The organism is Bizionia myxarmorum (genome assembly GCF_008086205.1).
Lineage (GTDB): Bacteria > Bacteroidota > Bacteroidia > Flavobacteriales > Flavobacteriaceae > Algorimicrobium > Algorimicrobium myxarmorum.
This window is the reverse complement of record NZ_VSKK01000001.1, coordinates 519,044-576,714: the sequence shown is the minus strand read 5'-3', so window position 1 is coordinate 576,714 and position 57,671 is coordinate 519,044. Positions and strand designations below refer to the sequence as shown.

At 34.3% G+C, this 57,671-nt stretch carries 51 protein-coding genes and 1 tRNA gene (2 of these 52 running past the window's edge); 28 read left to right on the top strand and 24 right to left on the bottom strand.

Annotated features, from left to right (window positions below; genetic code table 11):
- From ES674_RS02590 to ES674_RS02580, 3 genes are all read left to right on the top strand, one after another.
- A protein-coding gene (locus ES674_RS02590; RefSeq protein WP_246125957.1) for a translocation/assembly module TamB domain-containing protein crosses the window boundary here: on the top strand, positions 1-2,746 show its 3' portion. Its footprint begins 2,378 nt before the window's first position; the window shows 2,746 of its 5,124 coding nt (coding positions 2,379-5,124); its start codon lies beyond the left edge, outside the window; the stop codon is at positions 2,744-2,746.
- Between the two features lie 70 nt (positions 2,747-2,816).
- Positions 2,817-5,096, top strand: coding sequence for a translocation and assembly module lipoprotein TamL (tamL, locus tag ES674_RS02585; RefSeq protein ID WP_148402424.1), 2,280 nt, complete (start codon positions 2,817-2,819; stop codon positions 5,094-5,096).
- A 374-nt stretch (positions 5,097-5,470) separates the two neighbouring features.
- Positions 5,471-5,659, top strand: a complete 189-nt coding sequence (locus ES674_RS02580) for a hypothetical protein (protein ID WP_246125956.1) — start codon at positions 5,471-5,473, stop codon at positions 5,657-5,659.
- Positions 5,660-5,664: 5 nt separating this feature from the next.
- Here the strand turns inward: ES674_RS02580 and ES674_RS02575 are convergent, their stop codons facing one another.
- Positions 5,665-6,255: a riboflavin synthase gene (locus ES674_RS02575; protein WP_148402422.1), complete on the bottom strand. Its 591-nt coding sequence runs from the start codon at positions 6,253-6,255 to the stop codon at positions 5,665-5,667.
- A 61-nt stretch (positions 6,256-6,316) separates the two neighbouring features.
- Between ES674_RS02575 and pdxA the strand changes: the two genes are divergently transcribed.
- From pdxA to accC, 6 genes are all read left to right on the top strand, one after another.
- Complete coding sequence (gene pdxA, locus ES674_RS02570) at positions 6,317-7,363, top strand: 4-hydroxythreonine-4-phosphate dehydrogenase PdxA (protein ID WP_148402421.1); 1,047 nt, start codon at positions 6,317-6,319, stop codon at positions 7,361-7,363.
- Positions 7,364-7,436: 73 nt separating this feature from the next.
- Positions 7,437-7,976, top strand: a complete 540-nt coding sequence (locus ES674_RS02565) for a YceD family protein (RefSeq protein ID WP_148402420.1) — start codon at positions 7,437-7,439, stop codon at positions 7,974-7,976.
- An 8-nt stretch (positions 7,977-7,984) separates the two neighbouring features.
- On the top strand, positions 7,985-8,188 hold the full coding sequence (rpmF, locus tag ES674_RS02560; protein ID WP_148402419.1) for a 50S ribosomal protein L32: 204 nt from the start codon (positions 7,985-7,987) through the stop codon (positions 8,186-8,188).
- Positions 8,189-8,364: 176 nt separating this feature from the next.
- A complete protein-coding gene (locus tag ES674_RS02555) occupies positions 8,365-9,360 on the top strand; it encodes a beta-ketoacyl-ACP synthase III (RefSeq protein ID WP_148402418.1) in 996 nt (331 codons plus the stop codon).
- A gap of 36 nt (positions 9,361-9,396) precedes the next feature.
- Complete coding sequence (gene accB, locus ES674_RS02550) at positions 9,397-9,876, top strand: acetyl-CoA carboxylase biotin carboxyl carrier protein (RefSeq protein WP_148402417.1); 480 nt, start codon at positions 9,397-9,399, stop codon at positions 9,874-9,876.
- Positions 9,877-10,018: 142 nt separating this feature from the next.
- Positions 10,019-11,371: an acetyl-CoA carboxylase biotin carboxylase subunit gene (gene accC / locus ES674_RS02545; protein WP_148402416.1), complete on the top strand. Its 1,353-nt coding sequence runs from the start codon at positions 10,019-10,021 to the stop codon at positions 11,369-11,371.
- Positions 11,372-11,404: 33 nt separating this feature from the next.
- Here accC and ES674_RS02540 read toward each other — a convergent pair whose 3' ends face one another.
- Positions 11,405-11,938, bottom strand: a complete 534-nt coding sequence (locus ES674_RS02540) for a hypothetical protein (RefSeq protein ID WP_148402415.1) — start codon at positions 11,936-11,938, stop codon at positions 11,405-11,407.
- A 95-nt stretch (positions 11,939-12,033) separates the two neighbouring features.
- Between ES674_RS02540 and ES674_RS02535 the strand changes: the two genes are divergently transcribed.
- From ES674_RS02535 to ES674_RS02520, 4 genes are all read left to right on the top strand, one after another.
- Positions 12,034-15,099 (top strand): reprolysin-like metallopeptidase, encoded by a 3,066-nt coding sequence (locus ES674_RS02535; protein ID WP_148402414.1) that lies wholly within the window; start codon positions 12,034-12,036, stop codon positions 15,097-15,099.
- A 76-nt stretch (positions 15,100-15,175) separates the two neighbouring features.
- Entirely contained in the window at positions 15,176-16,291 is a 1,116-nt protein-coding gene (locus ES674_RS02530) for an NAD(P)/FAD-dependent oxidoreductase (protein WP_148402413.1), read from the top strand.
- A 1-nt stretch (position 16,292) separates the two neighbouring features.
- Positions 16,293-16,994, top strand: coding sequence for a monofunctional biosynthetic peptidoglycan transglycosylase (mtgA, locus tag ES674_RS02525; protein ID WP_148402412.1), 702 nt, complete (start codon positions 16,293-16,295; stop codon positions 16,992-16,994).
- The gene (locus ES674_RS02520) at positions 16,984-17,442 is read left to right on the top strand and encodes a 3-oxoacyl-ACP synthase (RefSeq protein WP_170233950.1); all 459 of its coding nucleotides are present in this window, start codon (positions 16,984-16,986) and stop codon (positions 17,440-17,442) included. Before mtgA ends, ES674_RS02520 begins: the two co-directional genes overlap by 11 nt.
- On the opposite strand, the gene ES674_RS02515 is transcribed toward ES674_RS02520, so the two are convergent.
- The 7 genes from ES674_RS02515 to ES674_RS02485 form a co-directional block, all read right to left on the bottom strand.
- A complete protein-coding gene (locus ES674_RS02515; RefSeq protein ID WP_148402411.1) occupies positions 17,435-18,346 on the bottom strand; it encodes an ABC transporter ATP-binding protein in 912 nt (303 codons plus the stop codon). The two genes, ES674_RS02520 and ES674_RS02515, sit on opposite strands and share 8 nt — an antisense overlap.
- Positions 18,347-18,419: 73 nt before the next feature.
- A complete protein-coding gene (locus tag ES674_RS02510; RefSeq protein WP_148402410.1) occupies positions 18,420-20,486 on the bottom strand; it encodes an FG-GAP-like repeat-containing protein in 2,067 nt (688 codons plus the stop codon).
- Between the two features lie 91 nt (positions 20,487-20,577).
- Positions 20,578-21,939 carry an Ig-like domain-containing protein gene (locus ES674_RS02505; protein ID WP_148402409.1) on the bottom strand — a complete coding sequence of 454 codons (1,362 nt, stop codon included), beginning with the start codon at positions 21,937-21,939 and terminating at the stop codon, positions 20,578-20,580.
- A gap of 94 nt (positions 21,940-22,033) precedes the next feature.
- Entirely contained in the window at positions 22,034-23,023 is a 990-nt protein-coding gene (locus tag ES674_RS02500) for an aspartate-semialdehyde dehydrogenase (RefSeq protein ID WP_148402408.1), read from the bottom strand.
- A gap of 123 nt (positions 23,024-23,146) precedes the next feature.
- Positions 23,147-23,557, bottom strand: coding sequence for a large conductance mechanosensitive channel protein MscL (mscL, locus tag ES674_RS02495; RefSeq protein ID WP_148402407.1), 411 nt, complete (start codon positions 23,555-23,557; stop codon positions 23,147-23,149).
- Positions 23,558-23,633: 76 nt separating this feature from the next.
- Positions 23,634-24,740, bottom strand: a complete 1,107-nt coding sequence (alr, locus tag ES674_RS02490) for an alanine racemase (RefSeq protein ID WP_148402406.1) — start codon at positions 24,738-24,740, stop codon at positions 23,634-23,636.
- Positions 24,724-25,380, bottom strand: a complete 657-nt coding sequence (locus ES674_RS02485) for a thymidine kinase (protein WP_148402405.1) — start codon at positions 25,378-25,380, stop codon at positions 24,724-24,726. Before ES674_RS02485 ends, alr begins: the two co-directional genes overlap by 17 nt.
- A 104-nt stretch (positions 25,381-25,484) precedes the next feature.
- On the opposite strand from ES674_RS02485, the gene ES674_RS02480 reads away from it, so the two are divergent.
- The 9 genes from ES674_RS02480 (at position 25,485) to ES674_RS02440 (ending at position 35,763) form a co-directional block, all read left to right on the top strand.
- A complete protein-coding gene (locus ES674_RS02480; RefSeq protein ID WP_148402404.1) occupies positions 25,485-26,216 on the top strand; it encodes a hypothetical protein in 732 nt (243 codons plus the stop codon).
- A gap of 136 nt (positions 26,217-26,352) precedes the next feature.
- Entirely contained in the window at positions 26,353-27,021 is a 669-nt protein-coding gene (gene rsmI / locus ES674_RS02475) for a 16S rRNA (cytidine(1402)-2'-O)-methyltransferase (protein WP_148402403.1), read from the top strand.
- A 125-nt stretch (positions 27,022-27,146) separates the two neighbouring features.
- Positions 27,147-28,502 (top strand): dihydrolipoyl dehydrogenase family protein, encoded by a 1,356-nt coding sequence (locus ES674_RS02470; protein WP_148402402.1) that lies wholly within the window; start codon positions 27,147-27,149, stop codon positions 28,500-28,502.
- 104 nt (positions 28,503-28,606) lie between these two features.
- Positions 28,607-29,179, top strand: a complete 573-nt coding sequence (locus ES674_RS02465) for a uracil-DNA glycosylase family protein (RefSeq protein ID WP_148402401.1) — start codon at positions 28,607-28,609, stop codon at positions 29,177-29,179.
- A 37-nt stretch (positions 29,180-29,216) separates the two neighbouring features.
- Complete coding sequence (locus tag ES674_RS02460) at positions 29,217-30,935, top strand: M28 family peptidase (RefSeq protein ID WP_148402400.1); 1,719 nt, start codon at positions 29,217-29,219, stop codon at positions 30,933-30,935.
- 12 nt (positions 30,936-30,947) lie between these two features.
- Complete coding sequence (locus ES674_RS02455) at positions 30,948-31,370, top strand: OsmC family protein (protein ID WP_148402399.1); 423 nt, start codon at positions 30,948-30,950, stop codon at positions 31,368-31,370.
- A gap of 73 nt (positions 31,371-31,443) precedes the next feature.
- Positions 31,444-33,150, top strand: a complete 1,707-nt coding sequence (gene recJ, locus ES674_RS02450; RefSeq protein ID WP_148402398.1) for a single-stranded-DNA-specific exonuclease RecJ — start codon at positions 31,444-31,446, stop codon at positions 33,148-33,150.
- Between the two features lie 29 nt (positions 33,151-33,179).
- On the top strand, positions 33,180-34,274 hold the full coding sequence (locus tag ES674_RS02445; RefSeq protein WP_148402397.1) for an OmpA family protein: 1,095 nt from the start codon (positions 33,180-33,182) through the stop codon (positions 34,272-34,274).
- A 220-nt stretch (positions 34,275-34,494) separates the two neighbouring features.
- A complete protein-coding gene (locus tag ES674_RS02440; protein ID WP_148402396.1) occupies positions 34,495-35,763 on the top strand; it encodes an MFS transporter in 1,269 nt (422 codons plus the stop codon).
- 11 nt (positions 35,764-35,774) lie between these two features.
- Here ES674_RS02440 and ES674_RS02435 read toward each other — a convergent pair whose 3' ends face one another.
- Entirely contained in the window at positions 35,775-36,527 is a 753-nt protein-coding gene (locus ES674_RS02435; protein WP_148402395.1) for a UDP-2,3-diacylglucosamine diphosphatase, read from the bottom strand.
- Positions 36,528-36,647: 120 nt separating this feature from the next.
- Positions 36,648-37,097, bottom strand: a complete 450-nt coding sequence (locus ES674_RS02430; RefSeq protein ID WP_148402394.1) for a 6-pyruvoyl trahydropterin synthase family protein — start codon at positions 37,095-37,097, stop codon at positions 36,648-36,650.
- 89 nt (positions 37,098-37,186) lie between these two features.
- Between ES674_RS02430 and ES674_RS02425 the strand changes: the two genes are divergently transcribed.
- Positions 37,187-37,828: a 2OG-Fe(II) oxygenase gene (locus tag ES674_RS02425; protein WP_148402393.1), complete on the top strand. Its 642-nt coding sequence runs from the start codon at positions 37,187-37,189 to the stop codon at positions 37,826-37,828.
- Positions 37,829-37,910: 82 nt separating this feature from the next.
- Here the strand turns inward: ES674_RS02425 and ES674_RS15365 are convergent, their stop codons facing one another.
- Genes ES674_RS15365 through ES674_RS02415 form a run of 3 tightly spaced genes read right to left on the bottom strand, consistent with a single transcriptional unit; the run spans position 37,911 to position 39,944 of the window.
- Positions 37,911-38,087: a hypothetical protein gene (locus ES674_RS15365; protein WP_170233949.1), complete on the bottom strand. Its 177-nt coding sequence runs from the start codon at positions 38,085-38,087 to the stop codon at positions 37,911-37,913.
- A 25-nt stretch (positions 38,088-38,112) separates the two neighbouring features.
- Positions 38,113-39,447: an MATE family efflux transporter gene (locus tag ES674_RS02420; RefSeq protein ID WP_148402392.1), complete on the bottom strand. Its 1,335-nt coding sequence runs from the start codon at positions 39,445-39,447 to the stop codon at positions 38,113-38,115.
- Positions 39,444-39,944 (bottom strand): GNAT family N-acetyltransferase, encoded by a 501-nt coding sequence (locus tag ES674_RS02415; RefSeq protein ID WP_148402391.1) that lies wholly within the window; start codon positions 39,942-39,944, stop codon positions 39,444-39,446. The genes ES674_RS02420 and ES674_RS02415 overlap by 4 nt, the downstream gene beginning before the upstream one ends.
- Positions 39,945-40,000: 56 nt before the next feature.
- On the opposite strand from ES674_RS02415, the gene ES674_RS02410 reads away from it, so the two are divergent.
- The gene (locus tag ES674_RS02410; RefSeq protein ID WP_148402390.1) at positions 40,001-40,798 is read left to right on the top strand and encodes a universal stress protein; all 798 of its coding nucleotides are present in this window, start codon (positions 40,001-40,003) and stop codon (positions 40,796-40,798) included.
- Between the two features lie 87 nt (positions 40,799-40,885).
- A tRNA-Ala gene (locus ES674_RS02405) sits at positions 40,886-40,959 on the top strand.
- Between the two features lie 41 nt (positions 40,960-41,000).
- Here the strand turns inward: ES674_RS02405 and ES674_RS02400 are convergent.
- The 6 genes from ES674_RS02400 to ES674_RS02375 form a co-directional block, all read right to left on the bottom strand.
- On the bottom strand, positions 41,001-41,546 hold the full coding sequence (locus ES674_RS02400) for a hypothetical protein (protein WP_148402389.1): 546 nt from the start codon (positions 41,544-41,546) through the stop codon (positions 41,001-41,003).
- Positions 41,547-41,667: 121 nt separating this feature from the next.
- A complete protein-coding gene (locus tag ES674_RS02395) occupies positions 41,668-42,513 on the bottom strand; it encodes an alpha/beta hydrolase family protein (protein ID WP_148402388.1) in 846 nt (281 codons plus the stop codon).
- Entirely contained in the window at positions 42,510-45,272 is a 2,763-nt protein-coding gene (locus ES674_RS02390; RefSeq protein ID WP_148402387.1) for a PD-(D/E)XK nuclease family protein, read from the bottom strand. Before ES674_RS02390 ends, ES674_RS02395 begins: the two co-directional genes overlap by 4 nt.
- A 64-nt stretch (positions 45,273-45,336) precedes the next feature.
- Complete coding sequence (locus tag ES674_RS02385; protein WP_148402386.1) at positions 45,337-46,701, bottom strand: OmpA family protein; 1,365 nt, start codon at positions 46,699-46,701, stop codon at positions 45,337-45,339.
- 123 nt (positions 46,702-46,824) lie between these two features.
- Complete coding sequence (gene kbl / locus ES674_RS02380) at positions 46,825-48,018, bottom strand: glycine C-acetyltransferase (protein WP_148402385.1); 1,194 nt, start codon at positions 48,016-48,018, stop codon at positions 46,825-46,827.
- Positions 48,019-48,040: 22 nt separating this feature from the next.
- Positions 48,041-51,187, bottom strand: a complete 3,147-nt coding sequence (locus ES674_RS02375) for a UvrD-helicase domain-containing protein (RefSeq protein WP_148402384.1) — start codon at positions 51,185-51,187, stop codon at positions 48,041-48,043.
- Between the two features lie 130 nt (positions 51,188-51,317).
- On the opposite strand from ES674_RS02375, the gene ES674_RS02370 reads away from it, so the two are divergent.
- On the top strand, positions 51,318-51,926 hold the full coding sequence (locus ES674_RS02370) for a superoxide dismutase (protein WP_148402383.1): 609 nt from the start codon (positions 51,318-51,320) through the stop codon (positions 51,924-51,926).
- 797 nt (positions 51,927-52,723) lie between these two features.
- Here ES674_RS02370 and ES674_RS02365 read toward each other — a convergent pair.
- Positions 52,724-54,622 carry an amidophosphoribosyltransferase gene (locus tag ES674_RS02365; RefSeq protein WP_148402382.1) on the bottom strand — a complete coding sequence of 633 codons (1,899 nt, stop codon included), beginning with the start codon at positions 54,620-54,622 and terminating at the stop codon, positions 52,724-52,726.
- Between the two features lie 73 nt (positions 54,623-54,695).
- The gene (locus tag ES674_RS02360; protein WP_148402381.1) at positions 54,696-55,622 is read right to left on the bottom strand and encodes a PfkB family carbohydrate kinase; all 927 of its coding nucleotides are present in this window, start codon (positions 55,620-55,622) and stop codon (positions 54,696-54,698) included.
- Between the two features lie 270 nt (positions 55,623-55,892).
- Between ES674_RS02360 and ES674_RS15360 the strand changes: the two genes are divergently transcribed.
- Positions 55,893-56,042, top strand: a complete 150-nt coding sequence (locus ES674_RS15360) for a hypothetical protein (RefSeq protein ID WP_170233948.1) — start codon at positions 55,893-55,895, stop codon at positions 56,040-56,042.
- 1 nt (position 56,043) lies between these two features.
- On the opposite strand, the gene ES674_RS02355 is transcribed toward ES674_RS15360, so the two are convergent.
- Both ES674_RS02355 and purN read right to left on the bottom strand, forming a co-directional pair.
- Positions 56,044-56,685, bottom strand: a complete 642-nt coding sequence (locus ES674_RS02355) for a ribonuclease H1 domain-containing protein (protein WP_148402380.1) — start codon at positions 56,683-56,685, stop codon at positions 56,044-56,046.
- An 8-nt stretch (positions 56,686-56,693) separates the two neighbouring features.
- Positions 56,694-57,263 (bottom strand): phosphoribosylglycinamide formyltransferase, encoded by a 570-nt coding sequence (gene purN / locus ES674_RS02350; RefSeq protein WP_148402379.1) that lies wholly within the window; start codon positions 57,261-57,263, stop codon positions 56,694-56,696.
- A gap of 184 nt (positions 57,264-57,447) precedes the next feature.
- Between purN and ES674_RS02345 the strand changes: the two genes are divergently transcribed.
- Positions 57,448-57,671, top strand: the 5' portion of a protein-coding gene (locus tag ES674_RS02345; protein ID WP_008637711.1) for an acyl carrier protein. 10 nt of this gene lie beyond the right edge of the window; only the first 224 of its 234 coding nucleotides appear in the window; it begins with the start codon at positions 57,448-57,450; its stop codon lies beyond the right edge, outside the window.

Genomic DNA, 57,671 nt, shown 5'->3' with positions numbered 1-57,671 from the left:
CGCCGACCCAAAAACGTGGATTACTTCCATAAATCGTCATGTTTCAAGCTATTTCTACCGAGACAATAAATTACCAGATAGCATTACGGTTCCAGTGAATTTGAAATTACGTGGAAAAATTAGTCAATCGCCAATTTTAAATGAGGTTTTTCTGGTTAATGTTAAGGATTTAGACACCATAAATTTGGCTGTAGATTATAATGAATTGGAACGCAAACTAAAAGCTAATATTACCGCACCTCATATTAATTATAGTGATTTGGTTTTAGATAGTTTGTCTTTTAATATGGATACCGATTTAGATAAGTTTAATTTCAACTTGGGCTTTAATGAAATTGTTGCAGGTCCTTTAAACATTCATAAAACCGTCATTTCTGGCAATCAAATTAATAATGAATTATCATTAAACTTTTCAGCTTACCATAAGAAAGAAATTTTAGCTCAAATTTTCACTAAAATCACAGGAACTAGTGAGGAACTTCGTTTGCACGTGGAGCCAGAAGGTTTAATTGTTAATAGAGAAACGTGGATTACACCAGAGACCAATGAAATGCTTATTTATCCAGCTAAAATAGCTTTTAATGATTTCCGCTTTACCAAAGGCAATCAAGCGGTTGAATGGACCGATAAACTTGCTAATGAAAGTAAAGATCATCTGGCAGTAAATTTTAAAAATTTCAAATTAAAAGAATTTTTAAGCTTTTTAAATCCTGAAGCTACTTTGGCTTCTGGAAATTTAAATGGCGATTTTATTTTAGAAGATCCTTTTAATAATACAGGTATTCTCGCCGATTTGGATGTTAAAGATTTCCACGTTTTAGATGTGGATTTAGGCGTTATGGAGATTAATGCGAAATCTTTAGGAGGTAACAGCTATGATTTTAACGCGCACTTAAAAGAAGGCGAAATTGATTTGGATTTGGAAGGCGATTATGTGGCAAGCCAAACTGGCGCTAATTTAGATTTGACTTTAGATATTAATAGGTTTAACATGAATGCTCTAACAGGGTTTTCTGGAGGTGAAATTACCGAAACTTCAGGAAGTTTTTCAGGAAAATTTACAGTAAACGGCACGACAAAAGAACCTAAATATAAGGGGAATTTGAAGTTTAATGATGCCGATTTTAAGATTGCCATGTTTAATTCGGCCTTTAATTTGCGCAATGAATCCTTAAGTATTGATAATTCAGGATTAACTATGGAAAGCTTCACCGTTCGTGATGAAAACCAGAATACTTTTGAAATGTCAGGAAAAATAGGGACTAAAACCTTTATTAATCCAACCTTCGATTTGCAGATAAATGCAGATGATTTTCAAGTTTTAAACGCCACAAAAGAGGATAACGATTTTCTTTACGGAAAAGCAAGTTTTTCAGGTACAGCCAAAATAACAGGCGATGTACAAGTTCCTAAAATAAATATGGATATGACGGTTAGTTCAGATACGGACATAACCTATGTATTACCCTCATCTACTGTAAACGTTGAAGAACGTGAGGGTGTTGTCATTTTTGTAAATCGTGAAAATCCCGATGCTATTTTAACGCGTACGGAAGAAAAAACGGCTACGGTAACGGGATTCGATATTTCTGCGCTTCTTAAAATAGGAAAAGAAGCTGCTGTAACCATTATTATTAATGAAGAAACAGGGGATAATTTCAAGGTCTCTGGTGCTGGCGATTTTAATATGAGAATGAACCCAAATGGTAATTTAACGCTTTCGGGTGTTTATGAAGTAACCTCTGGTCATTATGAATTGAATCTTTACAAAATAGTAAACCGAAAATTTAATTTAGTTCCTGGTAGCCGCGTCACGTGGTCTGGTGATCCGCTGGATGCCAAGTTAGATGTCAAGGCAATTTATCAAGTGGAGTCATCCGCATCTTCTCTAATGGCTCCTGTTTATTCGGGCAGTGATCCAGCTGTGAAAGGAAAATTCCGTCAGGTATTACCATTTTATGTATATCTTAATATTGATGGACATTTAATGGAACCTGAAATTAACTTTAATTTAGATATGCCCGAAGATAAACAAGGTGCCATTGGTGGTCAAGTTTACGGCAGAATTCAACAATTAAATAGTCAAGAAGACGAATTAAATAGACAGGTATTTTCACTATTAGTATTGAATCGTTTTTACCCAGATCCAGGCAGTGACGGAAGTTCGGGTGGTGTTGCCTCTATTGCAAGAGATAACTTAAATGATGCGGTATCGGATCAGTTAAATATGTTCTCGGATAAATTATTAGGAAGTTCTGGTTTTGAGCTCGATTTCGGACTTAATTCTTTTACAGACTATCAAGGCACATCGCCACAGCAACGTACACAATTAGATATTGCCGCACAGAAAAAATTGTTTGATGATCGTTTAATAGTACGCGTTGGCAGTGAAGTAGATATTGAAGGTAGTAGTTCTACAGGCGAAGAAACACCTATAATTGGAAATGTCAGTATTGAATATTTGCTTACTGAAAGCGGCCGCTATCGTTTAAAAGGTTTTAGTAGAAATGAGTTTGAAAACGTGATAGACGGTCAAACCGTTGTGAGCGGAATTGCTGTTATTTTTACACAGGAATTTAATAAATATAATGAACTTTGGGACGCCTTATTTAAAGCTGAAACCAAAGAAGAGAAGGAAGCGAAGGAACGTAAAAAAGCAGAAAAGAATGCAGTAGAACAAAAACGCAAGGAAAAAGAAGCGGCTACAAATAAAAGTATAAGAGAAAAAAAGGATAAAAATAAGTAACTTAAAATTAAGCAATTTTTAAAAATAGGATGCTTGATTTTTACATCAATCTGAAAAAAAATAGTATAATTTGAAACGTCAATTAGCATATAAACTTCTGATTATTTTCCTCATAGGTGGTTTTTACTCCTGCAGTATTACCAAACATATTCCCGAGGATGAACGTCTTTACACAGGCGCAACTTTAAAAATAGAATCGGATAGTATTATTGTTAATGAATCGGATTTAAAATCAGAATTGGAAACTGTTTTACGCCCTGAACCGAATTCAAAATTTTTAGGAATCCATCTTGGCCTGTATTATTATTACAAAAATCAAAAGGAAAAACCAGGATTTATTAATCGCTGGCTTTATAAACAATTAGGGGAAGAGCCGGTTTATCAGTCGGATGTTGAAACTTATGACGTAGAAGATTTACTAGTAAACCGATTAGAAAATCGCGGATTTTTCTACAGCAGAGCAGCATCCACTTTTGAAGAAAAAGAAAAGAAAGCCTCCGTGGAATATACGGTAACGGTTCCAAAACCATACAGAATGGTAAGCTATCAGTTGGATTCTATGCCATCTAGCATTTATGGAAGTATTGAAAAGCTCGTTAAAGAATCTCCTTTAGAAAAAGGCATGCGTTTTGACTTGAGCAGTATGAAACTAGAGCGGCTTCGAATTGATAAAAATTTAAAGAAAAACGGGTATTATAATTTTAATGATAACTTTTTAATTTTTGAAGCAGACACGAATCAATATAGTAATAAAAACTTTGATTTGTTTCTGAAATTAAAAAACGAAGTGCCTAAAAAGAGTTTAATTCCTTATAAAATTTCAAAAGTAAATATTTATCCTGACTATAAAATTGCAGATTCTGTTGAGGTGGAACCAACACGTTACAATGAGAAAAATTATATTCAAGAAGTGGAGTTTTTTAAACCTAAATATTTAGATCCTTTTGTTGTTTTGAAGGCAGGAGATTATTTTAATCCAGAAAATTCTCGAAATACAGCTCGCCGTCTATCTACTATTGGCGCTTATAAATATGTAAACATTCAGTACAAGGAGTTAGATACTGTGGCCGATGATAATTTAGGACTTCTAGAAGCCAATATTTATTTATCGCCTTTAAATAAACGAGCACTTCGAGCCGAGCTTCAAGTAGTAACTAAATCCAATAGTTTTGCGGGTCCTGCATTTACCCTAACCTTAAGTAATAGAAATTTATTTGGCGGTGGCGAAACCTTTAATATCACACCAAAAGTAGGGTATGAAAAACAAATAGGTGGTAAAAATAATGCGGGGAATAGTAGCTTGGAACTAGGAATACAAAACGAACTAATTTTTCCTAGAATGCTTTTTCCAGTTAAAATTAACGACGACTTTTTTAGGTATTCCATTCCTAAAACAAAGACCTCTTTAAGTGTTGACTATTTAAAGCGTAGTGATTTGTATACACTGCTTTCGGGAACTGCTTTGTTTGGTTATTTTTGGGATTCTAATAGGTATGTAACTCATGAAATTAATCCTATATCCATAAATTACACAGAACTTTTAAGAAAAACACCTGAGTTTGAAGAGATTTTAGATAAAGATCCTTTTTTAAGACGCAGTTTTGAACAGCAATTTATTGCTGGTTTAACTTACGGTTTTACTTATAATGAAATGATTGATGGGCAAAAGAAACATCAAATATATTTTAAATTCAAGTTTGATGTTGCTGGAAATACCGTTGGACTTTTTGGAAAAGATCAAGGACCCGATAAAACAAAAACATTTTTAGGTTTTGAATATGCGCAATATGCCAAAGCCGATGTAGATTTTCATTACCATTTAAATTTAGGTAAAGAACAACTTATTGCAGCGCGTGTTTTTGGAGGTTATGGTTTGGCTTATGGAAATTCTGATGTAATTCCTTTTGTAAAACAATATTATTCTGGCGGACCATATAGTGTTCGAGCTTTTAATATTCGATCATTAGGACCGGGAACCTATGATCCAGATGCAGATATTGTAGAAGGTGAGGTATATTTCGATAAAACGGGAAATATCAGATTAGAGGCGAATTTGGAATACCGATTTCCAATCATTTCTTTTCTAAAAGGTGCTGTTTTTGCTGACGCAGGTAATATTTGGAACTCTAAAGAAAACCCCATTTACAATGGAAAAGATAAATTTAGCAAAAACTTTATAAGCGAATTAGGTATGGGAGCCGGTATAGGTTTGCGTGTTGATATTCAAAGTTTTGTAATACGTTTTGATTTAGCGGCACCATTCCATGATCCGTCTTTGCCAAAAGGAGAGCGCTTTAATTTTGATGTAGGTTCACCTATTTTAAACTTTGCTATTGGATACCCTTTTTAAAACCTAATTGTAAATAACAATCTCATATTTGAACACCGCTAAATAAAATTTTATTTAAATAGAAGGCCGTGTATTAAAACAATTAGATTGCAATTCTAAAAAAAATCGTTCTATTTTAAAATTTATTGGTATATTCATTCGTTGAATTAAAATGGAACATTCTACTATAATTCAAGATAACAACTTTTAGAGACGCTTATCGATAAAATTATAAGTTGTATTTAAATTAATATATCTTTGATTTTTGTAGGGTATGTTACGAAATATTTAGGACGACAATAGTTTTGTCGATGTTTTTTACCGTTAGACGACCTTAAAAAAATGAATTTATTTTGTAAAGCCACTTTTTTTTATACATTTACAGCTGAATGAAAATGCCAAAAATTAAAATAGTAGCTTCAATCTTATTAATGCTAATAAGTTTTGTTTGTTTTGCGCAAGCAGGAGTGCCACCACCGCCTATGCCACCACCGCCACCTGGTTTACCAATTGATGGCGGCGTGTTTACGGGATTAATTACGGGATTATTTTATGGTGCTTACCGTCTTTTTAAAGCCAAATAGTAAGCTTATTTGTTCAGTTCAAAGAGTTTCTTTACATACTTTCCTATCAAGTCAAACTCTAAATTTACTATGGTTCCTACTAGGAATGTGTTAAAGTTTGTATGCTCATAGGTATAAGGAATAATGGCAACGCTAAATCTATTTTTTCCTGAATTAACAACCGTTAAGCTCACGCCATTAATTGTTATAGATCCTTTTTCAATAGTAATATTGTTTAGTGATGCATCATATTCAAAAGTAAAAACCCAACTTCCCGCAGCTTCTTCAACTTGGATGCATGTGGCTATTTGATCTACATGGCCTTGCACCATATGGCCATCTAATCGCGCATCTAATTTCATGGCACGCTCTAAATTAACAGAATCACCTACCTTTAAATTGGAGATGTTGGTTTTCTTTATCGTTTCATCAATAGCGGTTACCGTATAATTTTGATCATTAATTTTCACAACCGTTAAACAAATACCATTGTGAGCAACACTTTGATCTATTTTTAATTCAGAAGTAATCGCGGAGCTAACCGTAATGTGCAGGTTTTGCGCTTCTTTTTCTATTTGTTGAATGCGGCCAATATCTTCTATGATGCCAGTGAACATAAGTACAGATTATTTAGTTAAATTTGCAAAACAAAATTACAAACAAAAGTTAGTATAAGTAATGAGGAAAGCAGAAAATGTTATCGTAGGAATTTCCATAGGAGATTTAAATGGTATTGGTGGTGAAATTGTATTAAAGACGTTGGAAGATGTTAGAATACTAGAGTTTTTTACGCCTGTTATTTTTGCTTCCGTAAAAACGATTACGTTTTTAAAAACGCATTTTGAGTTAGATATCAATTTTAATGGTATTAATAGTTTGGATCAAATTATTACTGGAAAAATCAATGTTTTTAATGTTTGGAATGATCGTGTTAATATTAATTTTGGTCAAGAAGATCCTGTTATTGGTGAGTTTGCTATAAAATCGCTATTTGCGGCTACTAAAGCTTTAAAAGAAGATGCTATTGATGTTTTAGTTACGGCACCCATAAATAAGCATACTATTCAATCGGAAGATTTTAAATTCCCTGGACATACCGATTATCTTGCCCAGGAATTAGGTGGCGATAGTTTAATGTTTATGATTTGTAATGAATTGCGTGTTGGTTTGCTAACGGACCATGTGCCTGTAAAAGATATTGCGAGTCATATAACGCCGGAATTAATAGAAAGCAAGGTTAATACCGTTTATAAAAGCTTGCAAAAGGATTTCAATATTAGACGTCCAAAAATTGCTGTTTTAGGCATCAATCCACATACAGGTGATAATGGTGTTATTGGGAATGAGGACGATGAAATTATGCGTCCAACACTAAAAGCCCTTAATGAAAAAGGTAAATTAGTTTACGGTCCTTACGCTGCGGATAGTTTTTTTGGTTCGGGTAACTATAAAAACTTTGATGCAATTATTGCATCCTATCACGACCAGGGTTTAATTCCATTTAAAACCCTATCATTCGGGAACGGTGTAAATTACACGGCTGGACTATCAAAAATTAGAACATCGCCAGATCACGGTACTGCTTTTGAGATAGCAGGAAAAGGAGAAGCCAATATAAATTCATTTAAAGAAGCTGTTTTTTTAGCGCTGAAATTATATCATAACAGAATGGAAAATGCTGAATTGGCTAAAAACCCATTAGTTACGCCACAGAAAAAGATATAAACAAAAAAATGTTTATAAGTGTTAGAAGCTAAATATTATTTTATATATTTGCAGGCTCAAAATAGATGTGATTATGAGGGAATTGAAAACGTTTACAATACCATTTGTAGGGTTAAAATTAGGGAAACATCAATTTGAGTATAAAATAGATAAGACGTTCTTTGATTTTTTTGAGTATCAAGATTTTAATGATGCTGATATTGCTGTTAAATTGGAATTAAACAAGAAAACAACTTTATTAGAATTGCATTTTGAAATTTCAGGAACAGTAAATGTGAATTGCGATGTAACCAACGAACCTTATAATCAAGTCATTGATAATGAATTTGATTTGGTGGTAAAATTTGGTGACGAGTATAATGATGAAGAAATTGATTTATTAATTGTACCACATGGCGAATATGAAGTGAATGTACAGCAATATATATATGAAACTGTAATATTGTCACTTCCTTCAAAACTAGTTCATCCTGGCGTTGAAGATGGCACATTAGATTCTGAAATACTTGATAAATTAGAAGAATTAAGCCCTAAAGAGAAACAAGAAAAAGAAGATAACGAGGAAACCGATCCACGTTGGAATACATTAAAAAAACTATTAACGGATAAATAATAATAAAAATGGCACATCCTAAGAGAAAAATCTCGAAAACAAGAAGAGATAAAAGAAGAACCCATTATAAAGCAGTAGCTCCACAAATTGCTACTTGCCCAACTACAGGTGAAGCACACTTATACCACAGAGCTCACTGGTTTGAAGGAAAACTATACTACAGAGGTCAAGTTTTAATTGACAACTCGATAGCAGAAGAGAACGCAGCATAACTACTATGCGTGCATACAAGAAAACGCTCATCACTGAGCGTTTTTTTTATGATAAATTTTTATAGAAGCCAAAAACGACTTAATTTGCACTAAATTAAACCGGAAAATGCTGCGTTTTGATGAATTTTCATCAAAACGCCTCGTTTTTATGGTTTTAGCGAAATAATTTAAACGGTATGAGTAAAATCTCGGCAGCAATTACCGCTGTAGGTGCGTATGTGCCAGATTATGTGTTAACCAACAAAATTCTTGAATCGTTGGTTGATACAAATGATGAATGGATTACAACCAGAACTGGCATCAAGGAACGTAGGATTTTAAAGGAGGAAGGCAAAGGCACTTCCTTTTTAGCCATAAACGCTGCCAAAGACTTAATTCAAAAAACAGGTCTTGATCCCAAAGAAATAGATTTAGTCATTGTTGCAACTGCAACACCCGATATGAAAGCAGCTTCAACTGCCGCATATACGGCCACTGAAATAGGCGCTGTAAATGCTTTTTCTTATGATTTAGAAGCCGCTTGCTCTAGTTTTCTATTCGGCATGTCTACAGCCGCTAGTTATATTGAAGCTGGACGTTACAAAAAAGTACTTTTAATAGGAGCTGATAAAAACTCCTCAATGATTGATTATAATGATCGTGCCACTTGTATCATCTTTGGTGACGGTGCTGGAGCCGTATTGTTTGAACCCAATACTGAAAATCTCGGTTTGCAAGATGAGTATTTAAGAAGTGATGGTTCTGGACGCGAGTTTCTACGAGCTACTCATGGTGGTTCATCTTACCCATCTACACCAGAAGCCGTTCAAGAAGGAAAACATTATATATATCAAGATGGAAAAACGGTATTTAAAAATGCTGTTTTTAACATGGCAGATGTAGTTGTTAAAATATTAGAACGTAATAACTTAACAAATAATGATGTAACTTGGTTGGCAGCACATCAAGCAAATAAGCGCATTATTTCGGCTACTGCTAGTAGAATTGATTTAGAGGAAAGCAAAGTCATGATAAATATTGAAAAATATGGTAATACCACTTCGGCTACTTTACCGTTATTATTAAACGATTACGAATCCCAATTGAAAAAAGGCGATAACGTTATTTTTGCGGCCTTTGGCGGTGGATTTACTTGGGGCTCCATTTATTTAAAATGGGCATATAACTCTTAACTAACTAAAAAAAATAAACTAAAAATCTGAATAATTATGGATTTAAAAGATATTCAAAATTTAATAAAATTTGTAGCGAAGTCTGGTGCTAGTGAAGTAAAACTAGAAACTGACGATGTTAAAATTACTATTAAAACAGGTGGAGAAGAAAGATCTGAAACCACAACTTATGTGCAACAAATTCCTGTAAATGCACCAATGGGTCAAATGCCAATGCAACAACAAGCGCCAACAGCAGCTGCACCAGCCGCAGAAGCCGCTTCTGAAGATTCTAAATATATTACTATCAAGTCGCCAATTATTGGAACACTTTATAGAAAACCATCACCAGACAAACCCGTTTTTGTTGAGGTAGGTCAGAATATTAAAGAAGGTGATGTACTTTGTATTATTGAAGCTATGAAATTATTCAATGAAATTGAATCTGAAGTTTCTGGTAAAGTAGTGAAAGTACTTGTTGATGATTCTTCACCAGTTGAATTTGATCAACCTTTATTTTTAGTAGATCCATCATAACTGTTTAATCCCGTTAACTCGGGGTCAATTCTCATCCTGAAAAAATACTTGTTTTACATCGGGTATTTGGTGGACGCCAAAATACGCGTGAATACGTGTCAGGTTGTAATATGTATGGGTGAAATTTTAAATACAAAAAGGTATGTTTAAAAAAATATTAGTTGCTAATAGAGGGGAAATAGCCTTACGTGTTATTAGAACCTGTAAGGAAATGGGCATAAAAACGGTAGCTGTTTATTCAACAGCAGACGCCGAAAGTCTTCACGTTAAATTTGCAGATGAAGCGGTTTGTATAGGACCGCCACCAAGTAGTGAATCGTATTTAAAAATGTCGAATATTATTGCTGCGGCTGAAATAACCAATGCGGATGCTATTCATCCTGGTTATGGATTCCTTTCGGAAAATGCGAAATTCTCCAAAATTTGTGAAGAACACGATATCAAATTCATCGGTGCTTCTGCGGAAATGATAAACCGAATGGGTGATAAGGCCAATGCAAAAGCAACTATGTTGGAAGCTGGCGTTCCTTGTGTTCCAGGAAGTGAAGGTATCATTGACGATTATGCACATTGTGAAAAACTAGCTAGTGAAGTTGGTTATCCAGTTATGCTCAAAGCGTCTGCCGGAGGTGGGGGAAAAGGTATGCGTGCTGTTTGGAAAAAAGAAAATCTAAAAGACGCATGGGATTCTGCTAGACAAGAATCGAAAGCTGCTTTTGGGAATAATGATATGTACATGGAAAAACTCATTGAAGAGCCTAGACATATTGAAATTCAAATTGTAGGCGATTCTACAGGAAAAGCCTGTCATTTATCGGAACGCGATTGTTCTATTCAACGTCGTCACCAAAAATTAACAGAAGAAGTACCATCGCCATTTATGACTGCGGCTTTGCGTAAAAAAATGGGTGATGCCGCTGTGAAAGCTGCAGAATATATCAAGTATGAAGGTGCTGGAACGGTGGAGTTTTTAGTTGATAAAAACCGTAATTTCTATTTCATGGAAATGAATACGCGTATTCAAGTAGAACACCCAATTACCGAACAAGTAATAGATTTCGATTTAATTCGCGAACAGATTTTAGTAGCATATGGCGTTCCAATTTCTGGTAAAAATTATACCCCAAAATTACATTCTATAGAATGTCGTATTAATGCAGAAGACCCGTTTAATGATTTCAGACCGTCACCGGGAAGAATCACAACGCTTCATGCGCCAGGAGGACATGGCGTTCGTTTAGACACGCACGTATATGCTGGTTATGTTATTCCGCCTTATTATGATTCTATGATTGCGAAATTAATTACTACAGCGCAAACACGGGAAGAAGCAATTAATAAAATGAAACGTGCTTTAGACGAATTTGTTATTGAAGGTATTAAAACAACCATTCCTTTTCATAGACAGTTAATGGATCATCCAGAATATTTAGCTGGTAATTATACCACTAAATTTATGGAAGATTTTGTTATAGAAAAGCCCACTGATAATTAAAAAAAAAGCCCCGAAATTGTTTCGGGGCTTTTTTTAGTTTAAAGTAAAAACGGTATCTATACTATTTACAATTTGAGGGACTTCATCAATTTTAAAATTCATCTTCAAGCTATATTCATTTTTATCTAGCTTTTTTATTGAAAGCGTTCCTTGTTTTATGGGATAATAACCTGTTTGACCTCTACAAAAACACAGCCGCGCAAATAAGGCTTTTACTTGCTGTAAGTCTGTCTCTTCAAAATTTACTTCTATATTATCTGTATTCAATTCTAAATAAATAAGTTCCCGATAAATACCATCTACCGTATCTGGAATGTCATTTCGCTTATATTCAAAAACAAGTAGCGTCTTATCACCTTCAGTTATATGAGGATATAAAACACCAATACCGTCTTTTTCAAGTGTTAGATTCTGGTTGGGTGTGATTTCTAAAGAACAAACTCCATCATCAGGACAATGATTGTTTTTAATAAGCCTCCAAATTACCGTCTTATCTGTTATGATATTTGGTTTCGTTGCACACGAAAACAAGAACAATGAGAAAATAAAAAGCTGAAAATATTTCATATTACAATATAAGTTTTTAAAATGACTATTGAATCCTTGCAATTTCGCAAATAACATGGTAATTTGGAGGCTTATTAAAAAAAAACATTGATACCATGAAAAAATATTACTCAAGAATGAGTTTGATGTTCATGACCATTTTATTTTTTTCGTTGCAAGGATTTGCACAAAACAATAAATTATGGACAAAATCATCTCAATTAGACTTTTCAGTTGAAGAATTACAGTTTAGAAAATCCGAGCCTACCAAAGGGAAACACTTTGAATTGGACCTTGAGGGTTTAAAAGCTATTCTTGCTACAGCTCCAAATAGAAGTCAAGCTACTAAATCTAATGTTATCATTAATTTTCCTAATGCAAATGGAAATTTAGAAGCATTTAGAGTGATGGAAGCATCTATTATGCATCCAGATTTACAAGCAAGTTACCCACAATTAAGATCTTATGTTGGTACCAGTTTGGAAAACCCATCTAAAACCATTCGTTTTAGTGTTACGCCAAAAGGATTACACACAATGACATTGTCAGGTGATGAAGGCGCTCAATTTATAGATCCTTTCACAAAAAACGGTAATAACTATATTGTTTATGCTAAAAGAGATTTACCTGCTTTAGAAAACGATTTCATCTGTGGTTTTGAAAATGATATAAATCTAGATGATTCAACTGATTTTGATTTAGATGCTGCAAGAAATGCTAATGATGGTAATTTGCGTAATTTCAGATTAGCTATTGCAACTACTATAGAATATTCTTCATTTCATTGGATGGCTGCTGGCTTAACGGCTGCTGCTTCACAAGCTGATAAAAAAACAGCAGTAATGGATGCGATGATTACAACTATGACGCGTGTTAATGGAATCTACGAGCGTGATCTATCAATTACAATGACATTTGTTGCTAATAATAATTCAATCATCTTTATTGATTCTGATACCTTTAATAACACGAATGCGAATGTTTTAATTAATCAAAGTCAATCGGTAATCGATAGTAATATTGGATTATCAAATTATGATATTGGCCATACTTTTAGTACAGGTGGAGGCGGATTAGCTTCTTTAAATTCTCCTTGTACATCTGGAAAGGCTAGAGGAATCACTGGTTCTTCAGCTCCTGTAGGTGATGCATATGATATTGATTATGTAGCTCATGAAATGGGTCACCAATTTGGTGCACCGCACACTTTTAATGGTAGTACTGGAAACTGTGCTGGCGGAAATAGAACTGCAAGTAATGCTTATGAGCCAGGTAGTGGATCAACTATTATGGCATACGCTGGTATTTGTTCACCTCAAGATGTACAATCTAATGGTGATGCGTATTTCCACCAAAAAAGTTTACAAATGATTTGGGCTAACATTACATCTGGAAATAGCACATGTGCAAGTTTGTCTGCTACTGGAAATGCTGCTCCAACTGCTGATGCTGGTACAAATTATAATATTCCAATTTCAACACCATATATGTTAGTAGGAAGTTCTACAGATGCTGATGGTACAACTACTCATACCTATACTTGGGAACAATATGATCTTGGACCTACAGGAACACCGACAGAAACTACTGCTTCTGGTCCATTAGTACGTTCTGTTGAAGGTACTAATAATCCAATTCGTTATATACCTAATATTGCTGGTTTAATTCAAACTGGTGGCTCTACAACTTGGGAGAAATTAGCTTCTGTTAATAGAAATATAAACTTTCAACTTACTGTTAGAGACAACGATATGCGTGGTGGACAAACAGCTACTGACAATATGAGTGCTACAGTAGTAAATTCTGCTGGCCCATTTGCAGTAACATCTCAAAATACAGCTACAACTTGGTCACAAGGAAATACTGAAACGATTACTTGGAATGTTGCAGGAACGGATATGGGAACTGTTAACACACCAAACGTAGATATTCTTTTATCAACAAACGGTGGTGTATCTTTTGAAACTGTATTGGCTACGCAAGTTCCAAACTCGGGATCTTATGATATTATTGTTCCAAACATTTTAGCTGAGAATTGTATTGTTATGGTTAAAGGTTATAATAATATTTTCTTTAATATTAATATGGCGCGTATTGCCATTGGTTATAATTTAGATGCTGGTGAAGTTTGTACAACCTATAGTTTTGATTTAGGTCTTCAGCTTGCTTCAAACTCTGCTTCTTTCCAAACCGTAGGCGTAAACGTTCCTGATTCAGGAATCATTACAGATGTAAATGTGAAATATGATATTACATCTTCTGCATTAAATCAATTACATATGGCTATAGTAAGTCCAGAAAACACACGTGCTTATTTATATCCTGCTGGACCTTGTTCTACAGGAGCTAATATGCAAGTAACTTGGGATTTTGAATCAACAAACGCTGTTGTTTGTGGAACAGATCCAGTTACTGGAATTGCAGAACCAGTAGCTACACAAACGCCATTACCTTTAAATGCTATTTATGGCGATCAAATGAATGGCTCTTGGGGTTTACAAGTAGCAAACATTGGTCCATCAACTATGATATTTAACTCGGCAGATTTAGAAATTTGTTATGCAGGAACTCAAGCCTTTTTAGCGCCAAGCAGATCAACACAAACTACTGTTCAAGTTAATGTGGAATCTTCAGCAATTATTGCAGATACCAATTTAGTAGTAACAAGTCCTAATACAACCAATGCTTCTGAAATTCAATTTACAGTTAAGGAATTACCAACTGTTGGAACATTGTTTTTAAATGGCGCTGCTTTAGGTTTAAATAGCACATTTACACAAGCTGATATTAACAGCGGAAATGTTACATATACAACCACTTCGGCAGTTGATGCTACAGACGGATTTAGAGTTGATGTAGACGATAATAACGGCGGATCACTTCCAAACTTATTAGTAAATATTCAAGTTACAGATGGTTTAAGTGTTGATGAATTTGGTTTTGATGTGTTCAGCGTTTATCCAAACCCATCTAATGGTAATATCACCATTCTTTTAAATACTTTTGATGATGTTTCTGTTACTGTATTTGATATTAGCGGACGTTCTGTTTACCAAAATAACTTTGTAAACAACGCATCTTTCAAGCAAGAGTTAGATTTAAGTTCAGTTTCAACTGGCGTTTACTTATTAAAAGTTCAAGCTGGTTCTAAATCAGGAACTAAAAAGATTATTATTAAATAATTTTTACACAGATTAATTTATTAAAAGCCCCTTTATAAAGGGGCTTTTTTTATTATATTCGGTTATATTTTTAATTATGAATTTATCGTATTGGGAAATTAAATCCTGGTTAAGTAATATAAATTACACCATTGTTGGCAGTGGTATTGTTGGTTTAAATTGTGCCTTACAATTAAAGCGGCAATTCCCTGAAGCAAAAATTTTAATTTTAGAGCGTGGAATGTTACCACAAGGCGCAAGTACCAAAAATGCAGGATTTGCGTGTTTTGGTAGTTTAAGTGAAATTTTAGATGATTTACAATCCCATTCAGAAACGGATGTTTTAGAACTCATTCAAAAACGAATTGACGGATTACATTTATTAAGACAAAATTTATCGGATCAAGTTATAGATTATCAACAATTAGGCGGTTATGAGTTATTTGATACTAATAGTCAAGATTTATTTGAAACCTGTTTATCTCAAAGAGAAACGATTAATGAATTGCTATTTCCAATACTAAAAGAAGCCGTATTTACTGTGAAGTCGAATAATTTTGGATTTCAAAGAATTCAAAACCAGCTTATTTACAACCCGTTTGAAGGCCAAATTGACACAGGGATGATGATGGAAGCTTTATTACTTAAAGTGCAGTCAGCTGGCATTAAAATACTCAACAAAGTAACTGTTCAAGCTTTTACAGAACTGAATGATGCCGTTGAGTTAAAAACAAATGCTTTTGAATTTAAAACCGATAAACTACTCATTGCAACCAATGGTTTTGCATCGCAATTAATAAATGAAGCTGTAAAACCTGCAAGAGCTCAAGTGTTAATTACAAAACCCATTGAAAATTTGCAGATTAAAGGTACTTTTCATTTGGATAAAGGCTATTATTACTTTCGAAATATTAATAATCGAATTCTGTTAGGCGGTGGAAGAAATTTAGATTTTAAAGCCGAAGAAACTACTGAAATGACCGAAACAGCGTTGATTCAAAATCATTTAGAACAGCTTTTAAAAACCACCATTTTACCAAATACACCTTTTGAAATTGATTACCGATGGTCCGGCATTATGGGCGTTGGAACTAAAAAGGAAGCCATAGTTAAACAACTTTCCAACCATGTATATTGTGGCGTACGTTTAGGCGGAATGGGCGTTGCTATTGGCAGTATTATAGGAAAAGAACTTGCACAATTACTAGATTAATATGCTGAAAAAAATACTCAAATTTATATTTAAAGTCTTTTTAGGCCTTATCATTTTATCCGTAGCATTGGTGTTACTCTTTAAATGGGTTCCAGTTCCTATTACACCATTAATGGTTATTAGGAATATAGAACAGCATCAAAAAGGATTCAGTGTAACTTGGGAACATGACTGGGTTTCTATTGAAAACATTTCTCCTAATTTACAGTTGGCTGTAATTTGCAGCGAGGATCAAAACTTTTTAAAACACAAAGGTTTTGATATGGAAGCCATTGAAAAAGCATTAGAAAACAACAAAAAAGGCAAACGCATAAAAGGAGCTAGTACTATTAGCCAACAAACGGCAAAAAATGTGTTTTTATGGCCAACTCGCAGTTGGTTGCGTAAAGGTTTAGAAGCCTATTTCACGTTTTTAATTGAACTAACTTGGAGTAAAGAACGGATTATGGAAGTCTATTTAAACAGTATAGAAATGGGCAACGGTATTTATGGCGCGGAAGCCGCTGCCAAATATTGGTATGGAAAATCCGCTGCTAAATTAACCGCTATGGAAGCGGCTTCTATTGCAGCTATTTTACCAAGTCCAATGCGTTATAAAGCGCAACCAGCTTCTAATTTTATTGCCGGCAGAAAGCAATGGATTGTAAGACAAATGGGCTATTTTGGACCATTAAATTATAGCCCAAAAGCCAATGGAAAATAATATAATTAAGAGGCAGTTGCATGAATTATGCGCAACGTCTTTAAATGTCAGGCTAGAAGCTATTCAGAAACAAATTTCAGAAATTCAGGAATCTTTAACCAGTGAAACGAAAAGTAGCGCAGGTGACAAACACGAAACTGGCCGTGCTATGCTGCAACTGGAACGCGAAAAAGCAGGTGCACAACTAGCAGAAATACAAAAACAACTAAAAATTATTAATAAAGTAAATGTGCTTAAAACATCTGAAACTATTTGTTTGGGAAGTGTTGTTTACACAACGAAAGCTAATTATTTTATAGCTGTTAGTGCTGGTGAATTTACCGTTAACAAGCAATCCTTTTACGCTATTTCACCAAAAACACCTATTGGTATTTTATTGTTGGGCAAAACCGTAAATGACACGATAAATTTTAATCAGCAATGCTTTGAAATCCTAACTATTATTTAGAGATTTCTAAACAAACTTCATCATTTTGAAATAATTCGGATGAATGCTCAAACATAATAGTCTGTTCATTGAATTGCGATTCTATCAAACAATAAGACCCTTTAAAATAGCTTTTTTTTACGGTAACTCTTAATGCCGAATTTTGAACAACTTTAAGCTGATGTGCGTAAACGAACGTGCCTTCTAAAAAATTAAATTCACTAAAAAACGCAGCCACCAAAGCGCTTTTTGGGTTTTTATAAAGTTGTTTTGGCTGACCTTGAGCAGCAATAGTTTGGTTGTTTAAAACGACTATTTGATCTGCAAAACCGAGAACATCTTCTTTATCATGCGTTGCTACTATACACGCAATGTTTTTTTCTTTGAGATAATTAAAAACGCGACGCCTTAATGCCTGTTTTTGGTGGTTATCAATATGACTAAAGGGTTCGTCTAGTAATAATATTTCGGGAGTTTCTGCTAAAGCTCGTGCTAATGCAACCCGTTGTTTTTGGCCGCCACTTAATAATTTCACTTTGGTTTTAGCTAAACTAGTAAGTTCTACAACTTCCAACAGTTCGGCGGTACGTATCTTTTTTTCTTCGGGAAAAAAATTAGAAAGATGTTTTCCTATGTTTTCTTCAACCGTTATAAATGGCATGAGCTCAAATTCTTGTGCTACATATTTCATAAACTCATAGCCAACTACTAAATTATGCTTTGGGCCTAAAACTTCAGTGTCATTCCAAAATATTTGGCCTTCATTTAAATTGTATTCACCATAAATAAGTTTTAAAAGCGTGCTTTTTCCAGAACCACTTTCGCCAATAATAGCCGTGTTTTCTCCAGCTTTAATAGTGAAGTTTATGTCCCGTAAAATAGGTGATTTTTGATAAGCGAAAACAAGATTTTTTACGTGTAGCATTTGGCAAAAATACGGCAAAAAAAATTCGCCTCTAGCTGAATAGAAGCGAATTTGAAATGTTTTGATTTATAAATTATTTCTTAATAAATTTACGATTAATCACGCGACCTTCAGATTCTAAGCGTAAGATATAGAATCCGCTTTGCAAGCTTGAAACATCAATGGAGTTATCTTCCAATCTCGCATTTATAACTTTTTTACCGTTAATATCAAAAACAGTTCCAATACGGCCGTTTATGGAAATAGGCGCTGAAATATTCAATATGTTTTCTGCAGGATTCGGATAAATAGTAAGCGTTTCCAACTCGTAATCTTCAACCGTTAAACTTTGTCCTTCCGTTATGCACAACTTTTGATTGATGCTAGGATTAACAATATTATCTACCACGCCAGATGGCCAATAGATTATTAAATTGTCAATAGTATCATCTGTTCCTATACCAAAATGCGTATTTAAAGTACTCATAAATCTAAAGCCTTCACCACTGCGTACATCGCGAATTTGAATACCAGAAGCTGTATGGATTTCAATTCGAGCGCCGATTCCATTTAAATTACTAAATCCGGCAGCTCCAACCGTACAAATACTAATCCAATTGTTGGCATTTCCGCTGTTCAAATAAATATTACCACCATTAAAGGCATCAATAAAACCATCGTTATTTAAATCGCCAAATGCTCCATTATCTGCGGAAAGTAAATTAGGAAGTAGATTAAAGGTTAAATCGCCATTTCCAAATAATATATTTCCATTAGAAACAATATCCAAGTTACCATCGTTGTCAAAATCGTATGTGGCATGCTCCAATCCTGTTGTAGATAGAGCATTGATGCCAGAAACTACTGTGATATCAACAAAAGTTACTGTCGTATTTCCATTGGTATCAACAACTAGATCATTGCGCAAAAATTTATGAGCTCCAGAGCTGGCACCCACAAACACATCCATATCACCATCATTATCAAAATCGCCCCAGGCTGCAGACCAAGTTTGCATAGGATCGGCTAAATTTAAAGCATTGGCAACTTCTGAAAACGTGCCATCGCCATTATTTTTGTGCATTTGATTGGTACGTCTAGCGACCTCGCCACCGCATTTGGCAATAAACATATCTAAATTTCTATCGTTGTTAAAATCTATCCAAATGGAACCATAATTTCCACCTGAAGGATACAGTCCTAAACCAGATGGAACACCTGTAACGCTTTGACCTTGATGAAACACTAGGTTTCCAAGACCATCATTTAAGTAATAAACGTTGGGTGCGGTATCATGGCATACAAAAGCATCTAAATGCCCGTCGTTATTAATATCGATGAAGTTAGACCGTTGAGAAAAAACATATTCACTACCGGTAACTTGCGTATAACTCCCATTGCTATTGGAGCGCATAAAAGTTACGCCATTACCGCCACCGTAAACTAAATCTGTATAACCATCTGCATTATAATCTGCTGCTGCTAAACTCCAAGATGGCATATTTGTAGCGTAAGTTGTTGTAATGTTTCGTGTAATAAAACCTCCAGAAGCTTGTTGTTCCTGAATGTTGATATTGGTATTTGAAATGGAAACAATATCGTCTAATTGATCACCATTCATATCCACAATAGCACGATTTGAACCTGTTGTAGAAATATTTTCAACGCTGAACGTAATAGGTGGTGGTGGTGGTGGCTCACTTTCGGTAATTTGAAAATCGAAAGCATCAGACCGCCACTTATTATCAAAAACAATATAATAAGTTTCTCCGGCTGTAACGTTTATGGACACAATGGATAGAAAACCATTACCGATATCTCCGCTGTCCTCATCGCCACCTTCACAAACCAATGCACTGCAAGTTCCACTATATACGTGAAAACGTGTGTCGCCACCGCTATTTTGAATTAAATCTGTTGAAATAGTTAAATAGGTATCTTCATTAGGAATATATCTATACCATTCTCCTTTAGTTCCATTACTATAAAGCGTAATACAACTGGGGTCTGGTGCTTGACTTCCATTAATAGCAGCTACGTTATATACGCCAGGTTGCGTAATAGGCGTTGCTGAATCGGCTTCAGCGCAGGTATTAGAACTGGTTTGAGCATAAGATATTGCACTAAAAACGCATGCAATAAAAAGTAATTTTGTTTTCATGAGATAATATATTGGTTAATAGCTAAGTGATAATTTTTACTTTACTAATGTAATAAATAATTTTAACTTATTGTATGTTATGGTTTTAACCTTAATTGCAACGGTCTGTTAATCCGTTAATCCACTCTGTAATTAGAGCAATACCTTCCGTATGTTGCAGAGTTCTTCCTAAAACTGGCATGCGATATTGTTCTTCAATAGAACTCATTCTAAACATAACTACAGAGCCGGCAGCATTTCCTGGGTTTACGGTTAGCGGATACGCACTTCCTAAATTAGTGTCTGGTTGTACACAAATTCCCATATTACTTGGTATTTCGCTTTCATGAAATGCAAATCTCATAGGGCGATATTCACAATAACTTTCTTCGGAATGACAATGGGCACAATTAATATCGAAATAGGATCTGGCACGTAAATCCAGAGGTTGTAAAGTGTCATCCCAAGCTACCGTAGATTCAATAATTTCTGGATAATCACTATCTAAATAACCGGAATTCACCCATTTTTCTAATTGATTGGTTGTGCCTTCGGGATAGCTATAATTTTTATTTAAATTCTGGGGTTTTGGTCCGATAGGAACTGGGGTTCCAAATTTATTATGGCAGGTGAAACATTCTGCGCGAGAAGGGACTCGATAATTAACACTTTTCGTAGTTCCGGCTTCATCCCAATCTAAAGGAACAAAACTACCATCTATTGTAAAACTAGCATCAGTTTGATCCGCATTCCATACATATTCTGCAAATTCCCATCCCGATTCTGTAAAATACATCAAGCGGGTTTCAATAATTTGAGTCGTGTTATTTGGTAGGACATTTTCGTAGTAAAAATTCTTAATTAAAAAAGCGCCAATAGGAAAGTCTAATGGCGTATAGTCTGAATTATAAGTGGCTTTAGAACCATTTGGCATCCAAACGAATCGTTTTTTGCGGGCGTAATCACTAAATAAGGTAGAATTTAAATCATAAGGAATAACACCTGAAACGGGGTTGAGGTTTTTTAAATCGCCTTCAAAAAAATTATAATCTGACAATTTAGGATAAGGCAAAGCATCCGGATTATAAATTACAGGTGAAGCCGGTAAAATAGTTACCGTTACGGTTCCAGTTGCGCATTGCAATTCTGAAGAGCAAATGGTGTAAACAAAACTATCTGTTCCTAAATAATCGGTAGTTGGTGTATAAATAATCTTATCATCACTTGGATCTGTTGGCGTTCCGTTATTAAGAATTATAATGTTAGCGTAAATAGAATTGGTAACGGTTAAAGTACCTATTTTAGGAATATTGCTGTCGTTAGAAAACACATCAATTTCAATAAAACTATTCTGGAAAACTTGTACTGTATCTGGTCGGGTTTGAATTTGTAAACCAACATAGGCATCATCGTCAGATTTGCAACCAACGAAAATAAGGATAGATAAGAATATTAAAAAGTAGTTTTTTTTCATAATCGACTCATAAAAAGACGAGTACGAATTTAAAAAAAATACTGATAAATAATTGGTTATTCAGTATTAATTAGATATTTAGAATGAATAAACGCTAAACTAAATTGTTTTTCATTAAATATTCAGCAATTTGAATGGTGTTTGTAGCAGCGCCTTTTCGTAAATTATCTGCAACAATCCACATATTTATGGTGTTTGGTTGCGACTCGTCTCTGCGGATTCTTCCCACAAAAACATCGTCCTTTCCATGGGCATAAATAGGCATTGGGTAGGTATTAACATCGGTGTTATCTTGCACGATGACGCCATCCGTTTCACTTAAAAGTTTACGAACATCATTTAAAACAAAATCGCTTTCAAATTGAATATTTACCGATTCGCTATGTCCACCAGCTGTTGGAATACGAACCGCAGTTGCTGTAACTGCAATTGTTCTATCATCTAAAATTTTCTGGGTTTCACGGACCAATTTCATCTCTTCTTTGGTATAACCATTATCTTCAAAAACATCACAATGTGGTAAGGCATTTTGATGAATTGGGTATGGATAAGCCATTTCACCTTTAATTCCTGCCATTTCATTTTCCAATTGTTTAACCGCTTTTAAACCGGTTCCAGAAATAGATTGGTAGGTAGAAACAACCACGCGTTTAATGTTATATTTTTTATGAAGCGGTGCTAAAACAAGCACCATTTGAATGGTAGAGCAATTTGGGCTCGCAATAATTTTATCTGTTTTGGTTAAGGATGTCGCATTAATTTCTGGAACAATTAATTTTTTGTCAGCATCCATGCGCCAAGCCGAAGAATTATCAATAACCGTTGTTCCGGCTGCTGCAAATTTTGGTGCCCATTCCAAAGATGTTTCACCACCTGCAGAAAATAAAGCAATTTCAGGTTTTAAAGATACAGCTGTTTCCAAACTTACAACTTGGTAATCTGTTCCTTTAAAAGAGATGCTTTTTCCAACAGATTTTTCTGAAGCAACTAAAATTAATTCCGTTAATGGAAAGTTACGTTCCTCTAAAACTTTCAACATCACTTCGCCAACCATTCCGGTGGCACCAATTATTGCTACTTTCATCCTTAAAATTTTGTTTTACAAAACTAAATAATTAATCAGGCTTCCGGTTTAAATAACGCATAAAAAAACCACTTCTTTTACAAAGTGGTTTAGGGTTAGAATATATAGTGTAGCGGTTACTACTTACTGTTTTTTTAATAAATCGCGAATATCCATTAGTAATTCATTGTCAGTAGGACCTGCTGGTGCTGCTGGTGCAACAACAACTGGTTTTTTAGTTTTGTTGTAAGCTTTCACAATCATAAATAATACAAAACCTACAATAATTAAATTGATGATACTATTCACCCATTTTCCATACATAATTGCATTTTCTGGTTTCGTAATCGTTCCGTCTGCAGCTACAACCGCTTCATCTAAAACCACTTTCATATCGGCAAAATCTAGTCCACCTGAAAAGTGTCCTATAAATGGCATCATAATATCGGTTACAAATCCGTTGACAACCATTCCAACAGCGCCGGCTAAAATAACAGCCACAGCTAAATCAATGACGTTGCCCGTCATTATAAAATTTTTGAATTCTTTAAACATAATATGTATAGTTTAGTTAATGATTAGTAGATTAAATTTAACAAAAAAGTTGAATGAAAACCAATGATGGCTGAAATTATTTTAGAAACACCCGTTTTACGCGATGTGAAATGGCGGTTATAATTTCATAAGAGATACTATTAGCGGTGTGTGCGAAGTCGTTAGCGGTTGGATTTTTCCCAAAAATGATGACTTCATCACCTTCTTGGCAATCAATATCGGAAATATCAATCATAATCATATCCATGCACACATTTCCAATAATAGATGCTTGTTGGTTATTTATGGTTACAAACCCTTTTCCGTTACCGTATTGCCTACCAATACCGTCCGCATGACCAATAGGAATGGTAGCTGTTTTGGTTTGCTTGCTAGCAATAAATTTACGGTTATAGCCCACACTTTCGCCTTTTTCAATAGTATGAATTTGCGAAATAATAGATTTTAAAGAAGCAATAGGTGTAAAATGCTGATCTTCCAAATCGGAGTTTCCAAAACCATATAAGCCAATTCCAGAGCGCACCATATCAAAATGGGCTTCAGGATAATTTAAAATCCCAGACGTATTACAAAGGTGTAACATGGGTTTATAACCAATAGATTCCGTAAACGATTCTGCAATAATTTTAAAGCAATTTATCTGTTTTTCGGTAAAGGTTTTTTCGTTAAAATCTTCACTGGCTGCTAAATGCGAAAAAAGCGATTTTGCCTGGATACTATCCGTTTTTTTTAAGGTTGAAACCACATCGGAAACATCAGTAGGTTCAAAACCCAATCGGTTTAAGCCGGTGTTAAATTTAATATGAACAGGATAGTTGCTTTGCTTTTCCGCTTCAGCAACTTCCATAAATTTATTCAAAACAAAATGGCTGTATAAACTAGGTTCTAAACAACGTTCAATAAGTGTTTTAAAATTTATAGACTGCGGATGAAGCACTAAAATGGGTTTTTTAACGCCAGCATCCCGAAGCGCAACACCTTCATTGGTATAGGCTACAGCAAAATAATCTACATTTAAAGTTTCTAAAAAGTTGGCAATTTCTACGGAATCACTACCGTAAGCAAATGCTTTTACTACGGCGAGTATTTTTGTGGTGGGTTTTACCTGTGTCTTTAGGTATTGGAAGTTGTGCTTTAAGGCGTTTAAATCTATTTCAAGAACAGTTTCATGCACTTTTTCCATTGGTATCTTTGGTGTTATTAACAATTTCTTCAGCTTCACTCACTTTCATATTCCGAATTTTATCACGTTGCATAGATTTGTAATAAGCGCCGCGACTTAACGGTTCATATTCATCCACTTCACCTAATAAAACCAAGTCTTCATTTCTAGATTTTCGGTAACTAAATTGTGCTAAATTTCCTGTTTTGGTACAAATAGCATGCACTTTAGTTACATACTCGGCTGTAGCCATTAAATTCGGCATGGGGCCAAAAGGATTGCCTTTAAAATCCATGTCTAAACCAGCAACAATAACGCGAATACCTTTGTTGGCTAAATCATTACACACGCGTACAATTTCATCGTCAAAAAACTGGGCCTCGTCAATTCCAACCACATCACAATCATCTGCTAAAATAGGAATGTTAGCAGCGGCTGGCACGGGTGTTGAACGAATTTGGTTAGCATCATGAGAGACAACCATCATTTCGTCATAACGCGAATCTACAGTGGGTTTAAAGATTTCAACTTTCTGTTTGGCAAATTGTGCACGCTTTAATCTACGAATAAGCTCTTCGGTTTTACCCGAAAACATGGAACCACAGATAACTTCTATCCAGCCAAATTGTTCTTTATGATTTACTGTATTTTCGAGAAACATTTTGTAATTTTAACACTAAAACAAACGGAGTGTTCGTTTTGTATAAAGGTGGCGTAAATTTATTAAAAATCAAAAGCATAAATAGGTTTTAAAGTTAAAAAGTTATGAAGAAGAAGTTAGAAGCTGAATTGATGAGTATTGCACACAGAATACTAAAGTTAAAAGGTAAAGATGATTTAAAAAAAATGCATCAAGAAGTAGCTGCGCTCTATGAAAAACTAACCGTTTTAAAATTTGCTAAAGAAAATTTAGACGATAATATTCCAACTATTGGTGATGATTCTTCGTTTTTTGAAATGCTAAATGTGGCTTTTAATAATAAAGTGAGCGATAATATTGAATTTGAAGATCGTACTTACATTAATATGGATGATTCGGATCATGACGATATTATGGAGCCTGCCATTGAAAAAATTAAAGATATGGTAGCTCAAATGCCCCATGAAGCCCAAATGGTAGATACGCTTTTTGATAAAACGGAACCTACAATGAAAGGTCGCGTTATGGATTTTGACGAAATTACGGCAGGTTTTGCCACAGAGCCTATTTTTGATCCCGTAAAAAAGACCGATCCCGAAGCTAAAAAATCACTTAATGATAAACTTAAACGCGGTATTGTTATTGGTTTAAATGACAAAATAGCTTTTATAAAACACTTGTTTGATGGTGAAGGCGATGATTATAATCGTGTGCTTTCTCAAGTAAACACCTTCAATTCTATGGATGAGGTACATAATTTTATCTCCAACATGGTTAAAGCAGATTATAATAATTGGGAAGGTAAAGAGGTTTATGAAACGCGCTTTTTAAGTTTAATTGAGCATAAATTCGAATAATTTATTTTCTATTTTCAGTATTGAATTTCAAATTAATGGAGACTGAAACGTACATCCTAGATTTGCTTTTTGACAGGCTTTCTTTTAAATAATTCTTTTGAAAGTTTGTAAATTTGACCAGAAATTACCGCACTTTATGAAACTTTATATTGTTCCAACACCTATTGGGAATCTCAAAGATATGACGTTTAGAGCCGTTGAGGTTTTAAAATCTGTCGATTTGATTCTTGCTGAAGACACTCGAACTTCGGGAAAATTATTGAAGCATTTTGAGATTTCTACACATTCCCAATCGCATCACATGCACAATGAGCATAAAACGATAGAAAACTTAATTAATAAATTAAAAAGTGGGGTTACCATGGCCTTAATTAGTGATGCAGGAACTCCAGCGATTTCCGATCCCGGTTTTTTACTCACCAGAGCATGTATAGAAAATGGTATTGAAGTGGATTGCTTACCGGGCGCCACCGCGTTTGTGCCAGCTTTAGTAAACAGTGGTTTACCTAATGATAAGTTTGTATTTGAAGGTTTTCTGCCCGTGAAAAAAGGACGTCAAACCCGATTATTAGCACTAGCTGAAGAAACCCGCACCATTATTTTTTATGAAAGTCCTCATAAACTCATTAAAACCCTTGCACATTTCTGTGAATATTTTGGCGAAGACAGACCAGTTTCAGTGTCTCGTGAACTTTCCAAACTTTATGAGGAAACCGTTCGTGGAAACGCCAAAGACGTTTTAGAGCATTATACGAATAAGCCGCCAAAAGGGGAAATTGTGGTGATTGTTGGCGGAAAAAAGTAAAAATTCAAATAGTTTATTGTCTTATAAGTTTTTGTGTTTCTTCGCTTATTTTAATTCCAAACTTTAGATTTTCTCTAACAGTATCTCTTCAAAATTTCAGTATCTTAATCTTATAAATTAAGAATATGAAAAACAAACATTATGATGTTTTCGTTATTGGCAGTGGTATTGCCGGACAAACCGCTGCCAAAATTTGCAGAGAGCAGAACTTACGTGTTGCCATTACGGATAATAGAGAATTTGGTGGTACTTGTGCTAACAGAGGTTGCGATTCTAAAAAAATATTATTGCAATTTTCGGAATTAATTTATCAAAGTAAGAAACTTGAAGGGCTTGGTGTTAAAAAACTCCCCAAGTTAAACTGGAACAAAGTGCAGAAATTCAGACGCTCATTTTCTAATCCTATTCCTACCAATACTGAACAAAATTTAAAAGAATTAGGTATTTCACTTTACCATCAATCGCCCAAGTTTATTAGTAAACAGGAAGTTGAGGTAGAAGGTAAAGTCGTTTCTGCCGATTATTTTATTATTGCTACAGGAAATATTCCCAGAGAATTAGGTATAGAAGGGAAAGAGCTTTTAAAAGTAAGTGAAGATATTTTAGATTTAAAGAAAATTCCGAAGTCAATTACCTTTATCGGTTCTGGTTACATTGCCATGGAGTTTGCATGTATGTTAGCCACTTTGGGAAGTAAAGTTACTATTTTAGAAAGAGATGAAACGTCTTTGACTAATTTCGATCCTTTTTTAGTGAAAAAATTAATTTCAAAAATGGAAAGTTTAGGCGTTAAATTTATTTTCAATGCTGATGTGACGGCTGTTAAAAAATTAAAAAAGAATTTAAAAGTTTCGTATTCTCTGGATGGTAAAAGCCAAACACTTAAATCTAGAATGGTTATTAATGCTGCTGGAAGAGCGCCAGCTGTAGAAGCTTTAGAGCTCAATAATGCAGGTATTGAAGTTGACAATGATGGTGTTGTGGTTAATGATTATTTACAGAGCAAATCACATCCAAATGTTTATGCCTGTGGTGATGTTTCCAATAAATCATTGGCTTTAACGCCACTTTCAGGACTTCAAGGCTATATTGCAGGACATAATGTTATTATGGAAAAATCTAAAACGTTTGATGTGCCTTGCGTGCCATCCACCGTATTTACGACACCAAATTTATCGTCTGTCGGTTATGGAGAAGAAGAAGCCAAAACACGTTATAAAAATATTAAAGTATATCAAGGTGATGCCAGGGATTGGTTCAATGCTAAAAAAGAACATGAGGATACATATGCTTATACTATTTTGGTTAATGAACGGACCGATGAAATTGTCGGAGCCCATATTTTAAGTTCCGAGGCTAATGAAAGCATCAACGTATTTGCAATGGCTATTTATAATAAAATGACTGTTAAGGAGTTTAAAAATTTGATTTTTACCTATCCTTCCTATGTTATCGATTTTAAGAGTATGATGGAAAATTAAAAGCTGCAAAAAGCTTCAATTAATAACATGATTTTTGACTTAAACTAACTTAAAAACAATCTAAAATAAACGCTTAATTCTAATCAAGCGCTTAAATTGAAAAAATGCAAGATTTACTCCATGACATTAGTCAATGTACCATTTGTAAAGCACATTTACCTTTAGTTCCAAGACCGGTTTTAACAGCCCATATAAACTCAAAAATTGTTATTATTGGGCAAGCGCCTGGCACCAAAGTGCATGCTTCAGGAATTCCTTGGGACGATGCCAGTGGAAAACAATTGCGATCATGGTTGAACGTTACGGATGAACAATTTTATAATCCAGAAAATTTCGCCATCATTCCTATGGGGTTTTGCTATCCCGGTAAAGGTAAATCGGGTGATTTGCCGCCAAGACCCGAATGCGCACCGCAATGGCATGATTTACTTTGGGAACAGTTGCCTCAAGTGGAATTGGTTTTGCTCATTGGTATGTATGCCCAACGCCATTATTTGAAACATACTGCCAAGAAAACATTAACCGAAACCGTTGGGAATTTTGAGGCCTATTTACCGAAATTTATGCCATTACCGCATCCATCACCTAGAAACCGATTTTGGTTTACTAAAAATCCATGGTTTCAAGATGCTATTTTACCTATTCTAAAACAAAAAATCCAAAATATTATTTCATAAATAAAGGCTACCTTTATATTTCAATAAAATCTCTACTATGTTTAAAAAATACATCACCGCTTTAGCATTTTCCATCGTTTTATTAGGACAGCTTCAAGCTCAAAAGGATTTGAAAAGTGCGTTATCTACTCCAGAAAAAATTCAAGAACATTTCACAGGCGATTTAGCTTACGAAACAACCGCATTTGTAGAACAATACTGGCGTGTTGTTGGAAATACCGGTTTTGATAAAAGTATTTATTTTGTAGTGGAACATTTAGAAAAGGCAGGTTATATCCTAGAAGAAAAAGCGGCTCCAAACGACCGATTAACCTATCGTGTTGAAAAGCGTGCACTTAAAAATCCCACTTGGGAAGTTGTGGATGCTCGTGTTCTCATTAATTCCGAAGAAAATCCACTTTTAGCTCAAGAAACTAACCGAAATATGGTGGCGCTAAATTCTTATAGTACACCAGAAGGAGGTGCAACTGCGGAAGTTATTTATGTACAAGATGTAAAGAATTTAAAAAACATAGATGTAAAGGGTAAAATAGTATTTGCCGAAACCAATCCAGGTCGAATTTTTAATACGGCACTAAATCAAGGCGCTATTGGGGTTATGACTTATGATAATCCATCGTATTTACAACCAGAAAAAAATACAACCTCTATTCAATTTCGTTCCATTCCTTTAAATGCAAAAGCGAAAGGTTGGGCCATAGCGCTATCTTTTGAAGCGAAAGAACGTTTAAAAGCATCACTTTTAGAAGGAGTCGTAAAATTGAAAGTTCATATTGAAACTAAAACTTATGAATCGGAGGAATTAACGGTTGTTGCCGATATTAAAGGAAGCACCTTGCCAAAAGAACGTTTAGTTTTTAGTGCGCATGTGCAAGAACCGGGCGCTAATGATAATGCTACAGGTGTTGGTGTAGCTTTGGAAATGGCAACATTATCAGCGAAATTATTAAAAGAAAATACATGGAATCCTTCAAGAACTCTAACGTTTCTTTGGGGTGATGAAATTGTTTCTACCGCTCGCTATGTTAATGAAGATAAAACACGTGCCGAAGATATAAAATGGGGAATAAGCCTAGATATGGTTGGTGAAAATACTGATATCACCGGAGGTTCATTTCTTATTGAAAAAATGCCAGATCCAAGTGCCATTTGGACACGCGGTAATGATAAGCATTCGGAATGGGGTGGCAGTAAGATGAGCTTGGACCAAATGAAACCGCATTATTTAAACGATTTTGTAATTCGTGAATTTGAAAGGCAAGGTAAGCGTGCTAATTGGGAAGTAAATACCAACCCTTTTGAAGGTGGTAGTGATCACATGCCTTTTTTACAAAAGAATATTCCAAGTGTGTTGTTCTGGCATTTTACAGATCAGTTTTATCACACCGATAATGACAGGCTTGATAAAGTTTCTAAAGAAACCCTTAAAAATGTAGGAATTGCTGCTTTAAATTCTGCTTATATTCTTTTAAATTCTGATGAAAATACAGCTAAAAATATGATTGAAACTATTGAAAAAGCTGCTATTTTAAGATTAGAAGAGGAATTGAAACAAGGTAAAATTGCTTTGAAAAATGGCGATAAATTACAGGAGCAAATGGACATAATCGAAGCTTGGGAAGATTGGTACGTTAAAGCCATTGCCACAACGGTTGATATGGTTCAAAAAGAAGAGTTAATAAAGGAATCTATTAATAAAGCGCAAAGTACTGTAAAGAAAACAGCAGCACGTGTTATAGATGATTTAAAGAAATAAATTACAGCAAACATGACAAATAAAGTAACAACACATTGGAAAGGCAATATGCAGTTTGAATCCGATAACCCAAATGGGAAAACGGTTTTAATGGATACAAGTCCAGAAAATGGAGGACACAGTTCAGGATTATCACCAAAAGCTATGATGCTGTCTGCATTGGCGGGCTGTTCAGGGTTGGATGTAGTATCCGTTTTGGATAAAATGAAAGTACAACTTTCTGATTTTAGAATGGATACCTACGGCGAATTAACCGAAGAACATCCTAAATATTACCATACTGTTTCAGTGGAATATCATTTTTACGGCGAAAATTTAGATGAAAATAAGATTAAAAAAGCGGTCGATTTATCCATTGATAAATACTGTGGCGTTATGGAAATGTTTCGAAAATTTGCAACCGTAAAAACGAGTATTCATTACCATAATAAATAGTTGAAGACGGGTTAAAATAATCTAATTCAGAATAACTAAACTTTTCCCCTTTGGGGAAATTAAAAAGCGGACTATGCGCTGGACCATTAAACCCAAGCCCGAATCAGAAAAAGTGGATGCTTTGCAAAAAGCACTTCAGGTGGAGCCTATTGTTGCTAGTTTACTCTTGCAACGCGGTATTGAAACTTATGAGGCTGCTAAAACATTTTTTCGTCCATGTTTAAAGGATTTACATGATCCATTTTTGATGAAGGATATGGATTTGGCTGTTTCTCGCATTGAAACGGCTTTAGAAACAGACGAAAGCATCATGGTTTATGGCGATTATGATGTAGATGGTACGACCTCTGTTGCTTTAATGAGTTCCTATTTAAAAACCCGAACGGATTTGGTGGCAACGTATATTCCTGATCGTTATGATGAAGGTTATGGCGTGTCGTTTAAAGGAATAGATTTTGCAGATGACAATGGTATTTCGCTCATCATCGCCTTGGATTGTGGTATAAAAGCCATTGATAAGGTCGCTTATGCTAACGAAAAAGGTATCGATTTTATCATTTGTGATCATCACAGACCTGGAGCCGAATTACCTAAAGCTATTGCCATTTTAGATCCCAAACGTGATGATTGCAATTATCCATATAAAGAATTATGTGGCTGTGGTGTTGGTTTTAAGCTTATTCAAGCGTTGGCATCCAAACAAGGGCAATCGGTTGCAGATCTAACCGAATATCTCGATTTGGTTGCAACTGCCATTGGAGCCGATATTGTTCCTATTACAGGAGAAAATAGAGCCTTGGCTTATATGGGTTTAGAAGTTATAAACACCAATCCACGACCAGGAATCCAAGCTATTATTTCCGAAGTCAAAAAAGAATACCTCACTATTACCGATGTGGTATTTATTGTCGCTCCAAGAATTAATGCGGCTGGAAGGATGAAACACGGTAATTATGCCGTGACATTGCTAACAGAAACCAATCCGGATTTAGCACAAACATATGCTGAAGAAATTGAGCTTTTCAATTCCGATAGAAAAGAAACCGATAAACGCATAACCCTTGAAGCGCTTGAGCAAATAGAAACCAATAAGGAAAAAGAAGGATTTACATCTGTTGTATATCACGAATCTTGGCACAAAGGCGTGATTGGAATTGTGGCTTCTCGACTCATTGAAACTTATTACCGACCAACCTTGGTTTTTACTAAAAGTGGTGATCGGTTAGCAGCTTCAGCACGTTCTATAAGTGGTTTTGATGTGTATAATGCTTTGGAAGCGTGTGCAGAACATATTGAGCAATTTGGTGGTCATAAATATGCAGCTGGACTCACGTTAAAATCTGAAAATTATGAAGCGTTTAAGCAAGCTTTTGAAGATGTGGTTTCGCAAACCATTGATAAATCCTTATTAACACCAGAAATAAAGATTGATGCGCAAATAGAATTACGTGATGTGAATCCGAAATTTTATAGAATCTTAAAACAATTTGCACCATTTGGGCCTGGAAATATGTCGCCAATTTTTATGACAGATAATCTGCAAGATACAGGTTTTGGTAAATGTGTAGGTGAAGATAAAAGTCATTTACGCATTACCGTAACAGCGCCTCGAGAGCAATCAAAAGGTCATAAAAATAAATTGGTTTGTATTGGGTTTGGTTTAGGTGATAAAATTGATTTGGTTACTGATAAAAAAACATTTCAAGCAGTTTATTCTATTGATGAAAACCATTGGAACAATCAGGTTTCCTTGCAACTGAAACTTCGGGATATTAAGTAATATTTCAGGCTAATTGGCGTTCAGTACGTATGACTAAAATTCTCTTCTTCTTATCATTTCAAATGATAGTATCTCAAAACTTGGTAAAAAACCCAAGCTTTGAAGATTTTGATAAGTGTCCGTGGAAAATAAGTATGTTTAATAAAAACGTTGACTATTGGTCTTGCCCAAATCATGGTTCTACAGATTTTTTTAGAGCTTGTGGAAATACAAAAGAAACGAAAGACAATTACAATGGCGAACAAACTCCATTTTCTGGAGATGCTTATGCTGGAATATACTGTTATGCCGAAGATGATTATCGCGAATATGTTCAAGGTGAATTACATGAGAAATTAATAGCGAATGAAACCTACACGATCCGTTTTTACATCAGTTTAGCTGAAAAATCAACGTATTCCATTAAAAATATAGCTCTTTTGTTTACAGGTGAACGCATTGGTGTTTCAACTAAAAGTGCATCTATTCTAAATAGTCCGAAAGGAAGCTATCAAAAATTCGGCAATCTTTCTAAGAAATTTATTAATCCAGAAACCTTAAATACCCAAAATGATATCCTCCAAAATGACGCGCTAATTCCGTTTTATAATGACACGAATGAATGGATGCTGGTTTCATTCATCTATCAAGCAAAAGGTTACGAGCAGTTTTTCACAATAGGAAATTTTAAATCGAATCAAGAAACAGATATCAATCAAGAAAAACCTGAATTTATACATCCATTCGCTTATTATTATATTGACGCTATTTCTATTGAAGCCATAAAAAACACCTATAAAACGGATACAATTTACACGTTTCAGAACGTACTCTTTGAATTTGATAAAGCCATTTTATTGGACGAGTCTGTTGAAGAATTGGATGAACTATATTCCTATTTAGAGCACAATAATCTTAAAGTTGAAATTTATGGACATACAGATGCCATAGGCATGCAAACACATAATGAAAAACTGTCTGAAGAACGCGCAAAAGCGGTTACAGATTATTTAATAAAAAGCGGTTTAGAATTTAACAGAATTCAATGGTTTGGTTTTGGAAGTTCAAAACCAAAAGTTGAAAATAATTCAGAAGAAAACAGAGGATTAAACCGTCGTGTTGAATTTAAATTTATGAAATTGTAGATTATTAGTTGAATTCCTATTTTAAATTTTAACAAAAAACTAAAATAAAGATCTAGACTGTTTTAGTTGTTAAGAAATAACTTAAATGAGAAACAATACTATTTTAGTTTTCTATATTTTTGTAAAATGGTTGCGTTTTTAAACCGATAGAATATCTGCAATGCTTTTATAAAAATTGTAGATTTTAATTTAAAGATTCCTGCCTTCGCAGGAAATTAGAATGGCGAAAAAAGATCCTTACGCAGCTTTGCGTATCAAAGAATTCAATATTTTTCTGTTAGTTCGTTTTGCATTGATTTTTGGTTGGTCTATGCAATTTATTGTTATAGAATGGCAGGTTTATGCTTTAACAAAAGATCCATTGAGTTTAGGGTTGATAGGTCTTTTTGAGTTTGCACCTGCGTTTGCTATGGCTTTGTTTGCAGGGCATATAGTAGATCAGCGTGAAAAGAGAAATCTTTTGGCTTTATGTATTGCTGCATTTTCATTAATAAGTTTTGGATTGTTTTGGCTAACGTCTCCATCTGTGATAGAATCATGGTCTAAAAATAGTATACTCTATTCTATTTATACTTTGGTATTTTTTGGTGGTTTATTGAGAGCGTTTTTTGGACCAACTATTTTTTCTTTAGTAGCACTTATTGTTCCGAAAAAAATATATCCAAATGCGGCAACCTGGAATAGTTCTACTTGGCAAATGGCTCGAGTTTTAGGAGTGGGATTTGCAGGTTTTTCGATTAGCTGGATTGGAGTGCATTGGTCTTTATGCATTGTTTTTGGCTTGGTATTATTTTCATTTATAACCATATTTCAAATACCTCGAAAACCAATATTGAACCCAAAAATTGGTGAGGGTGTTATTTCAAGTTTAAAAGAAGGTTTATCATTCGTTTTTAATACGAAAGCAATTTTAGGTGCTATTACTTTAGATATGGTTTCCGTTTTATTTGGAGGCGCAATTGCTTTAGCAGCAGTTTTCGCAGAAGATATTTTAAAAATTGGTCCACAGGGTTTTGGGGTTTTAGTAGCAGCTCCATCAGTTGGTTCCTTTTTAACCATGTTGGTGACTGCATATATTCCAATAAGTAAAAATGCCGGAATGAAACTTCTAGTTGCTATTTTTGGTTTCGGAATTTGTATTATTGTGTTTGGTCTTTCTTCCATATTTTGGGTTTCAGTTGTAGCACTCTTCTTTAGTGGTGTTACAGATGGTATATCCATGGTAATTAGACAAACGATTCTTCAAATTAAAACACCAGATCATATGCGTGGTCGTGTTTCTTCGGTCAACTCCATGTTTGTGGGTTCTTCTAACGAATTAGGTGCGCTTGAAAGCGGTTTAACAGCTAAATATATGGGAACAGTAACTGCTGTTGTTTTTGGTGGAACTATGACTTTAATTACGGTACTTACTACAGGAATTGTTTCGCCAACATTTAGAAAACTGGATTTAACGAAGGATTTGGAGGAACATGAAAATGCGGAGTAAAAGTTTATTTTTTAAAATTTCTTCAACTCCAGCGTTTCACCATCAAATACGCCATAGGTGTAATATTGAATCCAATCGCCTAGATTTACGTATTTAGAATTGTTGTTGAGGTTTATTTCTAACGGTAAATGTCTGTGACCAAAAACAAAAAAATCGCGGTGCTTGTCTTCTAATTTTAGTTTGCAATATTGAACGAGCCATTCATTGTCTTCACCTAAAAATTTAGCATCATCATCACCTGAAATCAGTTTATTTTTAATGCTTAAATATTGGGCGATTTTAACGCCAATATCTGGATGTAACCATTTAAAAAGCCATTTAAAAACAGGATTTTTAAATACTTTTTTCATGCGTTTATAACCTTTATCACCAGGACCTAAACCATCGCCATGTCCAATTAAAAAAGTTTTAGTATTAAAGGTATATTCTTGAGGCTTATGGTAAACAGGAACATTTAATTCTTCCTCAAAATAACCATCCATCCATAAATCATGATTACCCGCAAAAAAGTAAATAGGAATACCGGAATCTGTAATTTCGGCAAGTTTCCCTAGCGTTCTCGTAAAACCTTTAGGAACCACCATTTTATATTCAAACCAAAAATCGAACAAATCGCCCATCAAGAAAATAGCGGCGGCATCGCCTTTGATTTCGTCTAACCAAGCCACAAATTTTTGTTCACGCGGACGCGAGGCTTCGGCTGTAGGCGCGCCTAAATGATTATCGGATGCAAAGTATATTTTTTTTCCTTTCGGGATGTTCATGCAGTAAATATAATTAATTCCCGCGAAGGCAGAAATCTAATAATTATTCAGTTTTTAAACCTAAAAACCCAACATAACGTTCAGTATCTTTTAGTTATGAGATCGCTTTTTTCAAAGGGATTAGTTATCACAAGCATACCACTCAGCAAAACTAGTATCCGTTTCCGATAGTTTTAAGGAGTGAAGTGCAATATGTGTTGGTAAATAAGTTTTGATTTTTTTGGCAAAATCAATCACCATCATTTCACTTGTTGGTTGATAATCTACCAAAAGCACACAATGACCACGATCTTGAAGTTCTTTAGCCAACTCTACATGTGGTGTATTTTTATTAAAAACTGTAGCGTGATCAAATACATCAACGATTTCAGTTTTTACTATTTTCTTTAAATCGCCAAAGTCTATAACCATCCCAAACTTCACATTATTGGAGTCTGCTATAGGTTTCCCAATAACAGTAACCGATAATTTATAACTATGTCCATGCACATTTTTGCATTTTCCATCATAGCCATAAAGGGCATGTCCAGTCTCGAATGAGAATTGTTTTGTAATTCGAATGTTTTCCATGATAATTAATTTCAGTGCAAAGGTAATCGTTTTGTAAAAGCAATTGGTTTTTAGGTTACATTTGCGCGCCTTTTATTTAGCAAATACTTATGAATCAATTATTTGAAGAAATTTCTTTTGAAGAAAATCCGCAATATGAGCGTATAATTGATGACATTTTAAAGCAAAAATATAGTTTAGTGGAAAATTTCTTCTCGGAAGATGAAGTTTTAGAGTTAAGACAATCGCTGTTAGAAAAGCACGATGCTGATATTTTTAAAAAAGCAGCCATTGGCAATAAAGTCAATGAGGTGATTGAAAAAACGATTCGTGGCGATGTGATTTTATGGATTGATGAAAACCGTGCCGATGCTATGGAAGTTGCTTTTTTTAGAAAGGTCAACAACCTAATAGAATATCTTAATCAAACCTGTTTTTTGGGTATTTTACACAAGGAATTTCACTACGCCTTATATCCTGAAGGCACTTACTATAAGCGGCATTTGGATACTTTTCAAAATGACGATAGACGCAAACTATCTTTTGTATGTTATTTAAATGAAGCGGGTTGGCTACCCGAAAATGGTGGCGAATTGGTGCTGTATTTTGATGAAAATGGCAAAGAATTGGAAAAGGTTATTTACCCATTTCCAGGACGCGTGGTAATTTTTGAAAGTCAACTATTAGAACACGAAGTTAAGCCTGTAAAAGCAGAACGTTTAAGTATTACAGGATGGCTTAAAACCCGGTAATTATCGGCGTTTATTTCGGTTATAAATGTAGATAATTACTAAAACTACTGCCAAAACTAAAAAAAGCATATTTCCACCCATACTAATCCTTATTAACGTTGTTTTTATTATACCTGTAAATAACGTAAGCAATAATAACGAGCACCAAAAAAGGTAAAAAAGATCCAATAAAAATCCCGATTTCATAATCGCCATTTGGGGCATTTTTTACTTTCTCTTGAATATCAATTTCTTGTAAAATCGAAAAAAGTGCTATCATTAAACTTCTTATTTATATGCCAAAGTTACTGTTTTTCTGAAAGCGGTAAAAATTCTTGTCTGAATTTTATAATTAAAGGTAATCCTCGTGCAATTATCCAAAATGTAAAGGCTATGAAGATGCCATAAAGCTTGTATTCTAAATGATCGAATAGAAATACCAAAGGTACAAAAACGAGAAATGTAGCCATAAGTAATACGTTTCGGAGTGCTTTCATTTTCCCTAAACCTTTAAACATACCATCAAAAATAAAGGCAATAGCACACAACGGTTGCATGGCTAGGATAATCCAAAAAATAGTATAAAATTCCTCTAAAACAGCTTCTTCTTGCGTAAATACATGACCAATAAAATTATAAGATAATGCGCCAATTACCGCCATAACAGTTCCTAGAATCACACCATATTTCATCAACTTATTGCTTAAAGTAATAAGTTTGCCATATTCTTTTCCACCCACTAATTTACCAGATAATATGTTTCCAGCACTGGCATATCCATCTATTATAAAAGCACCTAAAAACCATAAATTTATAGCAATCGTATAAGCTGCAATGTATTCTTTACCATAACTCGTGGAAAATGAACTGGCTAAATAAAGCGTTACATTTAAGGCTAAGGTTCTAACAAATAGATTCAGAATCATGATTAAATATCTCTTAATCTCTTTGTTAAATGGAAAACCAAATAACAATGGAATATTTGTTTTTTTCAATAAATAATAAGCTGACATAATAGCCATAATCATTTGTGCAATAACGCTGGCATAGGCTGCACCCTTAATATTCATAGCTGGAATATAACCGTCTATTCCATAAACAAACGCCACGTCCAAAACAATATTGACACTGGCGCCAACTATGGCAATAATCATAGGGTAATAGGTGTTTTGAAGTCCTCTGAATGTTCCAAAAATGGCAAAAGTGAAAAGGGTAAATGGAAAGCCAAAAACCCGTATTTGGTAATATTCAACACTGTAATCTAAAATTAAATTCGAAGCGTTATAAAGTCTGAAAATGGATTCCGCAAACGGATAGGTTCCTAAAATAATGAGGATACTTATGGCTGTTGTGATAAAAATAGCTTGAGCGGGGAGATTTTTAACTTTTTCCAAATTATTAGCACCTACATATTGCGAAACGATAGAGGAAATGGCACTTCGGGTTTGACCCAGAACCCAAATAAGCATGGAAATAAAAGTTCCCACAATTCCAACGGCGGCTAAAGATTCCGTGGCGTTTATGGAAATATTTCCTACAATAGCGGTGTCGGTTATGGACAGAATAGGTTCCGCAACACCAGCAATTAAAGCAGGAATAGCTAATTTATTAATGTTTTTTAAACTGATATTGGTGCTCAAAATACGTATTCGTAACAGTAAAAGGGATATTCACTTTGTTTGGGAAAATAAATAGAACCTAATTTCTTGTATCCGCGAAGTTCGTAAAACTTTTGGTTTTTAATGTTTTTAGAAAAAGTATCTAAACGAATAGAGGTAAAGTCATTTTTTTGAGCAAATTTTTCGGCAAAATCCATAAGTTTTCTGGCCAAACCTTTGCCTTGATAATCGGGATGGATGGCCAACCTATGAATGTAAATATTTTTAGTATTATGTGTTAACCACGATATGGAATCGTATTCCGAATCCATAAAATCAGAGATCACAATACAACCTATTATCGCGTTGTTATTTTCCAAAACATATAATTCATTTCTAATTAGGTCATTTTCAAAAGCAGTTCTGTTGGGATACGCCGAATCCCATTGCTGTATGTTTTTAGAAATCATATCAATAGCACATGCTTTTGTGATTTCTAAAATCGGATCAATATCTGCACTGCTTGCTTTCCGAATCATAATAAATGTGTATTTTTGTCAAAAATTTCACCTAAATTAGTTATAAATTTTTTAATATGAAGAATATTTTAGTACCAGTAGGATCATCCAAAAATGCGGTTAGTCATTTGCAGTATGCAATAGATTTTGCTAAAGCATTTGGTGCCAAAATTTATTTAGTTCAAGTTTATGATGTGTATTCCAAAGCAGGAACCATGATAAAAATTGATCATATTTTAGAGCGGGAAAGTTATGAGTTCTTAAAATCTCATGTTGCTCAAGTGGATACTAAAGGTGTCGAAATTGTTATAAAATCTTTTAAAGGGAAACTTGTGGATACTTTAGAGTTGGTATGCCATTCATTGGATATTGATTTAATCATGATTGAACCGCGCACCAATTCTTTAAGAGAAGAAGTATATTTAGGAAAAACATCAGGAAAAATTATAAAGCAGACTAATATTCCAGCTTTAATAGTTCCTGAAGGTATCAGTTTTAAACCTATTGTTTATATTTTAGTGGCTTTGAAATCTGCTGTTATCAAAAAAGAAGAAGCTTTGTTGCCTTTAATTGCCATAAAAGAGCAGTTCAAATCTATCGTGAATTTACTTTTGGTTAAAACGCCATTTTATAATGAAGGTGATTTTGATGTAAATCCTGATTTAGCAAAATTAATTACCAATACAACTAAAACGGAAAATGCTACAACCTTCCAAGGTGTGTTGGAACATTATAAGGAAAATGATCCAGATATGCTTTGTGTAGTAAGACGCAAACGCGGATTTTTCTCTAAATTATGGGAGAAAAACACCATCTTGAAAAGGGATTTTCAAAGCAATACCTTACCTGTTTTAGTATTAAGCGGTTTGAAATAATTTTTTTCAAAAGAAAGATTAAAACTAAACAAAAATAGTTTATTTTCGTGGCCTAATAAGCGGAATTAGTAGCCATACGTTTATTCTGGGGGATTAGCTCAGTTGGCTAGAGCGCTACGCTGGCAGCGTAGAGGTCATCGGTTCGAATCCGATATTCTCCACTTAAAAAGCAATGTGAAAGCATTGCTTTTTTGTTTTTAACTTATATAGGTAGTTTAAAAAGTTGCAGTTTTAAATCATCGATGTTTGAAACATCATTTAAATGGCAATTGTCTATTTCAAATAAGTCGGTGAACGTGGTAAAGGTTGTTTTGTCCGTTCGGGTTCTTATAGTTCCTTTGGGATAATAGCGTCTACTGATTTTAAAATCAGCTTTATTTATCCATCCGCAAACAGTTAATTCTTGTTTATTTTTATGATAACTGCAGAAAATATAAATATCTGTTTTGAAATAATCTTGAAGTTTCAAAAAATTATTGGTGTAATTAGTTTTCACATCAGTAGTGCGGCCCATGGTTTTTACATCAATGGTTTTATTATTAATCACCAAATCCACACCATTATCACAACCGCCAGATCCATCCACTAAACCCAAATTGAAAAAGGACATAATTACAGACTGGCCAATAATTCCTGTTAGCTGCTGCGTTTTATTGCCGTTTGCTATACAGCGCTTGCCAAAATCGTGGTTGTTTACAACGTTTTCGCAATGTGCAAGGATGCTATTTTCTATTTTAACCGTAAACATACAGGCATTATATAATGATAAACGACTGTAAGATACTAAAAACGTGATAAATAGCTTTGTATGCGAATGAGATTTCCTGATTATATATTTTGAAATTATTTTTTTACAGTTCCCTCTCGGTTCAGGCTGACTTTATAAAAAATATACTCTCCAAAACTACCGTTTCCAGTGCTTTGGGTAATTCGCTGTCATTCCAGGGATGCTTTCCGTCAAAAACGTGGTTGGAATCTTCTATTTTAATTAAGTGACTTTTGTTATTCCATGTATGTAAAGTTTCGGCCTCATTAAAGTCTACAGATGGATCATTACTAGTGTGAATTATCAACTGCGGAACCTTTATGCTTTCAGAAGCTAGTTTAATATTGAGTTGGTTTTCATGCGCCTTAAAATCCTCATAAAATTGATAATTATGAGGCATTTGTTGTTTGGTTCTTCCGTTTAAAACGTATTTAACACCGTCTTTTTTCCATTTATGTAAATCGCCTATTGTTGCAGTTCGTTTTGAAAAATCGCAAACACTAGCCCACGTTATGATTTTTTTTATTCTTGTGTCTGTAGATGCTTTAATTATGGAGATTCCGCCACCACGAGAATGTCCAATAAGCGTAATATTATTTGTGTCTATTTCTTTTAGGAATTCATTTTCTTGAGACAGTAAATAATTTAGAATAGCATCTAAATCGTTCAGTTCTTTACTATAATTATTTTCAGCAAAGGCCTCTAAATCTGGAAAATCAATAGGATTTTCAACGGTTCCGCCATTATGGGAAAAGTTGAATTTAACAAAAAACAAATTGGCTTTTTTAAATTCTTCTGCCACTAAATTCCAAGGACCCCAATCTTTAAACCCTTTATACCCATGACAAAATACGACTAGAGGTTTATGCTCGCTATTTTTGTTAAAAAAGGCATCCCAAACAATAGGTTTCTTCTGAATTCTATTTAAAACTAGATTTTTATTTCTCATGAAATCTTCTTTTCTATAAAATCAATTTTTGGGTCGCAGATTTCTAAAATGAGTTTTTTTAACTCCATTTCATAAGCCTGTAAAATATCGTTGGTAATCACGACGTTTTTATTTCTGTCATAAACGCTGTCTTTTTTCGCAAAGTTTATAAAACCAGCGCTTAAGTTTTTAAATGAGATAATACCAGCTTCAACAGGTTCTGTAAAAGGCTTATTAGCGTGCATTAAATACGCGTAAGTTAATACTTGAAAGGATTTGCTGTACTTATCATAATCCATCGTTAAATCGGACCAATCAATTACTTGAACCTTGCTGGAATCCACCTTCCCGGATTTGTAATCGATGATTCGGGTAATGCCATTGCGTTTGTCCACGCGATCCACTTTCCCTGTAATGCGAATTGGAAAATCTAATTCTGGAATGCTAATTTCAGCGGTATTATTTAATTCTATAGCAATTATTTCAATTGTATTACCATCTTTAAGATCGGCTATTTCTAAATTTAAAAAATTGGAAATGTAGCGCTTTGCAATTTCAAAAACGATGAGGTTTTTACCTTTGGTAATATCACCTTCCTTGTATAAACTTTTAAAATGATGCGTTACCGTTGCATCAATTTTTGGTTTCATTTCATTAATTTGTTCCCAAGTTAATTGCTGCCCTTCAAAAGGTTTGTAAAAATCTTCCAGCGTATTATGTATTATGGTTCCCAAGGTATTGGCGGCAACGGTTTCTTCTACATCGTCATGCTCTTTTATTTTTAGGACTTTCTGAAAATAAAAATCAATAGGATTTCTAATATAACTAGTTAAAGCGGAAGGGGAAAATCCTTTTGCTGCATAGGTTTTAATCTGGTTTAATACATCTTCATTTTTGGCAATCACAGTTTCTTGATGATGCGCTTCCATAGAAATGTCTGGAACCGCAATGCTGTGCTTAATTTTGTGAATGCCTTCTAATTCCAATTGAGTTATAAAACGACTTTTTTCGCCTCCTTTTAAGGCATCAATTTCTGTATTATAAATAATGAATATCCGTTTTGCACGTTGAAGCAAACGGTAAAAGTGATAGGTGTAAACAGCATCCTTTTCTTTATAGGTAGGAAGTTTGTTTTCCAATTTCACATCAAAAGGAATAAATGAATTGTTTGATTTTCCAGACGGTAAAACACCTTCGTTTACTGATGAAATGATAACGGTTTCAAAATCCAATACGCGAGATTCCAACATACCCATTATTTGTAAACCTTCTAGAGGTTCACCTTTAAAATCTAATGTTTCTGAACTTAATAACTCTTTATAAACACTAAATAAACTGTTTATGTCTTTTAGATGCTTAAAGTTGCTATCTAATAATGTGAGTTCATTAAACAGACTATTGAATTTGAATAAATGCTCTAAAGCCAATAGATTTTGACTTTTGTTCTCTTCTAAATGCGTTTTAATTTTAAGAATTAGAGCTTGGCCATGGTTTAAAGCTTTCGTTGCGTGATTATTCCAATTTCCAAAAAGTAACTCTAATAAGGTTTTATGTTGTGGCGCTAATTCTATTAAACGTGGAAGCGATAGGTATATTAAATTATTAGATTCTATAGTTTGAATCACTTTCTGAACATCATTAGTACTTCCTGATTGGAGTAGCGGGCTGATAAATTGATGAGACAATAATTTAATAACATCTTTAAAGTAATAGGCTCCCGTATCTTTTTTATGAATATAAAATAGTTGTTCGAAAAGCGTGGCTAAAGGAATCGATTTTAACGGCAATCCCATGGTGATGTTTAACGCTTTTATAGATTCAGGTATAGAATTCAACACTGGCAATAATAAGGTCTCTTCGCCGAGTACAACGGCCGTGTTATTAAGCGTATTATTTTCCGCGTGCAGTTTATTAAGAATATTACCAATGCATTTGGCCTGGCCTACATTTTTTGGTACGCCAATAACAGAAATATCTTTTGGTGTCTTATAATTATCGGCAATCCAGTTTAGGGGATTGCTCTCAAAAAAATTCCAATTTTTTTTATGCTGTCTAATGAATAGGCTGGCATCATGATTTTTGTTGTCATAAAATACCGCGTCAATATCCCAATAAATATCGGCATTATTATTTTGTAGGAGTTTTTGGATGATGGTTTCTTCAGCCTTATTAAGCGCATTAAAACCTAAAAAGACGTAATGTTTATTTGGATTGGAATTTATATAATTTTGAATACTGGCAACCGCCTCTCGGTAAATTAGGCCTTGAAAACCTTTCTTTTTTTTGACGAGATTTTCGGTGAGTTGGGTATAATAAATTTTAAGCTTTTTCCAGAAAACGAGATAATTTTTTACAAAATCAGTTTGATTGGTATCAACGGACCAATGGTTTAATTCCTTAATAGCACTTAAATAATCGAAAATTTGTTCTTGAGGAATAAGATAGCGATCTATTTCATTAAAATCTTGAAGTAGTATTTGGGCCCATTTAGAGAAGGCATCAAAACTGTCTGGATTTTTTTCTGTGTGAACTTGAAGATAGGTTTCGTAAAACTCGAAAAGTAATTCGGTGTTAGAAATGGCTTTCAGTTCTGAAAGTTCTTCTACAAACTCTTCAATACTTAAAATGTCTGGAGAAAAAATGGGTTGATCTAATAGGTTTGCCAATTGATGTTTCAAAAAAACACCAGCGCGCTTACTTGGTAAAATAAGTTTGATATTAGAAATATCAATTTGCCTCTTTTTTAAATCTAGGAGGGCTTCTTGTATAAAAGTAATCATATTATAAAAATAAAAAACGCCCCGAATATACGGGGCGTTTTTCTATTTATTTATGTGAAATAAATTATTTTACTAAATTGATTTCAACACGTCTGTTATTAGCTCTACCATCTCTAGTCTTGTTAGAATCGATTGGCTTATCCTCACCGAAACCTTTAGAAGATAATCTGAACTGATCAACACCTTTAGATACTAGGTAATCTTTTACAGATAATGCTCTAGCATCAGATAACTTCATGTTATTTGCATCACTACCTACACTATCAGTATGACCTTCTACTGCAAATTTAGCATTAGGATACTCGTTTAAGATAGCAATAATATCTTGAAGAACTTTTTCAGATTGATTTTTGATAGTTGATTTACCTGTATCAAATAAGATTGTTTTAGCGTAAGCATTTAAAGCTTTTTGAACAGCTTCAGTTACTTCAGGACAACCATTGTTAGCTACTGTACCAACTTTGTCTGGACATAAATCATCTTTATCAGCAACACCGTCACCGTCTCTATCTGGCCAAGGACAACCGTTGTTAGCTGCAGGACCTGCCTCATTTGGACATTTGTCATCTTTATCAGCTACACCATCGCCATCAGCATCAGGACAACCGTTTAATTCTTTTAAACCAGCAACAGTAGGACAATCGTCATCTTTGTCTGGAACACCATCACCGTCAGTATCAGGACATCCGTTAAATTCAGCTGGACCAGCTTCATTTGGACAAGAATCTTTACTATCTTCAATACCGTCACCATCTGTATCAGGACAACCGTTGAAAGCTGCTAAACCGAATACTTCTGGACAAGCGTCATCTTTGTCATATATACCATCACCGTCAGTATCTTTTCCTCCAAATTTAAAGGTAATACCAGCAGTATGTTGGAAATGTGTATCTAAATAATCTTCGAAAGCATGTTTGTAAGCAGATTGAACTGTAATACCAACGTTTTCACTAACCCAGAAATTAATTCCTAAAGTTCCGTTTAACGTACCAGCACCAATTTCGTCAACCCAAGTATATCCACCACCTACACCTAAGTAAGGATCGAACCAAGCTCCATTGAATAAATGACCAAAACCGTATTTTACAATACCGTCAAGACCAAAATAAGTTACGCCGTTATATCTAGAACGGTCATCACCAAATTTATCAATTTTGTTTATAGACGCTGTTGCACCTAATGTAAAACCATTACTTAAGTAACGACCAACAGTTAATGAAGATAATGATGGTAAAATGTTCCAGTGGTCTGAAGCATTAAAGTATTCATCAAAATACTCACCTAATGGCGCATTTTCACCTGTAGGGTAAAAATCAACGGCGTTTGTTCCTAAGGTAATAGCCCAAGGATTGTTTTCATCTTGTGCGAAAGTATTACTCATACCGAACATAAGTAACATAACGAACAATAATCTGCTAAGATTTTTCATATTCAAAAGTTTAATTTTTAAGTGTTAATTGTAAACAAAAGTAAGTTGTTAAATATTATTAACAAAGACAAATATAGAAAAATATTGTATACTTCCCCTAAAATGTGCTTGTTTGTCTTTATTTTAAATAATTTCTAATACTTTTCCAACTTTTATAAAAGCGGAAATGGCTTTATCTAAATGCTCCTTCTCATGAGCAGCCGATAACTGCACACGAATACGCGCTTTATCTTTGGGTACAACTGGAAAGAAGAATCCAATAACATAGATACCTTCTTTTAAAAGCATATTGGCCATGGTTTGAGATAATTTCGCATCATATAACATAATAGGAACAATTGCAGAATCACCATCAACGATATCAAAACCTGCTTTTTTAACGCCGTTTTTGAAATATTCCGTATTCCATGCTAATTTATCACGTAAGGTTGTATCATTTTTAAGCATATCAAACACCTTTATAGAAGCGCCAACAATAGCTGGTGCTAAAGAGTTTGAAAATAAATAAGGTCTAGATCGTTGACGTAAAACTTCAATGATTTCTTTTTTGGCAGTTGTATAACCACCCATAGCGCCACCCATAGCTTTTCCTAAAGTACCCGTAATAATATCCACACGATCCATTACACCTTTTTCTTCTAAAGTACCACGGCCAGTTTTGCCAATAAAGCCAGTAGCATGGCATTCATCAATCATAACTAGAGCATCATATTTATCTGCTAAATCGCAAATCTTATCTAAAGGCGCAACAATACCATCCATAGAAAACACGCCATCTGTAACAATTATTTTATGACGAGCACCATTGGCATTCGCATCAATAAGTTGTTTCTCTAAATCTGCCATATCGCTATTATTATAACGGTATCTAGCAGCTTTACACAAACGAACACCATCAATAATAGATGCGTGATTTAAGGAATCAGAAATAATAGCATCTTCTTTATCTAATAAAGGTTCAAAAACACCGCCGTTGGCATCAAAAGCTGCTGCATATAATATAGTGTCTTCAGTTCCGTAAAAATCGGCTATTTTTTGTTCTAATTCTTTATGGATATCTTGAGTACCACAAATAAAACGTACAGACGACATACCAAAACCGTGCGTATCCATAACATCTTTGGCTGCTTGAATAACATCTGGGTGAGCTGATAAGCCTAAATAGTTGTTAGCACAAAAGTTTAAAACGGTTTCGCCGGTGTCTAAAGTTATTTCAGCGCCTTGAGCTGACGTAATTACACGCTCGGTTTTATAAAGTCCGTTGTCCTTTATCTCTTGTAACTCTTTTTCTAAATGTTGTTGAATTTTTCCGTACATAATCTTTAATATTTCTACAAAGTTAAAATTCTTTTATGGCAATGCTATTATTAATGTAGATAAGTATTTTTTTGGTGACATGGAAATTCATAACTTTTAAAATAGCCGCATAACTTTCCAACTGTTGGGTATGTCTTTCTAATTCTTTCCCCGATTTATAATCTATAATTACCGCCTCGTTTTTATTCATAATTACCAAACGGTCGGGTCTTAAAATACTGCCGTCATTAGAAATAATATCCCGTTCATTATAAACCGTTATGTTTTCCGGTTGAAAATAAGCTTGAAGTTGCGGATGGCGAATAATTTGCAAAACCGTTTCTTTTAAAAGTGGTGATTGGGTTGAATTAATGGTGCCATCTTCTAAAAAGGATTGCATTACAAAATCCACATCAGATTCTGTTTTGATTTGCGCCATGATATCATGAATTAAATTCCCTTTTTCAATAGCTTGCTCTTGAACCGTGTCCCATAAACTAGCTGAACGGGTGACCACCTTAACATTATGAGTTTCTTTTGGGGTTGAAATGAATGTATTTCGAATAATAGTAGCCGTTTCTTCAGATTTGGTTTCAGATACTTTCACTTTATCTCCAAACTGATACACCATTTGTTGATTTTCCCATTTCCCCAGTTGTTGCAAATAGCTAATTAAAAACCCAGAATAAGTTTTGGCGTTAACCACACCTTTTGGATTTATATCAAGTTTTGAAATAATATATAACTGTTCAATCGGTCTTGTTAAGGCCACATAAAGAATATTGATATTATCTAGTTCTAATTCCGATTGATGCCTATCAAAAATTTCCTTTCCAGCATCGCCGTAATCTTCAAAGGTTTTACTGTAATTTAATAGGGTATGATTAAAGCCATTAAACGTTTCAGGATTAATAGGAAACCATTCTTGTGGCGTTATTTCTCTGTAAATATCTAAATCTGCAAAGGGAAATATAACAACTGGAAATTCCAGTCCTTTAGATTTGTGAACCGTCATAATCTGAATAGCTTGGTAGCCTTCCGGTGTTACAATGCTTAATTTTTCATTTTTAGAATCGAAATATTGCAAAAAGCTTCCCATATCCGCCAGTTGTTTTTCAGAAAATTCTAAAACAACATCCATATAATATTGGATAAAGGCATCAGAATGATTGACCAACTTAAATTCACGAATAATGGTTTCAACCATATCATAAAAGGACAGTTGAATTAGATCATTATAATTTATAAAGAAATCCAAGGCTTCGAGTTTCTTAAACAAGGCCGAAATATCTAAATGAATATGTGTTTTTAAAAAGTTATGCTTTTCTTCAATATGGCATAAATTGCTAATGTGTAAAAGAATCGCTGCTTTGGTTTCTTGATTTTCGGGCTGTAAAAGCAAACGTAGAATATTATTTACAAACTGGACATTTTGTGAATTATTAAGCAACAAGGTTTCTGATGACATGATATTCAAACCTTGCTCGCTTAAGTAATTGGCAATGGCAACACCATCCTTTTTCTTTCGGACCAAGACGCAAATATCTGCTTCCTGAAAACCATTTTCTAAACAGGATAAAATAGTATTATAAACTTCTTCAGAATAGGCTAAAGCTTTATCATCAACCTCATTTAAATCCAAAAATTGGAGTTGTACATAACCGTTTTGTTCTTTTTTAATGAGCTGTTTGGCGTTTTTGTACAAACCGCTATGATCAGCATGACTAAAAATGGTATCCGATAGATAGTTGAAAAAACCATTATTAAAATTAATGACTTCCTGAAAACTTCTATAATTAGACTCTAATGAACGAATTTCAGGTTTTAAAGAAAATGGGTTTTCTTTTTGATTATATAGATTAATAAACTGTTCTGCTTTCCCACCACGCCAGCGGTAAATAGCTTGTTTAGCATCGCCAACTAACATCATGCTTCCAGGTTGCGAGGCAATGGCGTTATCCAATAGGGGCATTAAATTTTGCCATTGTAATTCGGAAGTATCTTGAAATTCATCAATAAAATAATGTTTGAACTTTTCACCAATACGCTCGTAAATAAATGGTGTTGGTTGATTTTTTATTTCTTGACTAATTAAACCGTTAAATTCGGAAATAAGCATCACGTTTTGTTCGTCTTTTATAAGCTGTAACTCTGAATTTATGGCACTTAAAACCGATAGTGGGGTTAAATTTTTATAAATAGCTTTTAGCAATTTGAAATTTAAAACGGCAGACGTAGTTGTTTTAAAAAATTCAGCTAATTGTGGTTGTATATTTTCAATAGTTGCTGCAACATCTGGTTTGGTTTTAGATTTTGGGTAAATGGTATTTCCGGCTAGCAAATCATTTGGCCAATTTACTTTGCTTAAGTCTGGAGTAAAGTCGCCCGTTGTTATTTTTTTGAAATAATTAGGAATAGAACCTCTCAAAAAATCCTCAAACGTTAAACCATGATCTTCAATAAAAGAAAGCGCGGAATTTGCGGAATCCAGGCATAACTGCTTATTGGTTTTAATCTCTTTGTGTAAAGTAGATTTCAATTCTTTAAAATCGTCCAAGGTTTTATCCTGTAGACTTTCTATATAAGGACGGTCGTTTTCATTCACCAAAAGTTTCGAAATGGCATAAAAATCGCGTGAAACATCCCAGCTTTTATCATCATCGGCTTTTTCAATGGCAAAATCTACCAATGTTTTGGTGAGGCGTTTATCAGTTCCTGCTTTAGAAATTAGCCGATCTACCGCCTCATTCAATAAGGTTTCAACATCTAAAGCCACTTCAAAATTTAAGGGTAATTTTAAATCGTGGGCAAAGGTTCTAATTAGTTTATGAGTAAAACCATCAATAGTTGAAATATCAAAAGCAGCATAATTATGCATAATAGCATCTAAAATACGTGTGCTTTTATCCATTAAAACTGCTGGCTGGACCTCTAATTCGCGGCAAAGATCTTCAAACATAGAACTGGGTTCTATCAAAATATCTTCCGAAGAAAATTGTTTTAACGCATCAATTATCCGCGTTTTCATTTCGCCTGCCGCTTTATTTGTAAAGGTGATAGCTAAAATGTTTTTAAAAGCCATGTTACCTGAAGACTTTAATAGAATTGTCAAATAAGCTTTTACAAGCGTGTACGTTTTACCACTTCCTGCTGAAGCATTATAAATAAGGTACGGATGGTTGGCGGACATGTTATTTTATGAAATTTTACACAAGATAAAAACTATCAATGATTTGATAGGTATTTATTATTTTTAATTGAAGCCGATATTCCGTAAATTTGAGATAATTAAATTATTAACTCTTAAAAACATATATATTATGGCTTTCGAATTACCGAAATTAAAATATGCCTATGACGCTTTAGAGCCGAACATAGATGCACGCACAATGGAAATACACCACTCTAAACACCACGCTGGTTATACATCAAAATTAAATGACGCTATTAAAGGCACAGATTTAGAGGGAAAAACGATTGAAAATATTCTGATTAATTTAGACATGGAAAACAAAGCTGTTAGAAATAATGGTGGTGGATTTTATAACCATTCTTTATTTTGGGAAGTAATGAATCCAGAAGGAAAAGGACGTTTATCTGGCGACTTAAAAGATGCTATTGAAGCAGCTTTCGGTAGCATGGAAGAATTTAAAACAAAATTCAGTAATGCAGCCGCTACACAATTTGGTTCTGGTTGGGCGTGGCTTTGTGTTCACAAAGGTGGAAAAGTTGAAATTTGCTCAACTCCAAACCAAGATAATCCACTAATGCCAGGTGTTGGTTGTGGTGGAACACCAATTTTAGGATTGGATGTTTGGGAACATGCTTATTACTTAAATTACCAAAACAGACGTCCAGATTATATTGATGCTTTTTTCAATGTCATTAATTGGAATGAGGTTGAAAGACGTTACGCTGAAGAGAAATAAGAAGCTAAAATCTTGTTATTATATGAAAAGCAAATCTGAAAGGATTTGCTTTTTTTTTGTTTACACCTCGCAGGTTTTCAAAACTTGTGAGGTCTTTTATATATAATTTGAATAATTTCCCTCTTTAGTTGATGATTGCGAAATATTTGTTAAGTGTAAGTTGAATCTGTTGATAATTATGAAAGCTTTTCAGATTAGCTATCAAGATTTTTAATTATTAGTGAGATAATTATTTATAAGAGGATATTTGAGATTTCCTTAAGTATGAAGAGACACCTGCCTTCGCAGGTGTATATGAAAAAAGGTGAACAGATGTTCACCTTTTTTGCCCCAAATCTACCATAAACTTAACCTACTTATGTTATGGTGAAGCAAATATAAGGTTACTTATATCCCAATTAATAAAAAATTAGACAAACGACTTATAAACTGGGATAAACGAATAGTTTTTTCCGAATAACTGCGAAAACAGTTATAAATAGGTAGTTTTTTGACCGATTTTTATCAAAACCGTTTTATAGAGAAAAGGTATTTTGTGTAGTAAAGGATAATAATAATAGTATTCAACTTTATTTGGAGATGTTAAGAAGATTTCAAGAGATAACGATACTAAATAAAAAAAGGCGAACAGAAGTTCACCTTTTTTTGCCCCAAATCTACCATGAACTTAACCTACTTATGTTATGGTGATTCTAATGTATATTATTTTTAATAGTAATAAACTATAAATCTGATGAACTGCTATTAAATTCGTTATAAAGTAAAAAAACTTCTATAATGAGCTTATTTACAGTGCTTTAATAAGCGCGTTCCTTGTTGCCTTCATAAAAATTAATAAACGCACGGTTTACCACGCGATTACCTCCTGGAGTTGGATAATTTCCTGTAAAGTACCAGTCGCCTAGGTTTTTAGGACAGGCTTTATGTAAATTTTCTACTGGTTGAAAAATAGCAACCACTTCAGCATTGATATTTTCACTAGAAATTAATTCAGCTATTTTATTAGAAATCGTTTCAGCAGAAAACTGTCCGTATAAATCCGTTACAAAATTGCGAATATCTTTATCTTCTAATTCAACTTGCTTTTTACATTTGTCATAAACTTCCTTAATCATATGGTATTTATCAGCCTCCTTTAATAATTCCAACATGGCTCTAAAAGCTATTAAATCTTCAATTCTAGCCATATCAATACCATAGCAATCCGGATACCGAATTTGAGGAGCAGAAGAAACCACAACAATCTTTTTAGGATTCAAACGGTCTACCATTTTAATAATACTCATCTTTAAAGTGGTTCCTCTAACAATACTATCGTCAATAATAACCAAGTTATCGGTTGGTTTAATAACACCGTAGGTTACATCATAAACATGCGCTACTAAATCATCACGACTGCTATCTTCAGTAATAAAGGTTCGCAGTTTTACATCTTTAATCGCTATTTTTTCTATTCGTGGGCGCTCAGATAAAATACGCGTTACCGCTTCCGCACTTAATTGCCCATTTCCTGCTAAAATAGCAGCCGTTTTTTTCTTGTTTAAATGATCTTCAACCGTTTCAATCATTCCGAAGAAAGAGGTTTCAGCTGTATTTGGAATATAAGAAAATACCGTGTTTTTGGTATCATTATCAATGGCTTCTAAAACTTTCGGCATTAATAATTTCCCTAGCATTTTACGTTCTTGATAAATTTCGGCATCACTACCGCGAGAAAAATAAATGCGCTCAAAAGAACAGGCTTTACGTTCAACCGGTTCTAATATTTTTTTAATGGCAACTTCGCCAGAGTTTTTAGTAATAATAGCATGTCCAGGTTCTAATTCCTTGACATCTTCAAAATTCACATTAAAAACCGTTTGAATTACAGGACGTTCTGATGCAACAACAACTATTTCATCATCTTGATAATAATAAGCTGGTCTAATACCTGCAGGGTCACGCAAAACAAAAGAATCACCATGGCCTAATAATCCCGCCATAGCATAACCACCATCCCAGTTTTTAGCAGATTTTCTTAATATTTTAGCAACATTTAAGCGTTCGGCAATTAAAGGAGAACATTCGTGTTTGCTATAACCTTCTTGTTTTAGCTTCTTATAGATTTTAGAAACAGCATCATCTAAAAAATGACCAATTTTCTCCATAATAGTAACCGTATCCGCTTTTTCCTTTGGGTGCTGACCAATGCGTACCAAGCCATCAAAAAGCTCATTCACGTTAGTCATATTAAAGTTTCCAGCTAAAATTAGGTTTCGGTGCATCCAGTTATTCTGACGTAAAAAGGGATGGACACTTTCTATACTATTTTTTCCAAAAGTTCCGTAACGTACATGGCCTAAAAATAATTCGCCTATATACGGGATATTCTTTTTTTGAAGCGCAACATTATCAACATACTCAGGGTTTTCAGTAAGTTCTTTATTAATGCGCTCATTTATTTGTGCAAAAATATCCTGAATGGGTTGTTGGGCAATAGAACGCACCCGACTAATGTAACGTTCGCCAGGTTCTGTATCCAATTTAATACTTGCAAAACCAGCACCGTCTTGCCCACGGTTGTGCTGTTTTTCCATTAGTAAATACATTTTGTTAACACCATAAAAGGCGCTTCCGTATTTTTCTTTATAGAATTCCAGTGGTTTTAATAAGCGAATTTGTGCAATACCGCATTCATGTTTTAAAGCGTCACTCATGGTATGTGTTGTGTTGTTGTCAATATATTATTTATGTAAATAAAAAACGCGCTCAATTAGGAGCGCGCTTGTATTATGTTAATTCGATATCGAACTGTGTTAAACTCTTAAACTGTTGTAAGCGTTGATGAACTTCGTTACTTTTTAAAGTAACCATGCGTTCTGTGCCAAATTTTTCCACACAAAAAGAGGCTAAAGTAGATCCGTAAATAACGGCATTTTTCATGTTTTCAAAAGAGATATCTTCAGACTTCGCTAAATAACCTGCAAATCCACCAGCAAACGTATCGCCAGCGCCAGTTGGATCAAACACTTCCTTTAAAGGTAGTGCAGGCGCATAAAATACCTTATCCTTATGAAACAATAACGCGCCATGTTCGCCTTTCTTAATTACGACATATTTAGGTCCCATTTCTTGAATTTTGCTAGCAGCAACTACGAGAGAATATTCCCCCGTAAGTTGTCTTGCTTCCTCATCATTAATGGTAATAACATCCACTTTTTTAATCACGTTTAGTAAATCGTCAAGCGCGCAATCCATCCAGAAATTCATGGTATCTAAAATTACCAATTCTGGTTTGTGGTCCATTTGCTCTAAAACGCTTAATTGTACTAGTGGATGCAAGTTTCCTAACATGACTATTTTAGCATCGCGGTATTCCGTTGGAACTACTGGGTGAAAATCAGCCAATACATTTAACTCGGTTGCCAAAGTATCGCGCGTGTTCATATCGTTATGATATTTACCACTCCAAAAGAAAGTTTTTCCTTCTTTTACGATTTCAATACCTGAAATATCAACACCTCTATCCGATAATAAAATTAAATATTCCTGCGGAAAGTCGCCTCCCACTATAGATACGGCAGCAGAATCTACATTAAACTGAGAAGCAGCTAGGCTTATATATGTGGCAGCGCCTCCTAAAATTTTATCAGTTTTTCCGAAAGGTGTTTCAATAGCATCAAAAGCTACTGTTCCTACAATTACTAATTTGCTCATAAAGCGGTTTCAAATTTTGATGCAAATATAGGGTTTTTGTCAACTAAAAAGCGAATTTATTTATGTTACAAAATTCATAAATATACATGGTGTCAAACGATTTTTTATAGTTGTTGAAAAGAACACCTACGTAAATTATACGTATCTTTATTTTAAATTTATCTGATATGAAAGCGCAAAAAAAATTGAAAGGAAGTTGTTTTAGATGAAGCAATTCTTGCAATACTTGAAGAAAAGGCAAAAGCTCAAGGTCGCAATTTTAAAAATTATATGGAATTTATACTAACGGAAGGGGCTGAAGCTTTTGAACCTTCCGAAGAATATAAGATGATGATGAACAAAATGATTGACAATCATAATAAAGTCAAATCGAAGTATTTAAGTGAAGCTGAATTTAGAAAGGCAACTATTATTAGTTAACCTATTTCCGGCCAAAATCCGCAGGAATTTCTCCCCAAGCCTTCGTTTCCCATTTTACAACAGTCGTTGTATACGTATTTTCTTTTAACCATATAACAGCACGATCCACCAACTCAAAGAGTTTGGCATTTGTAGCCGTGCGCGGTAATTTGGTATTGCAGGTTTTTTTACGAATCCAACTCATAGCTATTTTGGAATCGGTGTATAAAATACGTTCGCTTTTATGTTGCTTTAAAAAGGCTAATCCATGAACAAGCGCTAGAAATTCGCCTATATTATTGGTGCCTTCAGGGAATGGGCCTTGAATAAATAATTGCTTTTTAGTTTTGGTATCCACGCCGCGATATTCCATAATACCCGGATTTCCCGATGATGCCGCATCTACTGAAATGGAATTGTAGTTGGGAAGTCCTATTTTTTTGAGTTGCGCTTCAGACAAGTCACTTTTAAAGGCTGTTTTCTTTCCTATATAATCTTTATAGTTAGAATTTAGGGCTTTTTTAGCCGCATCAAAAGTGTCAAAGGATTTGTAAACCGCGCTTGGATAATCTTTTATTTGAGCTTTACAGTCGTTCCAGTTTTCAAACACACCGGTATGATGTCCTTTCCAAACAGTATAATATTTCTTCTTCTTTTTACTCAAAGTGAGAACTATTTTTCATTTAATAATTTAATTACCACTTTTGGAAAATGTTCCATTTCTAAAGTATGAATTTTTTCGGCTATATGTTGGGCGGAATCGGTTGGTAAAACAGGACAGGTTGCTTGAAAAATAAGCGCGCCTTCATCATAATGTTCATTTACATAATGAATACTGATGCCAGTTTCAATTTCTTTATTGCTTACAACAGCGTGGTGAACATGTTCGCCATACATGCCTTTTCCACCATATTTAGGCAAAAGTGCCGGGTGAATATTAATAATTTGATTGGGAAATTCGGCAATAATATGCTCGGGAAATTTCCAAAGAAAACCCGCCAATACTATTAAATCGGGATTGAATACTTTAAGTATATTCAAGACATCGTCACTTTTTGAAAAGGCTTGCCTATTAAAAGAAAACGCACTAATATTTAAATTTTTTGCACGATCAAGCACTTTGGCATGTGGATTGTTTGTCATAACTTGCGTGACTTCAACATGCGCGTTGTTTTGAAAAAACCGAATTAAATTTTCAGCATTAGTTCCAGACCCGGAGGCAAAAATTACAATACGTTTCATTTAGCAGCTTTTCATGTTATGAATAGTACCGCAAAAAAAAGAATAAATAATAACAATTAGAAGGTAAAAAGGATTTTCTTGAAGGAATTTTAGTAAATTACCACCACATTTTTGAAGTAAAGGTGTGGAATAAGAATAAAATTTTTATTTTTGCCAACTAATTAAAACTTAAAATTAAAAGATTATGTCAGACATTGCATCAAGAGTAAAAGCGATTATCGTAGACAAATTAGGTGTTGATGAAAACGAAGTTGTAACTGAAGCTAGCTTCACAAACGATTTAGGAGCAGATTCATTAGACACTGTAGAATTAATTATGGAATTCGAAAAAGAATTCGATATTCAAATTCCAGACGATCAAGCAGAAAATATTGCAACCGTTGGTCAAGCTATCTCTTATATAGAAAC

What these genes read in the sequence shown, in the direction of transcription:
- ES674_RS02580 (WP_246125956.1), top strand. Translation starts at nt 5,471, where the DNA reads ATGCCAAAAATTAAAATAGTAGCTTCAATCTTATTAATGCTAATAAGT.
- ES674_RS02575 (WP_148402422.1), bottom strand. Translation starts at nt 6,255, where the DNA reads ATGTTCACTGGCATCATAGAAGATATTGGCCGCATTCAACAAATAGAA.
- pdxA (WP_148402421.1), top strand. Translation starts at nt 6,317, where the DNA reads ATGAGGAAAGCAGAAAATGTTATCGTAGGAATTTCCATAGGAGATTTA.
- ES674_RS02565 (WP_148402420.1), top strand. Translation starts at nt 7,437, where the DNA reads ATGAGGGAATTGAAAACGTTTACAATACCATTTGTAGGGTTAAAATTA.
- rpmF (WP_148402419.1), top strand. Translation starts at nt 7,985, where the DNA reads ATGGCACATCCTAAGAGAAAAATCTCGAAAACAAGAAGAGATAAAAGA.
- ES674_RS02555 (WP_148402418.1), top strand. Translation starts at nt 8,365, where the DNA reads ATGAGTAAAATCTCGGCAGCAATTACCGCTGTAGGTGCGTATGTGCCA.
- accB (WP_148402417.1), top strand. Translation starts at nt 9,397, where the DNA reads ATGGATTTAAAAGATATTCAAAATTTAATAAAATTTGTAGCGAAGTCT.
- accC (WP_148402416.1), top strand. Translation starts at nt 10,019, where the DNA reads ATGTTTAAAAAAATATTAGTTGCTAATAGAGGGGAAATAGCCTTACGT.
- ES674_RS02540 (WP_148402415.1), bottom strand. Translation starts at nt 11,938, where the DNA reads ATGAAATATTTTCAGCTTTTTATTTTCTCATTGTTCTTGTTTTCGTGT.
- ES674_RS02535 (WP_148402414.1), top strand. Translation starts at nt 12,034, where the DNA reads ATGAAAAAATATTACTCAAGAATGAGTTTGATGTTCATGACCATTTTA.
- ES674_RS02530 (WP_148402413.1), top strand. Translation starts at nt 15,176, where the DNA reads ATGAATTTATCGTATTGGGAAATTAAATCCTGGTTAAGTAATATAAAT.
- mtgA (WP_148402412.1), top strand. Translation starts at nt 16,293, where the DNA reads ATGCTGAAAAAAATACTCAAATTTATATTTAAAGTCTTTTTAGGCCTT.
- ES674_RS02520 (WP_170233950.1), top strand. Translation starts at nt 16,984, where the DNA reads ATGGAAAATAATATAATTAAGAGGCAGTTGCATGAATTATGCGCAACG.
- ES674_RS02515 (WP_148402411.1), bottom strand. Translation starts at nt 18,346, where the DNA reads ATGCTACACGTAAAAAATCTTGTTTTCGCTTATCAAAAATCACCTATT.
- ES674_RS02510 (WP_148402410.1), bottom strand. Translation starts at nt 20,486, where the DNA reads ATGAAAACAAAATTACTTTTTATTGCATGCGTTTTTAGTGCAATATCT.
- ES674_RS02505 (WP_148402409.1), bottom strand. Translation starts at nt 21,939, where the DNA reads ATGAAAAAAAACTACTTTTTAATATTCTTATCTATCCTTATTTTCGTT.
- ES674_RS02500 (WP_148402408.1), bottom strand. Translation starts at nt 23,023, where the DNA reads ATGAAAGTAGCAATAATTGGTGCCACCGGAATGGTTGGCGAAGTGATG.
- mscL (WP_148402407.1), bottom strand. Translation starts at nt 23,557, where the DNA reads ATGTTTAAAGAATTCAAAAATTTTATAATGACGGGCAACGTCATTGAT.
- alr (WP_148402406.1), bottom strand. Translation starts at nt 24,740, where the DNA reads ATGGAAAAAGTGCATGAAACTGTTCTTGAAATAGATTTAAACGCCTTA.
- ES674_RS02485 (WP_148402405.1), bottom strand. Translation starts at nt 25,380, where the DNA reads ATGTTTCTCGAAAATACAGTAAATCATAAAGAACAATTTGGCTGGATA.
- ES674_RS02480 (WP_148402404.1), top strand. Translation starts at nt 25,485, where the DNA reads ATGAAGAAGAAGTTAGAAGCTGAATTGATGAGTATTGCACACAGAATA.
- rsmI (WP_148402403.1), top strand. Translation starts at nt 26,353, where the DNA reads ATGAAACTTTATATTGTTCCAACACCTATTGGGAATCTCAAAGATATG.
- ES674_RS02470 (WP_148402402.1), top strand. Translation starts at nt 27,147, where the DNA reads ATGAAAAACAAACATTATGATGTTTTCGTTATTGGCAGTGGTATTGCC.
- ES674_RS02465 (WP_148402401.1), top strand. Translation starts at nt 28,607, where the DNA reads ATGCAAGATTTACTCCATGACATTAGTCAATGTACCATTTGTAAAGCA.
- ES674_RS02460 (WP_148402400.1), top strand. Translation starts at nt 29,217, where the DNA reads ATGTTTAAAAAATACATCACCGCTTTAGCATTTTCCATCGTTTTATTA.
- ES674_RS02455 (WP_148402399.1), top strand. Translation starts at nt 30,948, where the DNA reads ATGACAAATAAAGTAACAACACATTGGAAAGGCAATATGCAGTTTGAA.
- recJ (WP_148402398.1), top strand. Translation starts at nt 31,444, where the DNA reads ATGCGCTGGACCATTAAACCCAAGCCCGAATCAGAAAAAGTGGATGCT.
- ES674_RS02445 (WP_148402397.1), top strand. Translation starts at nt 33,180, where the DNA reads ATGACTAAAATTCTCTTCTTCTTATCATTTCAAATGATAGTATCTCAA.
- ES674_RS02440 (WP_148402396.1), top strand. Translation starts at nt 34,495, where the DNA reads ATGGCGAAAAAAGATCCTTACGCAGCTTTGCGTATCAAAGAATTCAAT.
- ES674_RS02435 (WP_148402395.1), bottom strand. Translation starts at nt 36,527, where the DNA reads ATGAACATCCCGAAAGGAAAAAAAATATACTTTGCATCCGATAATCAT.
- ES674_RS02430 (WP_148402394.1), bottom strand. Translation starts at nt 37,097, where the DNA reads ATGGAAAACATTCGAATTACAAAACAATTCTCATTCGAGACTGGACAT.
- ES674_RS02425 (WP_148402393.1), top strand. Translation starts at nt 37,187, where the DNA reads ATGAATCAATTATTTGAAGAAATTTCTTTTGAAGAAAATCCGCAATAT.
- ES674_RS15365 (WP_170233949.1), bottom strand. Translation starts at nt 38,087, where the DNA reads ATGATAGCACTTTTTTCGATTTTACAAGAAATTGATATTCAAGAGAAA.
- ES674_RS02415 (WP_148402391.1), bottom strand. Translation starts at nt 39,944, where the DNA reads ATGATTCGGAAAGCAAGCAGTGCAGATATTGATCCGATTTTAGAAATC.
- ES674_RS02410 (WP_148402390.1), top strand. Translation starts at nt 40,001, where the DNA reads ATGAAGAATATTTTAGTACCAGTAGGATCATCCAAAAATGCGGTTAGT.
- ES674_RS02400 (WP_148402389.1), bottom strand. Translation starts at nt 41,546, where the DNA reads ATGTTTACGGTTAAAATAGAAAATAGCATCCTTGCACATTGCGAAAAC.
- ES674_RS02395 (WP_148402388.1), bottom strand. Translation starts at nt 42,513, where the DNA reads ATGAGAAATAAAAATCTAGTTTTAAATAGAATTCAGAAGAAACCTATT.
- ES674_RS02390 (WP_148402387.1), bottom strand. Translation starts at nt 45,272, where the DNA reads ATGATTACTTTTATACAAGAAGCCCTCCTAGATTTAAAAAAGAGGCAA.
- ES674_RS02385 (WP_148402386.1), bottom strand. Translation starts at nt 46,701, where the DNA reads ATGAAAAATCTTAGCAGATTATTGTTCGTTATGTTACTTATGTTCGGT.
- kbl (WP_148402385.1), bottom strand. Translation starts at nt 48,018, where the DNA reads ATGTACGGAAAAATTCAACAACATTTAGAAAAAGAGTTACAAGAGATA.
- ES674_RS02375 (WP_148402384.1), bottom strand. Translation starts at nt 51,187, where the DNA reads ATGTCCGCCAACCATCCGTACCTTATTTATAATGCTTCAGCAGGAAGT.
- ES674_RS02370 (WP_148402383.1), top strand. Translation starts at nt 51,318, where the DNA reads ATGGCTTTCGAATTACCGAAATTAAAATATGCCTATGACGCTTTAGAG.
- ES674_RS02365 (WP_148402382.1), bottom strand. Translation starts at nt 54,622, where the DNA reads ATGAGTGACGCTTTAAAACATGAATGCGGTATTGCACAAATTCGCTTA.
- ES674_RS02360 (WP_148402381.1), bottom strand. Translation starts at nt 55,622, where the DNA reads ATGAGCAAATTAGTAATTGTAGGAACAGTAGCTTTTGATGCTATTGAA.
- ES674_RS15360 (WP_170233948.1), top strand. Translation starts at nt 55,893, where the DNA reads ATGGAATTTATACTAACGGAAGGGGCTGAAGCTTTTGAACCTTCCGAA.
- purN (WP_148402379.1), bottom strand. Translation starts at nt 57,263, where the DNA reads ATGAAACGTATTGTAATTTTTGCCTCCGGGTCTGGAACTAATGCTGAA.